Raw genomic sequence first — 57,671 nt, 5'->3', positions numbered from 1 at the left:
AACTAAAGATAAAACTAAAGACATTACCGATAAAACAATTGATAATGCTAAAGATTTTACAGATAAGGCTAGAAAAAGCATAAATAAAAAGAAGTAGCGATGCTACTTCTTTTTATTTTGAATTTGTTTTTTAACTTGCTCAAATCCCGTTCCACCATATGAATTACGTCTTGACACAGCTGCCTCAGATTTTAAAATATCATAAACATCTTCTGTAATTAAATCTGATTTATTTTTTAAATAATCAATTGGTAAATTTTGTAAAGATACATTTTTTTGAATACATTCATAAACTAAATTACCAACTAATTGATGTGCATCCCTAAATGGCATTCCTTTACCAGCAAGATAATCAGCCAATTCAGTAGCGTTTGAAAAATCTTTTAAAGTTGATTGATACATTCTAGTTTTATTAACCTTCATTGTACTTATCATTTCAGTAAATAATTTTAAAGATGATTCAACTGTCTTAACTGTATCAAAGACTCCTTCTTTATCTTCTTGCAAATCTTTGTTATAAGCTAGTGGAAGTCCTTTCATCACAACCAATAACATATTTAAATCACCATAAGTACGACCTGTTTTTCCTCTAATCAATTCAACTAAATCTGGATTTTTTTTCTGAGGCATAATTGAACTTCCCGTTGTATAAGTATCACTCAATTCAATAAATTGAAATTCATAACTCATCCAAAGACTAAGTTCTTCACAGAATCTCGATAAATGCATCATCAAGATTGAAGCATTACTCAAAAATTCTAAGGCAAAATCACGATCAGAAACGGCATCAATTGAATTATTATACACTTTAGAAAAACCTAATTCTTTAGCCGTCAAAAAAAGATCAATTGGAAAAGTTGTCCCTGCCATTGCCCCAGCTCCTAAAGGAGAAATATCAGTATGCTTTAAATTAAATGTAAATCTCTCTTGATCTCGATTAAACATTTCATAATAAGCTAATAAATGATGACCAAATGAAATTGGTTGTGCATGTTGTAAATGTGTATATCCTGGCATAATTGTTTCAATATTATCGTTAGCTAATTTTAATAAGACATCTTTTAAGTTATCTAATAATTTATCCACATTCAATAATTTGCTTTTTAAATATAAATGAAAATTGGTTGCTACTTGATCATTTCTAGAACGAGCAGTATGTAATTTACCTGCTACTTTACCGATTTTATCAGTTAAAATCTTTTCAATATTCATATGAATATCTTCATTGGCTAAATCAAATTGTAATGATCCATTTTGATAATCCGCTTGAATAGATAATAATCCATCTCTAATCAATTCATAATCTTTTGGACTAACTATCTTTTTTTCTCCTAACATTTTGGCGTGAGCTAATGAACCTTGAATATCTTCATTGAACATTAAATAATCAAATTGAATTGAAGAAGCAAATTCATCCATTTCATGACTACTTTGTCCTTTAAAACGTCCACCCCATAATTTATTGTTTGCCATAAAATTCACCCTTTTCACTTTCTACTTTAACCTTAGATGGTTGTTGATTTAATGATTTTAAAAAGTTCTTTTCTTTTATTTTTTGTTCAACTTGTTTTGATACTTGAGATGGTAATCCCCAAATTTTAATGAATCCTTTGGATGCTTCTTGATCAAATGAATCAGAACTGGTATAAGTAGCTAAGTTTTCATCATAAAGAGAATTATCTGATTTACGACCTAGTACCCAAATATTACCCTTATATAATTTTAATTTGATAACTCCATTTACATATTGTTGGCTATCATCAATAAATGACTTCAATGATTTCATTAATGGTGAAAACCATAACCCGTTATAAATTAATTCACTAAATTTATTTTCAATTGATGTTTTAAAGTGACCTAGATCTTTTTCTAAAGTTAAATTTTCTAATTCTTCATGAGCTTTTAATAAAATCATTGCACCTGGTGCTTCATATACTTCTCTTGATTTTATTCCAACTAAACGATTTTCAATATGATCAATTCTGCCAATTCCATGTTGTCCTCCAAGTATATTTAATTGTTCAATAATATTTTTAAAAGAATCACTATTATCATTTAATTTAATTGGAATTCCATTTTTAAATTCAATTTCAACAATATCTGCATTATATTTTGCATCTTCAATTGATTTAGTGTTAGCAAATGCATCTTCTGGGGCTTCATTCCAAGGATCCTCTAATACCCCACACTCATTTGCACGACCCCAGATATTTTCATCAATTGAATATGGGGAATCTAAATTAATTGGAATTTCAATTTGATGATCTTTAGCAAATTTAATTTCTTCCTCTCTAGACCAATGCCAATCTCTAACAGGACTTAATACATTAATCATTGGGTCAAGGGAGTTAATTGCTACTTCAAAACGAACTTGATCATTTCCTTTCCCAGTACAACCATGAGCTATGTATTGAGCATTATTTTGATGTGCGATTTCAACTAATTTTTTACTAATTAATGGACGTGATAATGCTGAAATTAATGGATATGAATTTTCATATGTTGCATTTGCTTTTAATGTATATGATAAGAAATCATTTGCAAATTCATCTAAAGTATCTAATGAATATGCTTTGATTGCACCTGTTTTAATCGCTTTATCTTTAATTTCAGTTAAATTTTTACCTTCACCAACATTAATACAACAAGCAATCACGTCATAACCTTTATCTTTTAACCAAGCAATTGCAACTGATGTATCTAATCCTCCAGAATATGCTAAAACAACTTTATTTTCATTCATAATTTTTCCTCCAAATAATTTAAATAAAAAAGCCTAAGTTAATCCTGTCTTCATAAAGAACAGTATCAACTTAGACTTTTAGTAATAAAAATTCACCTTGAGTGTAAACAAAATTATTAATTACTTATTTATATTCATAACTAATAATTAAAGTTTACCAAGGTAAATCTGTCTAATTAATAGCTATGAATAATCAATTTTTCGTGATCATTCAATCGATATTATTGAATACAGTTAATGAACACAGCCCTGGTAGTTAATGTAAATCCACGTCGGCTTTGTCGTAATAACTCATTATTAATAAAATAATTAATATTCAATAACATTTTAAATGACCTCCTTTTTTATATTATCTAAAACAATACATTTTTAATTAAAATTAGTCAATCTTTTTTTAATTAATTTTTGCATTCAAAGTAGTTTTAAAATGATTTTTAGCAAAAATTTCATTTTCTTTACTAAACCCTGACATAGCATCTTCATAAAACTCTAATTGATAATTTAAATTATATGCATCAATTGCAGTATGTAATAAACAAATATCAGTTGCTACTCCAGTTAAACATAATTCTTTAATATTTCTTTCTCGCAATAAAATATCTAAATTAGTACCTGCAAATGAACTATATCTAGTTTTATCAATCATAATAACTAATTTATTATCTTTATTTTCTTGATACCAATTTTTTAATTCACCAAAAAAATCTCTTCCCCATGTTTTTTTTTGATTATGAATCGGAAATAAACCATGTTCTGGATGTAAATTATCTTCTTGATTATGAATATCTGTTGGTAAAAATACATAATCTCCATTTTTTAAATATTGATTTGCTAAAGATAAAATTTTATCTTCACATTGTTGAGCTGGCTTACCTAATGTTAATGAGCCATTTTCATCGACAAAATCATTTGTATAATCAATAATTAATAATCCTTTTTTATCTATGCTCATATTACCTCACCTTTTATCTAATTTTAGTAGTATTATATACAACAAGAAATAAAATAACTAGTCATAAGGAGTAAATAAATTGAATAAACCTAAAGTAGGAATCATAATCGGAAGTGTTAGAAAAAATAGAATCGGATTCGATATTGCAGATTGGATTAAAAGTAATTTAGATTCTTCTTTATTTGAAACAGAATTAATTGATTTAAGATATATTAATTTACCAAATTTAGATGAACCTGAAATACCTGCTAAAGGCAATTATCAAAATAAATCAACGATCAAATGGTCAAATAAAATCAACGATTATAAAGCCATTATAGTTTTAACTCCTCAATATAATTGGGGAATTCCTGCCTCTCTAAAAAATGCAATAGATTTTGTATATTCCGAATGGAAAAATAAACCACTTTCAGTTATCAGCTATGGATATCATGGTGGTACACAAGCAAGAATAAGCTTAGACTTATCTTTAATTGCACTAAAAGTAAATAAATTAGCTGTTAATTTTGGCATGGATATTTCTGATGATATGTTTGAAAACTATAAATTCATTAATATAGACAAAAGCTTGGATAAATACAAATTTTCTATACATTTATTAAAAGAAGAGCTTGAAAATTTAATCTAAAATAATTAAAAATTGAGATTGGAGAAATCGACAATATGAAAATAAATCAATTCGCTCAAGTCCCAACCAATATTTCTAATATAAAAGAAGAATTAAAAAGTATAAATTTTTACTCTGATGAAACTGAAATAAATCAATTATTTATTGATTTAATGAGAAAAGAAAAATTCTCATTCTCCGACACTAATGTTTTTTGGTATGAAATGGATAAAATAATTGCAGATGAAAAAAATACATTAAAGTCTTTTTTAATTAATAACCACAAATTAAATCTTAATGTTTTTTATGTAATTGCCCTTCAACTTTTAGATTTCCAAATAGATGTTGATTTTGAAATTGACAAACCAATTGAAAGTATGCATAAATTAGGTCTAAAAACGATTAATCAATTAAATAATTCACAAGATTTATTAAAAGCTTGGTACCTATTATTAAACACACATAATAAATATGGTCTTAACTTAATTGATGAATTAGCTTCTAACGGATATTACGAAAAACAAGAATTAACTAATCAATTAATCTTTTTCAATGGGAAAGCACAAGCAACTTTTACTACTAAAGATTTTTATTATGAAACTGTTTTCGTTGAAACTGATTTAGATTCTGATATGGATGGAAAAAATGATCTAATTAAGGTTGAAATAACTCGTCCTAAATCTAATCTTAAGATTCCTGCTATTTATACTGCAAGTCCCTATGATCAAGGAGTTAATGAAAAATTAGGTGAAAATTTAACTCATGATGTTAAAAAATCATTAATTGAAAAACCAATTGGAAAAGAAATCATTAATGAACAAGAAAATATTATTAATAATACTAAAAATAAAATTCCTTCATCAATTAGTGAAAATGCAACTTTAACTCATAGTATTAAGCCTAAATATTCATTAAATGATTATTTATTAGTTAGAGGATATGCTAGTGTGTATGCAGCAGGAATTGGAACTATTGATTCAGATGGATTTCAAACATGTGGAGATGAACAACAAACTGCAAGTACAATCGCTGTAATTGAATGGCTTCATGGTGATCGAATTGCTTTCACTGATCGAATCAATCATATTCAAACTAAAGCCAACTGGTGTAACGGAAATGTCGCAATGACTGGTAGATCTTACTTAGGTACTTTAGCAATCGCAGCAGCAACAACTGGAGTTGACGGATTAAAAACTATTGTACCTGAAGCCGCTATTTCATCTTGGTATGATTATTATCGAGAAAATGGATTAGTTATTGCACCTGAAACCTTTCCAGGAGAAGACGCAGATGTATTAGCCGGTGAAACATTTAGTAGAAGTTTAGTCCCTGGTGACAATTTAAAAATAAGATCGAAATTTGATAAATATTTAAATCAAATGAAAAAACAACAAGATCGTGAAACAGGTAACTACAATCAATTTTGGGATAAAAGGAATTACCTAAACAATGTTAATAAAATAAAAGCTGATTTATTGATTGTTCATGGACTCAATGATTGGAATGTTAAGCCTAAAAATCCAGGTAATCTTTGGCAGATGATTAAAAATATGAATATTAATAAAAAAATTATTCTACATCAAGGAAAGCATATAAATATTAATACATTTCCTTCTTTTGACTATTCAGATATTATTAATCTTTGGTTTTCAAACAAACTATATGACAAAGAAAACAATGTTGATAATATTTTACCAACTGTAATTTGGCAAGATAATACTTTATCAAATACATGGCATAAATTAAACGATTGGAATAAAAATAACTATGAAACATACTCATTAAATACAACGTATGATTCATTTAAAAATAAAATTAGCAATGAATTATTTGATAAATATTCAGTAAATTATAAAAATTGGCAACATGATTTTTATGATTTAAATAATCAAAATTTAACTCACAATCGTATTATTTCAACAATTGAATTAAAAGAAGATAAAATTATTAATGGTGATATAAAAGTTAATTTAAGAATAAAAAGTTCAAAAAATATTGGAATGCTAAGTATCGCACTTTTGGATAATGGAGATGCTAATCGATTAAAAGAATTCCCTACTCCTATTGCACCAAATGGATATAAATTAGGCTACAAATGGTATAACGATACATTAAGAGAATTTGAAATTAATTCTAAAATAACTAGCAACAAACTAATTACAAAAGCACACATTAACTTACAAAATCGAACTGCTCCTAATATTTCAGAAGAAATTATCCCTAACGAATACTATGATGTTAAAGTTAAATTAAATCCAACTATTTATAAGATACCAGCTAACCGTAGTTTATCTTTAATCATCTATTCTGTTGACTATGAAATGACGATAAACAACAATGACGATATCAAATATACAATTGATTTAAATAATTCTACTATTAAAATTCCATTTGAATAAAAAGAACCGAAATATAATTTCGGTTCTTTTTATAGCAAATTAACGATTCCAGATTTAATGTAAGCTTTAACGCTATATTCAGGATTGCTCCCAATTGTACCTTGTGTAATTCGATCATCTTTTCTTTTATATTCAGCAATTTCAGGAGTTGAAATACTCCCATTTTGACAAGAGATATCAAAATTAAAATCATAATTTGGATCAAAATCAAAATGAATACTTCCAGTTTCCACATTTCCAATTATATTTCCATTCACTTCATTGAAGCTAACTTTCATAGAACTATTTTGTCCATTAAAGTATCCATGTCCGGAAATTCCATTTGCTCTAATTCTTCCAGACTTTTGCTCAATTTGATATAAATCACTAAAAATTCTATTTAATTTAATGCTTCCTTTTTTTGTTTTAATTCGTAAAGCCCGATTTGTAATACTATTTTGAACATTAACAGCACCATTTTTAGAAATTACTGACATTGCATTAATATTACAACTATCAACTCTAACTGTTGCATTTTTAGTCTCAAGCATAACGATTCCTACATTTTTAATCGAATCAAAATAAACCTGTCCTTCATTTAAACGTACTCTAAAATCTCCATAATATTTAATTGGAACAAATATATCAACATTCAGTTTACTACTAAACCATAACTTTTTAGGTATCAAGCCTTGTTTTAATTTTAAAGTACCACCTGAAAGATTAGATTTTGAAATATATTCAACATTATTTTTAATATAATACTCTTTAATAGCAACTTTATCTTGATCATTCATATTTAAGTGAAAAGAAATATTAGCATTATCATAATCAATATCAATTCTTTCCAAATCTTCAACACTATAATTAATTTCATTAATTAAATTTTTTTCAGTTCTATAATTACCATTATCTGATTTATCATCATGAAATTCAGAAGATGCTTCTTCAAAAATTTTATATATTTTTTGATTTTCTTGATCTATTTCCATTAAATCATCACCTACTATTATCCCAAAATATCTTCAATTGTTTCTAAAACTCCAGATTCATTATTATCATATTTAGTAACATAATTAGAAACCTTTTTAACTTCATCAATTCCATTTTTCATAGCATAGCTATTCTTAGTCATTTCTAACATACCTAAATCATTTTCATTATCACCAAAGACAACCAATTCATCACTATTAATATTATAAAAATCTAATAAGCATTCAATTCCGTATTTTTTATCATTTTTTTCATTACCAATCAATTCAGTATTAAATCCAGAGTTTAGACTACTTAATTTTTCTGGTAACATTTCCCGCATTGCTTGAATTTTTACATTATTATTAATACTTTGATTAAAAGTTACTCCAATTTTAATAATTTTATCATCAATTTTTACTTGATTAATATCATAAATATTATTAACTTTTACAATATTATTATAATAACTTGTTAATAAATTAAAAGATTTGTCATCAATTGATTGATCAACATAATTATTTTTAATTCCAGATATGATAATTCCTCTAATATCATTAGAAAAATTATTTTTAATTAATTGAAGTGTTTTTTCTAAATCACTTTGTTTAATATCATCAACATTTAAAATTTGATTATTTTGATAAATTACTGCTCCATTTTGAGTAACAAAATCTAAATATTTTGAATTTTCACCAAATAGTTCAGATAACTTACTAAAACCACCACCTGAAGCAACAACAAATTTTATATTTTGTTGCTTAATTTTTTCCATTAATGAATTGAATCTTGATTTATCAAAAGAATTATTAGAATCTAAAAAGGTTTTATTCATATCAGTAGCAATCATCTTTATCATTATCTAACTCCCCTAATAAAAAATTGATATCAACTGATATCAATTTACATTAATTTACTTTCTAATTTCTACACATGTTCCTTCAGGAACTTTAAAATCTTTTTGTAATAATGATAATTTACCGCTTGTTTCATTTCTAGAAAATAAACTTACATTATCAGTATTTTGATTTGCAACAATTAAATATTTTTCATTTGAATTAAAATGAAAATCTCTTGGAAATTCTCCTTCAGTACTAATTCTTTGAATTAAAGTAAGTTTTCCATCTTTATCAGCTTTAAAAACTGCAATTGAATTATTTCCACGATTTGAAACATAAATATAATTTTCATCATTAGAAATTCTGATAGCTGCGCTTCCATTATGTTCATTCCAATCTTCTGGAATAGTTGAAATGATTTGTTTAGTGGTTAATTCACCGGATTCTTCGTTATAATCTAGCACTTCAACCTCAGAACTTAATTCTCCAACTAAATATGCAATTCCTTTTGATGGAACAAAATTAATATGTCTTGGACCAAATCCTGGGTGAGTTGTATATTCACTAACCAAAGTTAATTTACCAGATTCATCTAAATCATATAAGTATAATTTATCCAATCCCAAATCCGCAACAGCTAAACGACCATCATATGTTATATCAGCATAATGTGGATGAGCACCATTTTGTTGTTCTTCTTTTGGTCCGACTTTTCCATCATCATGAACACGATCAACTTCAGTTAATTTTCCATCAGATTCAATCTTATAAACGATTACATCAGCTGTATGATAATTAGCTGTGTATAATAGATTTCTTTTTTCATCAACTGAGACATATGCAGCTGCGCTACCTTCTTCAAGATCTAATTGAATTTTATTAAATGGTTCTTTTTTACCATCAGCGACGAGTATTCCACCCATTGTTTTTTCACTGCTTGTATCTTTATCTACAGCATAAACAATTTTATTTTTTGATTCAGCAACATACGTTGGACTACCAGCTTCTAATACTAATTCACTATTTTGCAATTTTTCAGTCGTTGTATCTAATTCAATTTGATATACACCTTGAGATGTTTTTTTTGTATATGTCCCAATTAAGAATTTTTCAATCATTATAAGCTCCTCCAATGTTTTGATACTTTAATTATAACAAATTAAAATAAAACCTGTTACAACGATTACTAATTTATAAAAAAAGCTTTTAATTTTTTAATTAAAAGCTTTTTATAAATAATCATTAACATTAATTTCATCAATATCTAACGCTTTAGAATAGACCCAATATTTTTTACTATCATTTGGAAATGTTACACGATACCAAACTGACTTAGTTGATTTTTTTACTCCAATTTTATCAATCTTAACTTCGGTTCCTTCATTTACATTAACTGAATTCCAATTAAATTTTTTTGTATTATAACCAGAATTTGGAACATGATTATATAAACCATATTTATTATAAATTGATGATAATTTTGAGGTATTATTTTCTGGATCACTATAAACTACCGAACTCTTAGCTTTATTTTTTTGACTTTGAGAACTTACATTACTTTGATTAGTTTGAAGTCCATCACCATTTTGGTTGTAATAATATTTAACTAATTCAAAGAAATTATTCATATTATATGATTGACCAAAAAATTTTCTTCCATAACTTGAATAATAACCTACAGGATCAGTATGATTTGTACCACCTAGATATTTCGATACTGCAGCATGAGACATAACAGTCCCATGTCCTTTACTTCCATTTGTACAAGGTAAATTATACTGTCTTAGAATACTTGCAGTATAACTAGCAGCATTATTTACTTCTTTAGCAAATGCCTTTTTACTATGAACTCTTACTTGTTCAAATTGAACATATTTTTGGTTAGCAAAATAACCAGCTCCCCATGCTAAATAATTTGTATCAGCAATATTAATCACATTATTTGCATCAACAAATGAATGAACGAAAGCTAAATTATAATTACGTTTCATAAATGCAATTTCATTGTAAATTGTAGAATTATTATTAGCGGTTTCGTGAATCACAACTCCTTTAGGTTTTCCACCAGCATAATTAGCTTTAGGGAAACCTTTCCAAATTGCTTTAGTCACACTTGCTGCTTTTAATTCATTTTTTAAAATATAGTTATTAACTGCAGATTTGGAATAATTATTAGACATTTGATTTTCTTTTTGGTTAACGTTCTCAGAATCAAAACTCTCAGAAGATGATTCACTAGAAGATTTTTCTTGATTACCTTCTTGATCAGATCGAACATTTGATTCACTAGTAGTATAATCTTCTGCTTGTACAAAATTATTTACTGATAACAAACCAAAAGTAATCACTGTATATTTTAATAACCTTTTTACAATATTCATAAACTTAAATAAATACCTCCATAATTAACTAATTTTATTTTCTTTTAAAATTAACTGAACTTCTTTTTCCATGTCTGAATTTTTAGTCCATTCTTCAAATTCAGTTAAATCTTCACTAGGCATTTCAAAATTTTCATTAATATAATTTTCATAGTTAATAACATGAGTCGAACGTGGAATATTTAATTGTAATATTCTAACCTTTTTAATTAATCCCTTTTCAACAGCTAATTCGGCACGACCATTTTGTTTAATATTACTAATTTCAATATACTTACTATCATCTAATCGAGTAATTTCTTCAATTAGAGTTAAAGTTTCATTACTTTTCAAAAATCAACATGCCTTTCTTTGCATTTACAAATTCTATCATTAAATTAGAAATTATGAATTTACAATTAGTTTACTTTTGTAATAATTATTTAATATTACTTTATTCTTCTGCTTTTTCTATTTTTTTAAATTCTTTCTGAGAAACCATTTTAATATTACCATCTTTATCTTGAACCTTCATTTTTTTACTTGGATGAACTAAATGAGAAGGATTATTAATTACTTCAGTTGTCGAATACCCTGAAATATTAACCCATGAAAACATAACAACTCCAACAAATACTAAAACAGTTAAAATTTTTGAAAATAGAGACATCTTTTCTGAAATAACATCTCCATAAAACAATTTATGAACTTTATCCTTAGATGATTTATCTTCTGGATGTTCAGATTCATAAGAATTTAAAACTTCTTTTTGATATTTATTTATATCAAAATTCTTTCTGATATTTTTTTGCTTATTTTCAAATTTTTTCTTTTCTTTTTTGGTTAATTCTTTAAACCACTTAATAAACTCTTGATAATTTTTAACTACTTCTTTAGTTGGACCAATTTCTCTTAATTTCCCATAATTAATCCAAGCTACACGATCACACATCAATTTAATTTGTTTTAGTGAATGTGAAACAAAAATTATTGTTTTACCTTGTTCTTTAAATTCAGAAATTTTATCTACGCATTTTTGATAGAAAGTATCATCACCAACTGATAGAGCTTCATCGATAATCAAAATATCAGGGTTAATATGAACTGCAATAGCAAATCCTAGTCTTGATTTCATACCAGAAGAATAATTTTTAACTGGTTGATCAACGAAATCACCAATATCAGCAAATGCAATAATATCATCCATCATATTATCAATTTGATCATTAGTTAAACCTTGCATTAAGGATTTCATTCTAATATTTTCACGGCCAGATAAATTTTTTCTTAACCCAGCATTAATCGCAACAATTGAAGTTTCACCTTTAACATCTATCTGTCCTGTTGTTTGTGGAATTATTCCTGATATTATATTTGAAATTGTTGATTTACCAGATCCATTAACTCCAATTAATCCCAGAGTTTCACCAGGTTTAACTGTGAATGAAACACCCATTAAAGACCAAAAATGAGGAACAGATTTTTTCTTACTCAAAGAAAAAAAGGACTTTAATTTTTCTGATTGTGACTTAAATAAATCATATTCTTTTGTTACATTTTGAACCTTAATTTTATAATCTTCAGTCATTTCTCAACTTCCTAATTTATATTTTTTGATTTTATATTAAAGGACTTTATATTAGTCCAGTAATAATTTTTATTATATTTAAAGTAATACATATAATAATTTGAATTTTGTTTTTTTGCAACTTTAATTATATCAAACTTTTTATTTTTGTCTTTACTACTAAATTTAATTTTTTGATTATTAAATGTTGTATTATATGGTTTTTTAAAAAGAGAATATTTTAAATAATTTTTTGATAATGAAAATCTTCGATTCATTTCATCAATTTGATATTTATCCCATTTTAAAACTTTTGAATTAATCCAATAATAGTTACCATTATTTTCTAATTGATAGTATCTATTTTTTTGATTATCTAAATTAAATGTTGCTCTATTAATTATTTTATATTTTTTACCATTAATTAAATCTTTAGTTGATCCAATTTTGCTAGCTAAAATATCAGAATTATAAACATTATCATATAATCCTATATTATGTTGATAGTTTAATGTAACTGTTGCATTACCAGATTCATACTTTATTTGAGGAAATTTTAATGCGTTTGAGTAAAGCCAATACTTCTTCGATTTTTTATTCTGATTAAATCTAACTCGATACCAAATAGTTTTTTCTTTTTTATTTTGTTTAACACCCTTTTTATCAATATAGATTGGTTCTTTATTATTTGCACCAATTAAATTATCAATTTTATAGGTTTTTATATTTTTTTTGGTTCCTTTTATAGAACTATAAAGCCGATATTTATTATAATTACTACTTAAATAGGCATGTTGATTACTATCTACTGATGTAAAATCTGCTTTAGAATATACTTTTTTTTTGAAGTTTTATTATCTAAAAGTTCATCTAACTTATAAGTATCAATTATCTTAATTAATTTATTTGCATAATTGGGATCTGTTGCATATTTTCCAACTAACCCCTGAGCCGCTTCCGTATAATCTTTAGCGTTTTCTTTCCAAGTAGCAGAATAAAAAGATGGATTCCAACTGGATCCATTTCTTAATAAATTACCATTATCATTTAAAGAACTATATACGTCAGGATATTTTTTAAAATTTGCTTTAGTTTTATATAATTGACCTTTTGCATTATATTCAGTAGTTGATACTGAAACAGACTGTCCTTTATAACTACCTTTAACACCAAAATAATTATTTCCTTTAATAGCTAGTTGAGATTGTCCCCAACTACTTTCCAAAGCAGCTTGAGACATCATAATTGATCCATACAATTTATATTTATTGGATACAGAAATAACATCATTTTTTAATTTATTAATAAAATTTTTTTGATAATTTTGATTATTACTAGCTGCATAAATTTTATTAACATTGATACTAAATAATAAAGAAAGAGATGTAACTAAAATAATTTTATATTTTGCTTTCATGATAACCTCGATATTAATATCATTTAAAATTTTTTTGTGTTTTTTATTCCTTTTTTATTTGCATTAAGCTTATTATGTTGATCCTTATATTTTTCAAAAGTAGCTTGTTTTTTCTGAGTATTATTTTTTTTATTATTTTGTTTAGTAAATTTCATTTTTATAACCTCGATATATATACTTTACCATATTTTTGACAATAAACTAAAAAGCAAATCTTCAATTTAATATTGAAGATTTGCTTTAGATAAAAATTAAACTATTTACTACATATTTCTATTGAACTGTAACACTTTTAGCTAGATTTCTAGGACGATCAACATTTAAGTTTTTATTTAAACTAGTATAATAAGCCAATAACTGAGCAGGAATAACTGTCACTAATGGTGTTAATAATTCATCAACATCAGGAATTATAAAAGTGTCACCATCTTTTGCAATGCTTTGTTTTGCAATTGTAATTATTTTAGCACCACGTGCTGCTGTTTCTTCTAAATTACTTCTTGTTAATCCAGCTGTTTTATCTTGACTAATTATACCAATAACTGGTGTACCTTCTTCAATCAATGCAATTGTTCCATGCTTTAATTCTCCTGAAGCAAATCCTTCAGCTTGTACATATGAAATCTCTTTTAATTTAAGTGAAGCTTCCATTGAAACATAATAATCAATACCTCTACCAATATAAAATGCTCGATTAGCCTTTACAAAGTATTCATTAGCAATTTCTTCAATTTGTTGTTTTTCTTCAATAACTGCTTGCATACCAGTAGCAACTAATCCTAATTGTTGTTTTATATCAAAATTATTTGCTTTTTCATTATTAATTGAGATTCCAACTGCTTTAGCAAGAATTGCTTCTAATGCTATTTGAGCAGTATAAGCTTTAGTAGAAGCAACTGAAATTTCTGGACCAGCTTCTAATAATAATGTATAAGTAGCTTCTCTAGATAATGTTGAATTAGCAACGTTTGTAATTGTTAAACTAGAATATCCCTTTTTATTAATATTTGATAAAACTTCTCTACTATCAGCGGTTTCACCACTTTGTGATAAAAAGATGAAGAAGGGTTTATTTGGTAACAATGGATCCGCGTATGCAAATTCAGAAGAAACAACTACTTCTGTTGGTATTTTAACCATTTTTTCAAATAACGCTTTACCAACTAATCCTGCATGATAACTAGTACCAGCACCAACAATATATAATCTATCTGATTTATTTATATCATCTAACAATTTTTTATCAATAACAGGCATTCCATCTTGATCAAGATATTTAGAAGCCAAATGTCTCATTACATTTGGTTGTTCATCAACTTCTTTTAACATGTAATTTGGATAAGTTCCTTTATCTGCTTCACTTGGATCAATATCAACTTCGAATGTATCTCGTGTAACCTCTTTTCCGTTTTTATCTTCAACAAAAACTGAATTAGGTTTAACAATTAGAAAATCTCCGTCCTCAATTTCCATAAAAGTCTTTGTTTCATTTAACATTGCTACTGAATCAGAACAAACAACATTGTATCCATCACATTTACCAATTAATAATGGACTTTTATTTTTAGCAACATATAAAGTTTCAGGATCTTCTGTATCAATTAATAAAAATCCATAAGAAGAATTACCTAGTAAACTAATAGCTTTCTTAAAGGCATCTTTTGTACTTAATCCATCTTTAACAACAAATTTATCGACTAGTTGAACAATTACTTCAGTATCCGTTTGACTCTTAAAGTTAACATCTGATAAATATTCTTGTTTCAATTCCTTATAATTTTCAATAACTCCATTATGAACTAAATAGAATCTCTCATCATTTGAAAATTGAGGATGGGAATTTTCAACTGTAACTCCTCCATGAGTTGCCCATCTAGTATGTCCAATTCCAGAGTGACCTTTAACTTTATTATCAACTAATTTTTTTAAATTAGAGATGTCACCTGTTTGCTTAACTAAATGATTATTACTTTCACTATCATTAACTAAAATTCCAGCTGAATCATATCCTCTGTATTCTAATTTTTCTAAACCATTAATTAAAATAGAAACTGAATTATCAGTTCCTGTAACTCCTACAATTCCACACATATTTTTCACCTTTATTAATTTTTATTTGATTTTATTTTAAGTTTTCATGAATTGGTATAGACAACCAAATTTATTTACATATCTTGTAAACACCTATTATATTAGACTTAATGGAAGTTTGTGTCAAGAAATATGTCGTAACTGGTATAGAAAAAAGGAAACCACTTTTAGTGGTTTCCTTTTTTTCTATATTCCAATTTCTTCTTTTACAATCTCAGCAATTTCATTTGCATAATTATCACTTTCTTCTTTAGTAGGTGCTTCAACCATCACTCTTAATAATGGCTCAGTCCCAGATTCTCTAACTAAAACTCGACCATTATCTTTCATTAACAATTCAGTTTCATTAATCTTATTTTTTATAGCATCATTTTCACTATAATCGCAATCATCTTGTATTTTAACATTTACTAAACTTTGTGGATATTTATCTACTTCATTAGCTAACTCCGACAATTTTTTTCCAGTTTGTTTCATAACATTCATTAATTGTAATGATGTTAACATTCCATCACCAGTAGTATTAAAATCTAAAAATACAATATGTCCTGACTGTTCTCCACCTAAGTTGAAACCATTTTTTCTCATCTCTTCGACAACGTAACGATCTCCAACTTTAGTTTTAACACTATTCATACCATTACTTTCAATTGCTTTATACATTCCTAAGTTACTCATTACAGTAGAAACAATTGTATCTTTCTTTAGTTTTCCATTCTCAAACATATATTTTCCACAAATATACATTATTTTATCACCATCAACAATGTTTCCTAACTCATCAACTGCAATACAACGATCTCCATCACCATCAAAAGCAATCCCTAAATCAGATTGATTTTCTTTAACAGTAGCCTGTAAAGCTTCAGGATGAGTTGATCCAACTTGATCATTGATATTAAGACCATCTGGCATTGTGGCAATAGTTTCAAAATCAGTATTTACATCCGCATAAAGTCTTGAAATTAAATTACTAGTTGCTCCATTAGCAGCATCTACAGTTACATTAATTCCAGATAAATCATCTGGAATTGTTTGACTAATAAAATGTAAATATTTTTGACTAGCTTCTGTATAATCATCAGCAGTTCCTAATCCTTTAGCTGAAGGTTTAGGTAAATCATCAACTGGATTTTCTAAAATTTCTTCAATATCTTCTTCAATATCATCAGATAATTTAAACCCATCACCACCAAAAAATTTAATCCCATTAAACTCAACTGGATTATGAGAAGCTGTAATCATTACTCCTGCATCAGCACCTTGATCTCTAACCAAATATGCAACACCTGGTGTTGTAACAACTCCTAATCTAACAACTTGAATTCCAATTGATAACAATCCTGCAACTAAAGCATTTTCTAACATTTCACCAGATATTCTAGTGTCTCTTGCTACAAGTACTTTAGGTTGATTTGCATCAACATGATTAGTAAGAGCATAACCACCAGCTCGTCCAGCTCGATAAGCTAAATCAACACTCAAATCTTGGTTTGCAATTCCTCTAATTCCATCTGTTCCAAAATATTTCATAATTAACCTCTTTACTTATTCTTATTAATATTTATATTAACTTTAATTGAATTTGGATTTACGATATCAACCTTATTTAATCCACTATCTAAATAAACATTTTTATTTCTAGATTTTTCAATGTCTTTTAGATCAACTTTAACTTTAAATTTATTTATTTTACTCAACTGATTATCATTACCAAAAACTCTAACATTTTTAGTGTTGGTTGATAATGAGTAATCTAGTTTATTATCATTGTTTTCACCAATCAATTCAAGTGGTACTTCTTTACTTTTACTTGCTGTTACAGGTAAATTAACGAAAGTAGTTGACGGTGTCACAACAACATTTACTGTTCTACCATCTTTATCTAAAGCTTCAATAACACTTTGCTTATTAACTGTTTTACTTGTATTAGAAGGAAGTTTTAAATCTGCAACTACAGATTGAACTCTATTTATTTGATCTTCTGCACCAGTTATTTTAACTTTATTAACATCAATTTTAGGTTCACCTAACTTATATCCATTAGAAATTGCATTTTTATCATACTTAGCATTTACTGGAAAATCAACAGTTCTACGTGGTTGTAAATTAACCTTAATTGTTTCAGGTTTAAATTTATACTTTATTTCATTATTCAAGCCTTCTTGTTGAATTTTAACAGTATGATTTCCAGGCTTCAAATCAGATAAATTTGCATAAGCTTTAAAATTTTGTGTATTAGAAATCGTTGTTACTAAAGCTGATGGTCCATTTAATTTGATTTTTACTTTTTCTGGATATCCACTTACAAAATACTTATTTGAATCAACATTTAGCTGTAAAGGAACTGTCAATTCAGTAGTTTTATTTGAAGATAATATTGACTGATTATCAGAATTACTATTACCAGATTGAATTAAAGATAATTTAGATCCATTTACATAAACAAATAAAGCTAGAGCAAAAATTAGAGAAAGAATTAGGTAAAACCATTTACCTTTAAAAAATTTATTCATAATTAATTTTTACCTCCAAATCTACGATCAATAAAATTCATAAATCTTGTAAAAATAGTTTTCTTTTCATTATTATCTTCAGAAATAAGATGGCTTCTAAAATATTTGAGATATTCATCTTGAGAAAGACCACGGATTAATTCATTATTTCTAGTAATTGAAACCTCTCCCGTTTCTTCAGAAATTACAATTGTCATTGCATCGGTAACCTCTGATATTCCAACAGCAGCACGATGCCTAGTTCCTAATTCTTTTGGAATTAAATTACTTTGTGATAATGGCAAATATGCAGCAGCAGCAGCAACTTTAAAGTCCTTAATAATCACTGCTCCATCATGAAGTGGTGTATTTGGAATAAAGGTATTAATTAATAATTGACTCGTTGTATCAGCATTTAATTGAATTCCAGTTTCTATATATTCTTCTAACCCTGTTTCCATTTGAATGCTAATCAATGCACCAATTCTTCGTTTTGACATGTACTGAATTGAACCATCAAGTGCTTTAATCAAATTTTCAGCTTGTGCATTTTCTTTTTGATTTTGTCTAAACAGTGATCCACTGCCTAATTTTTCTAATCCTCTTCTAATTTCAGGTTGAAAAACAATAATAGCTCCAATGACACTCCAATTTATTACTTGATCTATTAACCAAGAAAAAGTGGAAAGTCCCAAATACCAACTCAAAACTTTTGTAATAATAATTACAATAATACCTCTAAAAAGTTGTATTGCTCTGGTTCCCTTTAAAAGCATGATTAATTCATAAAATAAAAACCAAACAACTAAGATATCAATTAAGTTACTTATATTTTTAAGTGTGAATAAGTTAATTAAATCAAATCCCATTCTTTTTCTCCTAACTATAATTTTCTTAATTATATCACTCTAATAACATGTTAAGATAGCATTAACGTGTTATAAAAAAATTAAAAAAATCTAAAAATCAATGATAATTATAGTATTTTTTATAATTTAATTGTTTAATTATAAAAGTGGAGGGTGAATATTATGTTTAAGAATGCTAGATGGCAAATAAGAATTTTTTTCTTGATTTGGATGCTCTACGTTTGGATTTTTGTAAAAGATCCATTTAATTTTATATTACTAAATACTTTTTTAGGTTATATTCCAATTGAGATAGGTTTCCATATTAGTGACACCCGTCCAAAATCTGGTTTTATCTTTTGGCCATTAACACTAGTTTGGTTGTTATTTTATCCAAATGCTCCATACATGCTTACTGATTTATTTCATTTAGCAAAATTACAACCTTTTACAACTAATGTATTATTGAGATTAGATTCAAACATGTGGTTTTTATTCTCTTGTTTACTAATTAGTACTCTTTCTCTAATGATGCTTGGATTTTGGAGCTTAACTAATGTTTCAAGTGCAATAACTACAAGATTACACATTAATAATAAATTCAGTAATTTATTCGTTTCAATTATTATCATGACTTTATCATCAGTGGGAATATTTATTGGTCGTTTTTTGAGACTTCATACTATTATATTTATGAAAGCACCTCAAGAATATATTCAACCACTACTAAACATGTGGAATCGACCTATGATTGTTTTTGTAATTTTATTAACAATTGTTCAACTTGTTATATATTGGCTATTCATTTTAATAATTCAAAATTCTAAAGAATAAAAAACTGACCTAATTAAATTAGGTCAGTTTTTTATTCTTCACGATCATTTAATATTAACATCTCTTCATAATTAACTTCTTGTCTTAATCTTAATCCCATCTCTGATGAAATTTGATTTGAATCAAGTAAATTTTGAATAGATTCTCTTTGAATTTCTAACGTTTTAGTATTTAAGTTTAATACCATATTATTGTATTCATCATTTTGCTCAGAAGAAGTTCCATAAGCTTTAGCTCTTTCAATCAAGCTTTGATAATTGGTTAATAAGAAATGAATACTTTCTTCATTAAAATCATCTCGAGAAATATCATCTCGATTAATAAATTCTTTAATTGATTTTATTGCAGCTTCAGAACATTCAATTTGAATTAATCTAATATCTGCTTTGGTTCTTTCACTTTCAGAATCATTTCTAAACCAAACCTTTAAAATTTGATAACTTCTTCGAATAATAGCTCTAATTGGATGTTTTTGACGATCGCGCTTAACTTGTCGACCAGCAAAATACACAATTTGTGATTCTTCACGATTAATTTTTCGGTTAAAAATTAAATATGCTTCTTTATTGATTCTTTTCTCTTTAAATAATTTATTTAAAGCATCTCTTTGACCAGATAAAGCAATTCTTCTAATTGCAATATTTTCACTTATATCAGTCATAACCTGTTCCTTATCACGATGTTCTATTTTTAATTTTCCAATTGAAAACTCATAATTCATAATACTATCAAAAACTGCTCTTTGATTATTATCATTTTTATTATTTTCTAAGAAAGAAATAGAGTTTTTCATCATATATAATTTTGCTTCATTATAATTAATATAATTATGCTTATCAGTGTCAATATCTTGATTATCATCTAAATCATCATCAGAATCATCATTCAATTCCTCGTTATCAGAAATATTAGCACGTGTTGGTAATACTGAATTACCAGGAGAAATCAATGGTAATGCAACTGTTGCTACAATCAAAGTTATTACAATTATACTTGCAGCAATAAATAACATTAATGAACGATCTGGAAAAGCTGATCCATCATTAATTACATAGGGTACTGATAAAACACCAGCCATTGTAATTGCCCCACGAATCCCTGATATACCGGCAATTAAAGCCACTTTAAATGAAGGCTTTTGTTTTTCTTTCTTTGTTACATAATAAGAAAAGGCTTGATATCCAATAATCCAAAGAATTCTAATTGTAATTAACATAAACCAAATTGCTAACGCATAACCAATTGATTGAAATGTTCCATACTTATTACTATCTAAAACTTCTTTAGTTGCTACTGGCAATTCAATTCCTAAAATTAGAAAAACAATTCCATTTAAACAATAAGTAATTATTTCCCAAGTTCTATTTGTTAATAATTTAATTTCAGGCGTTTGTCCATATACAACCCGATCTTGTAAATGATCAAATATTCCAGCTGCTACAACTGCAATAACTCCGGAGGTATGAAAGAAATCTTCAGCAACAACATAAATTATAAAAGGAAGCATTAAATGTAATACAACACTAAAAATTACATCAGTATAATTAATTTTATATAAAAAGTTTTTTAATTTAATGAATGCAAACATCATTAAAATTCCAATTATAAATCCAAATCCTGCCATATAAACAAAATCAGTTGTTGCTTGAAAAATGGAAAAATAACCAGTAGTTACCGCTGCAATCGCATATTTAAAAGGAATTAATCCACTAGCATCATTGACTAAACTTTCTCCACTAACCAAATGTAAAATACTTTTCGGTAATTTCACACGTTTAGAAATTGATAATACAGCAATTGGATCAGTAGGAGATAAAATTGCTACTAACGCAAAACTAACTGCTAATGGCATTGAAGGAATTAACCAATTAACAAAATAACCACCTACAACGGTTGTTAACAATACCAACCAAATAGCATTAACAAAAATTGGCCCTCTTAATTTCCATAATTCCCGTTTAGGAAAATCTCTCCCATCATTAAATAGTAAAGGAGCAACAAATAACAGTAAAAACCAAGATGAATCAATATCAATTTTAAAATTTAAAACTAAGGCCATAAAAAGTCCAATTGCAACTTGAATTAAACTGATTGGAATCGATTTTACAAACTTACTAATTACATTTGAAAATAATAAAAATAGTAATAGTAAAATAAATGATTCGATTATGTGCATATATTATTTCCCTTCCGAATCACTTTTATTTCCAATGATTCTTACTTCCGTTTCTAAACTAACGCCAAATTTATTTTTAACTGTTTCTTGAACATGATTAATCACATTTAAATAATCACTTGCCGTTGCATTATCTACATTTACAATAAATCCTGCATGTTTTTTTGAGACTTCAGCTCCACCATTACGATATCCTTGAAGATTCGAATCATGAATTAACTTTCCAGCAAAATATCCTGTTGGTCGCTTAAATACACTCCCACAAGATGGATATTCTAATGGTTGTTTAGATTTTCTTAAATGATTTAAATGATCCATTTCTTGTTGAATTAAATTACCATCTTTTTTAATTAAAGAAAAAGTTGCTTCTAAAACAGTTAAATGATTATCTTGTAAACTTGAATAACGATATCCAAAGTTTAAATCTTCATGTTTCAAAACTTGAATTTCATTCTTTTCATTTAATACTTTTACACTTTTTAAAACTTGTTTTGTTTCACCACCATAAGCACCAGCATTCATATATACACCACCACCAACACTTCCGGGAATCCCTGCAGCAAATTCTAATCCTGATAAATTATTTTGTTGTGCTACTTTGGTTGCTTCAATATAAGCAACGCCTGCTTCAGCAGTCAAATCATTTCCAGATACAAAAACTTTGTCCATCTTATTTAAAATAATAACAATTCCAGAAATTCCACCATCACGAATAATTAAATTACTAGCATTCCCAATAATAGTTATTGAAATTGATTTATTTTTTGCATATTTGAGTAAACTTTCTGTTTCTTCAAAAGTTTTCGGAAAAGCTATCATATCAGCTATTCCACCAGTCTTAGTCCATGTATAATCAGAAAGCTTTTTGTTTTTTAATATTTCTATATTTGGAAAATGGTTAATCATTTCATCATACATATTCTCACCTCATCTTTTTAAAATAAATAAAATCAAAAATAATATCAAAACAGGAACAATTATTACAATATTACCAAATAAATTACCTAACAAAGTAACTAAAAAGGCTCCAATGATAAAACTAAAAAGTACAACTAATGTATCTAACAATGGAATTAATTTAGTTTTATTTTTGTGTACAAAAACATCATAAATTCCATTCGAAATTTTTTTAATATTTCCAGTCATCATAATTGGATTAAATGCTTTACCTCTTAACAAATCGAATTCTTGTAATTGTGCAGAAGCAGCAATAGAAAAGAAACCAACTATCAAAAGTTCTGGAACTTTATTTTTTAAAATAATTGCTAAAACAATAAATGTTATTTCAAATAAAATAACTATCTTTTTTCGATATAAATTATCAAGTGTAATTCCTTGCAAAAATTTAATAATCAATAAACCAATAATGAACATTGATATTGATATTAAATAATGCAGACAATTAATAAGATTAAATTGCGCTAAATTAATTCCTAATAAAATAATATTACCTGTTTGTAACCCAGCAAATACTTCACCATGAAACAAAAAAGTATACGCATCAATAAAACCTGCGTTAATTGCTAATAAAGATGCAATCAACGGAAAAGTGAATTTATTTTCATCCATAAAAAATCAACCTATTCTATTTTTATTAGTTTAATTTTAACACAGTTCTATTTAATCTTGACTATTATAAAGTATCTGCTAATCTAAATTAATATGATAAAAAAGAGGTAAATTATGAATTTTATTGCGATTGACTTTGAAACTGCCAACAGTAAAAGAGATAGTGCATGCTCTGTTGCTGTTGTAGTTGTTAGAAATAACCAAATTACAGATAAGTTTTATTCACTTATCAATCCTGAAACTGAATTTAATTTTAGAAATGTTCAAATTCATGGAATTAAAGAGCAAGATGTAATTAATGCACCAACTTTCCCACAGATATGGTCTCATATTGAAAATTTTTTTCGTAGAAATAAACTAGTAATTGCTCATAATGCAACTTTTGATAATAGTGTTATAAAAAAATCACTTGAAAGATATGGAATTTCAAAGCCAGATTATTTATCATTAGATACTTTAAAAACATCTAAATATTTTTATAAAGATTTAGATAATTACAAATTAAACACGATTAGTGATATACTAGATATTAACTTGAAAAATCATCATAATGCTTTGGCAGATAGTATTGCTTGTGCTGAAATTTTAATTAGTCAATCAAACCAATTTGATTTAGACACTATCAAAGAATTCGTTAAATTAAAATAATAATTAAATAAAAACACTTTCGTAAAACTTTTATCGAAAGTGTTTTTATTTTTTAATTAGAAAAAAGCATTTTGGCTTTAATAGAATTTTTAGAAACAATTTCAAACCCTAACTTTATATAAAGATTTATGGCTTTAGTATTTTCATTAAAAACTTCTAATGATAATTCTTCTAATAAACTATAATTTTGATACCAATCAATTGCAGCATCAATTAAAGCAGTTCCTAATCCCATATTTTGATATTTTTCTAAAACTGCAACTCCTAATTCGCCTTCATTTGGCGCATCATCTAACTCAGTAATTGATACAATTCCAATAATTTCATTATTTATTTTTGCAATTAAAACAATATTTTTTCCTGATGAATTTAATAAATCAATTTGGATTGCTTCTTGAGCATTAGTTAATTCATTTAAATTGTCATCAACTGCTAAGTATGATGATTCTTGATTTAATTGTTTTAATAAATCAAGTATTGAAGGTGCATCAGTCCCTTCAGCCATTTTTATTACAACATTATCTTCTTCTGCCATTTATAATTCTCCACTTTTTAGGATTTGATTGAAGTGACTTCCTTTTGCATCAAAAATAATTTCTCGAGAATCAAAATTATTATCATCATTTCGAATAAATTGAATTTTTAAATATTCAGTTGGTAAATTTGATTCAACAAATTTTGACCATTCAACTACTGTAATCCCATCACTATTAAAATATTCATCTAATCCTAATTCATCAGATCCACCATCTTCTAAACGATAAATATCCATATGGTAGAGAGGTATTTTCCCATCAGAGTATTCTTTGATAATTGTAAAAGTTGGACTTTTAATATTTCTTGTAATTCCTAATCCTTCAGCTAATCCTTTAGTAAAAGTAGTTTTACCTGCACCTAAATCACCATCTAATAATAAAACATCACCTGGCTGAAGTGATTTTGATAATTTAAATCCAATATTTTTTGTTTCATCGGCATTTTTTACATTAACTTTTAACATTATTATTTCCTTAATTCATTAAAGATTGTGCTGCGGTAATAATTGCAACTTTATAAACATCTTCTTCATTACATCCTCTGGATAAATCAGAAACTGGTTTAGCTAATCCTTGCAATAAGGGTCCAACTGCTTCATATCCACCCAATCTTTGAGCTACTTTATAAGCAATATTTCCTGATTGTAAATCAGGGAATATAAATACATTAGCTTTACCGGCAACCTTAGAATTTGGTTTCTTTTGTGCAGCAACTTCACTTGCAACTGCAGCATCAAATTGAAGTTCTCCATCATAATCTGTTTCTGGATCTAATTGTTGTGCAATTCTTGTAGCTTCACTTACTTTATCAACATGTTCACTTTTAGCAGAACCATCAGTTGAAAAACTTAACAATGCAACTTTAGGATCAATATTAAAAATTCTAGCTTGTTTTGCACTTTCAACCGCAATTTCAGCCATTTGTTGAGCAGTTAAATCAATATTAATTGCACAATCAGCAAATAAATATTTTTGACTCTCTTTTTGCATTAGGAATGATCCACTAATTAAGCTAACATCCTTTTTAGTTTTTATAATTTGTAACGCTGGTCTAACAGTATCTCCTGTTGAATGAATTGCACCAGATACTAATCCATCTGCTTTATTTAAATAAACTAGCATTGTGGCAAAATAATTTTCATTTAAAAGCCATTTATGTGCAGTCTCTAAATCAGTTTTTCCTTTTCTTCTTTCAACTAATGCATCAGCTAGTTCATTCATTTTAGCTTCTGGATATTCGTTAATATCGATTATTTCAAGATTTTCAGTTAATAATCCAGTATTTTTTATATTTTCAGCATTTCCAATTAAAACTGGTTCTAACAATTGATCAGTTTTTAATCTAACTGCCGCCTTAATAATTCTTTCATCTTCCCCTTCAGGAAAAATAATTCTTTTATTTTTATTTTTTACGTCTGCTTTTAAATCATCAAATATACTCATAATTAAAACTCCTAATTTATATTTTCCAATCAATCATTGATTTTCCTTCATTTTTTAATTCATCATTAATATTAGTAAATGGTTTTGATCCTAAAAATCCCCGGTATGCAGATAAAGGACTTGGGTGTGATGATTTAATAATCTTATTTTTGTTAGAATCAATTAATTTTATTTTATCTTGTGCATTCTTCCCCCATAAAACAAAAATAACTGTACCATCTTTATTAGAAAGTTGTCTGATTATTTCATCAGTAAAAATTTCCCAACCTTGATTTTTATGTGAATTCGCAAATCCATCTCGAACAGTTAAAACAGTATTTAATAATAAAACACCTTGATTTGCCCAACTTTTCAAATCTCCGTTGTCACTCATTTTAATATTTAAATCATTTTCTAATTCTTTAAAAATATTTTTTAAAGACGGTGGCAATTTTACGCCTTGATTAACAGAAAAACTAAGTCCATTTGCTTGATTCTTTTCATGATAAGGATCTTGACCTAAAATAACTACTTTAACATCTTCAAACGCAGTTAAATTAAGTGCTCGAAATATATCTTGCTTCTTTGGATAAACTACGTATTCTTTAGTTTCTTGATTCAAAAATTGTTTTAGTTTAATAAAGTAATCTTTTTCAAACTCATTTTTTAAGATTCTTTGCCAATCATTATTTATTAAACTTAAGATATTAAATCACCTCCTATACACAAATTTTAACACAAACAAAAAAAGCTAAGTAACTAACTTAGCTTTTTAATAATGTTTCATAACTCGATCAATTTGTCTTTGTTGATCTTTTCGCTTTAATGATTCTCTTTTATCATATTCACGTTTACCTTTTGCAATTCCAATTAAAACTTTAGCAAAACCATTTTTTAAATAGACTTTTAAAGGTACAATCGTAACACCTTTACCGTCAGTAGCTTGTCCAAGTTTTTGAATTTGCTTCTTATGCAATAATAATTTTCTAGTTCTTAGTGGATCATGATTAAATTGATTACCTTCATCATATTCACTAATATGAACATTCATTAAATTTGCTTGACCATTTCTAATCTGTACAAATCCATCTTTTAAATTAAGTCTTCTTGCTCGAACAGATTTTATTTCAGTTCCAGTTAGAGCTATTCCAGCCTCTAAAGTATCAGTTATTGAAAAATCATGACGAGCTTTACGGTTAGTAGCCATTAAATTTTCATCTTTTTCTTGATGCTTTTTCTTGGCCATATAACTCACCTCTTATTTATGATCAGATTTTTTTTTTGAATTTTGTTTTTTATTATCAAATTTATTATTTCGATTATCCTTATTCTTAGGATTATACTTACGCTTTGGCTTTCTCTTTGGAAGTAAATCAGATTTAGGTGTTTCTTCTGGATTAACAATTTCAAAATCAACTGCGCTTTGATCAACATCAACATTCACACATTTAACTCTAATTGCTTGACCAATTTTAAAGGTTCTTCTAGTTCCACGACCGACTAAAGCCATAAATTTTTCAACATATTGATAATAGTCATCTTTCATACGAGAAATATGAACTAATCCTTCAACAGTATTTGGTAATGAAATAAACATCCCAAATTTAAGTACTGAACCAACAACACCATCAAATTCTTCACCAATATGATTACTCATATATTTGGCTTTCATCATTGCATCTACATCACGTTCAGTATCAATTCCTCTTCTTTCAGCAGAAGAGTTGTTTGCAGTAATTTCATCTAATTTATCTTCATATAATGCTTTACTATCATCATTTATTCCTTCATCTTCATACAAATTAATTAAACGATGAACCATCGTATCTGGATATCTTCTAATTGGAGAAGTAAAATGAGTATAATAATCAGCACCTAATCCAAAATGTCCTACACATTTGTCACTATACTTAGCTTGTTTTAAACTACGTAACATCATTACTGAAACCATTTTTTCTTCAGGTTGATTTTTTACTTTTTTCAAAATACTTTGCATTGTTTTAGGTTGTAAATGTTCTGGATCAGATTTTACATTAATCCCAAATGCAGTTAAAGTTTCAAAAAATTCTTTTACTCTTGAAGCATCAGGAGTTTCATGAACACGATATACGAATGGTACCTTTAATTTATTATAGTGTTCTGCAACTGTTTCATTAGCTGCTAGCATAAATGATTCAATCATTCTTTCTGATAATCCTCGTTCTCTTACTTTAATATCAATTGGATTACCATTATCATCCATAATAATTTCTGCTTCGTTATCATCAAAATCAATAGCTCCACGCCTTCTTCTATTTTTATATAGAATACGATGTAATTCTGCCATTTCTTCAAACATTGGTACTAAATCTTGATATTTATTTCTTGTCTTTTCATCATGAGCTTCCAAGATTGCATTAACATCATTATATGACATTCTAGCAGTTGTCTTCATAAAACTTGGATGAATATCTTCTTTAATTACTTTTCCTTGAGGTGTGATTTCCATATCACAACTCATACACAATCTTAATTGACCTTCATTTAAAGAACAAATTCCATTTGAAAGTCTTCTTGGTAGCATTGGAATTACACGATCAGTTAAATATACTGAAGTTCCTCGATTGTAAGCTTCTCGATCTAATGGAGAACCAGGTTTTACATAATGAGAAACATCAGCAATATGAACTCCTAAATGATAATTTCCATTTTCCATTTTCCAAACTGTTACAGCATCATCAAGATCTTTAGAAGACTCACTATCAATAGTAACTAAAGTTTGATCAGTAATATCAACTCGACCTTTTTTCTCTGATTCTAAAACATGATCTGGAATTTCATTGGCTTGTTCTAAAGCGTCAGTTGGAAATTCAGTTGGAACATCATGGGCATAAACAACCTGTAAAATATCAATTCCAGGATCGTCAACACTTCCAATAACTTGCTTAGCAATTCCAATTAAAGCATCTGAATGTTGTTCATTAGGATATTCAGTAATATCCGCAATCACTACTTCACCAGGAGTTGGTTTAATTCCTGCATCTGTTACATAAAATTTATATCCTGTTAATTTTTTATCTTTTAATTTAATTTGACCATAATATCCATTATCTTCTTCAGTCTGTATAAATTCACCAACTACATAAGTATAGTGATGTTCAACCACTTCTAAAACTTGAGCTTGTGGTCCTTTACCTGATTTTAAATCAGCTGGTTTAGTTATTTTAATTTTAACTGTATCAGCATTCATTGCCCCATTTGTTTCAGTTGGAGCGATAAATGCATCGTCTTCCTCTTCAGAAAAATCAGCAAAACCAAAGCCTTTTGGATTAGAATGAAAAGTTCCTTCAAAAGTTAATTGATTTGGATGTAGTTTAAATTCTCCGTTTTCAGTTACCTTAATAACTTCATCTCTTTCAAGTGAAGCTAATTCTTGAACGATTAATTTAAATGCAGCTGATCCATGATATTTTAACTCATCAATTAATTTTTCTACTGAGTATGATTTATCAGGATCTTGTTTTAATTTTTGTTCAATTTCATTTTTTAATTCATTATCTTGCACTATTTAGTCCTCTACGATCTTTTTTAATAATTAGAGATTTACTTATAAAAATAAAAAACCTCCTGAAAAAGGAGGTTTTATTAATGAGCTGAAAGCCACATTAGAATTAAAGCTATTCCAAACAATACTATTCCTAATATTGCAGTAACTTTTTGCATAAAAGCTTCGAATCCACGTGGTTTAGAATCTGAAAATAAGTCATCAGCTCCACCAGATAAAGATGACATTGCATCATTGTTTTTAGATGGCTGTAATAGGACTGAACCAATAATTAGGATACTTACAATCCATAACAGCACCATTAATAAACTATTCAAAAAAACGCCCTCCTACCTATTCGTAAACAGGTCTTTAATTCTTTAACAAGTTTAGCATAAATAAATATAAATTTCTAGTCAACTAATAAGTTTCATATTAAATTAATCAAATAAAAAAGAACTACTACATTAGTAATAGTTCTTTAAAAATATTATTTATTAATAATATCATTTCTTGCTTCAGTTCTTAAGTTGTAGAAAGAATGAATCCCTTTGTAATTAGCAACACCATCTAATTGATCTTCAATTCTCATCAATTGATTGTATTTAGCAATTCTTTCACCACGACTCATTGATCCAGTCTTAATTTGACCAGCATTTAAACCAACAACTAAGTCAGAAATAGTTGTATCTTCTGTTTCACCAGAACGGTGAGAAATAACGGCAGTATAACCAGCTTCTTTAGCCATGTTTACAGCATTAACAGTTTCAGTTAATGAACCAATTTGGTTAAGTTTAATTAAGATTGAGTTAGCAACACCCATCTTAATACCCTTGTCTAAGTAATCAGTGTTAGTTACAAATAAATCATCACCAACGATTTGAACTTTCTTACCTAAACGAGCAGTAGCCATTTTCCAGTCTTCCCATTCGTTTTCATCCAAAGGATCTTCGATTGAAACGATTGGGTACTTGTCAACAAGTCCTTCAAGTAAAGTAACAAATTCTTCAGCAGTGTATGATTTACCATCACCAACTAATTCGTACTTCTTAGTTTCAGCATTGTAAAATTCTGATGAAGCACAATCAAATGCAATTGCTACATCTTTACCAGGCTTGTAACCGGCACGTTCAATAGCTTCAACAAGAATTTCAAATGGTTCTTCATTGTTTTTCAAGTCAGGAGCAAATCCACCTTCATCACCAACGGCAGTAGAGTATCCTCTTTCGTTTAAGATGTTTTTCAAGTTATGGAAAGTTTCTGATCCCATGCGAATAGCTTCTTTAACTGTTGGAGCACCAACAGGCATAATCATGAATTCTTGGAAATCAACTTTATTATTAGCATGTTCTCCACCATTGATAACGTTCATCATTGGAGTAGGTAATACGTGTGCATCAAATCCGCCTAAATAGTTGTATAAAGGAAGACCTAATTCATCAGCAGCAGCTCTTGCTACAGCAGTTGAAACGGCAAGAATAGCATTAGCACCTAATTTACCTTTGTTTTTAGTACCATCAAGATCGATCATAGCTTGATCAATACCAATTTGATCAGTTACATCGAAACCAATGATTTCTTTTGCGATGATTTCGTTAACATTATTAACAGCTTTAGTTACACCTTTACCTAAGTAACGTTTTTTGTCACCATCACGAAGTTCAACAGCTTCGTGTTCTCCAGTAGAAGCACCAGAAGGAACAATTCCTCTACCGAATGCACCATCTTCAGTGTATACTTCGGCTTCAACAGTTGGATTACCACGAGAATCTAAGACTTCGCGAGCGTAAATATCAGAAATTATTGACATGTTATCTCTCCTTATATGTGAGTGATTTTTTTACCCCTTAAATTAAAGGTCAGTTTTAATTCTATAAGTTTCAACAAAAACTTTCAACAAAATAATCATTTATTTTGGTTTTTTTTATAATTTACTAATTTAATAAAATCATTACTATCAATACTACTTTTACCAGCTAAAACTCCATCAATATCTCTTTGTTCCATTAAAGAAGTTACATTTTTATAATTAACACTTCCACCATATAAAATTCTTATTTCATCAGCAATTTCATCACTATAAATATCAGCTAGTGTTTGTCTAATTAAGTAACAACCTTCTTGAGCATCATCATTTGAAGCACTGGTACCAGTTCCAATAGCCCAACTAGGCTCATATGCAATAATGATATTTTTTGCATCTTCAGCAGAAACTCCTTTTAAAGATGCATTAACCTGATTAACAACCCAATGAATTTTATTTTCGGATTGTAATCTTCCCATCGTTTCATCACAACAAATAATAGGATTCATATTATTTCTTAAGACTGCATGAACTTTTTTATTAATAATATCATTAGTTTCATTAAAATATTTTCTTCGTTCAGAATGACCAATTATTACATAATCAGTTCCAATTTCAGAAAGAACTTTAGGACTAACTTCTCCGGTATATGCACCATCGTCTTTATAAAAACAATTTTCAGCAATAATTTTTAGTTGACTATCTTTTTTATGATCAATAATTGATTGTAAAAATAATGGAGAAGCAGCAATTGCTGTCTCAGTAACATTTGAATCTGGTAAATCTTTTTTTATACTATCGATAAAATCTAAAGCATCTTCTAAAGACAAATTCATTTTCCAATTTCCGGCAATAAAAGGAATTCTCATATTAAATTCTCCCTTCTTAACTATGGTTAACATTTTAAACGAGAAGTTAATATTTATCTAGCAAAGCGAAAAAAAAGAGCAATAAAATTGCTCTTTTTTAATCTAATTATTTATCTGATAATGAAGCAATTCCTGGAAGTTCTTTACCTTCAAGATATTCAAGTGAAGCTCCACCACCAGTTGAAATATGAGTTAATTTATCTGAAACTCCTAATTCCTTAACAGCAGCTGTAGAATCACCACCACCAACGATTGTGATAGCATCTAAATCACCTAAGAATTTTCCAATTGCTAAAGTACCTTTAGCAAATTTAGGCATTTCAAACACACCCATAGGTCCATTCCAAACAACAGTTTTAGCATCTTTTAAAACATCTTCAAATGTTTCAACAGATTTAGGTCCAATATCAAGTGCCATGTATCCATCTGGAATAGCACCTTCAACAGTTTTTTCTTCTACATCATTAGAGAATTTTTCAGCTACAACAGAATCTACTGGTAAAATGATTTGATCTTTACCTTTTTCTAAGATTTCTTTAGCAACATCAATTTTGTCTTCTTCAACTAATGAATTACCAATATTAATACCTTGGGCTGCATAGAAAGTATATGTCATTCCACCACCGATAATAATCTTATCAGCTTTGCCTAATAAATGATCAATTACACCGATTTTATCAGAAACTTTTGCACCACCTAAAATAGCAACAAATGGTTTTTCTGGATTATCCACTGCATTACCTAAAAATTCAATTTCTTTTTCCATTAAGTAACCAGCAGCAACAGGTTTATTATTAGCTTCCATTGCAGTAGCAATTCCAACGTTTGAAGCATGTGAACGGTGAGCTGTACCAAATGCATCATTTACAAAAGCATCACCTAAAGAAGCCCAGTATTCACCTAATGCTTTATCATTTTTAGATTCACGTTTTACTTCTTCACCATTAACAACATCTTCATATCTAGTGTTTTGAACAAGTAATACTTGTCCATCTTCCATGTCATTAATTGCTTTTTCTAATTGAGAACCTTCAGTTACTGGAACAAAAGTAACTGGTTTGCCTAACAAATCAGCTAATTTTTCAGCAACTGGACGTAATGATAAACCTTCTTTATCATCTTCACTCTTAATTCTACCAAGATGTGAAAATAATACTGCTTTTCCGCCGTTTTCAATTACATATTTAATTGAAGGTAAAGCTGCAACGATACGATTATCATCACCAACAACACCATCATTAATAGGAACATTGAAATCAACACGCATTAAGATTTTTTTACTTTTAACATCTAAATCATTAATAATTGTTTTGTTCATTATATTTTCCTCCAATTAATAATCTTTTTAAATAAAAAGCGGAAGGAGTTTCCTCCTCCCGCCTTTTGAATCAGGATTTTAACATTTCAAATACTGAATTAACTTAAGCTTATAGTGAAGCAAAGTGTAATAGAGTACGGATCATGTTACAAGTGAATCCCCATTCATTATCGTACCATGCAACAGTCTTAACTAATTGAGTATCACCATTTTCAGTGATTTCAGTTTGACTTGGGTCAAATAATGAACCGTGGCTATCACCAATGATATCACTTGAAACGATTTCATCTTCAGTGTAACCGAAGGCTTCGTTTTGGTGTTTTGCCATAGATTTGTTAATGTCATCAACAGTAACGTTTTTGTCAAGAACTGAAACTAATTCAGTTAATGAACCATCAATTGTTGATACACGTTGTGCATGTCCTTTTAATACACCATCAAGTTCAGGAATTACTAAACCAATAGCTTTAGCAGCACCTGATGAATGAGGAATAGTATTAACGGCAGCAGCACGGTTATTTCTAAATTTACTACTTCTTGGACCATCTTGGATAGCTTGAGTAGCAGTGTAAGCATGAATAGTTGTCATAGTACCTAATTTAACACCAAAGTCTTCGTTTAACCAGTAAGCCATAGGTGCTAAACAGTTAGTAGTACATGAACCTGCAGAAACGATTTTATCGTTTGAGTCTAATTCATCCATATTAACACCAGGAACAACAGTCTTAACAGCACCAGCAGGAGCTGAAATTAGAACACGTTTTGCACCAGCGTCAATATGAGCTTGTGATTTTTCTTCTGAAGTATAGAAACCAGTACATTCAAGTACGAAATCTACACCATCATTTTTAACCCATGGGATATTAGCGGCATCACGTTCTGCGTATACAGGAATACGTTTACCATCTACGATAATAGCATCTTCAGTAGCTGATACTTCACCATCGAATTTACCATGTGCTGAATCATATTTTAATAAGTAAGCTAACATTGAAGGTGTAGTTAAATCATTAATACCAACAACTTCAATATCACTTGATTTTAGTTCGTGAATACGTCTAAAAGCTAGACGACCAATTCTACCGAAACCATTTAGACCAATTTTTGCAGTCATATTTGTTTCCTCCTTTAGGATCAACAATTATATATTTGTTACCATTACATAGTACCACTTTGACACAGAATTGTCAGCGAAAAAATTATAATAAATAATTCCCAATTACTTACCGTATCAACATTTTCAGTATAGCAAACAAAATTTTTTTTGCAACCATTTGACCATCATATAATTGTCATTATTGTATATATAAACTATAATGAATTTCAGCTTGCATCTGTAGTGTAATGGATAACACATAAGATTCCGATTCTTAGGATAAGAGTTCGATTCTCTTCAGATGCATTAAAGCTCTATTTACAAAAATTCAACACAAAATCATTGACCTAAATTGACCATTAGTCTATTATTAACGCTATATTGATATGTTTAAGGAGGATTTCAAATGAATTTAGTCCCAACAGTTGTAGAAAGCTCTCCACAAGGCGAAAGAGCTTATGATATTTATTCCAGATTATTAAAAGATAGAATTATTATGCTTTCAGGTCCAATCGAAGATGATATGGCAAACGCAATTATTGCTCAATTATTATTTTTAGATGCACAAGATCCTGACAAAGATATATATTTATATATTAATTCACCGGGTGGTGTTATTACATCAGGAATGGCAATTTATGACACAATGAATTTCATTAAAGCTGATGTTCAAACTATCGTAATGGGAATGGCCGCATCAATGGCTTCAGTTTTAGCATCTTCTGGTGCTAAAGGTAAAAGATTTGCATTACCTCATTCTCAAGTAATGATTCACCAACCATCAGGTGGCGCACAAGGTCAACAAACTGAAATTGAAATTGCCGCTGTTGAAATTCTAAAAGCAAGAAAAATGATTAATGAATTACTTGCTGAAAATTCAAATCAACCTCTTGAAAAAATCAACAAAGATACTGAGAGAGATAATTATTTAACTGCTGATGATGCAGTTGAATATGGTTTGATTGATGGCGTTATGAAAAATAGTAGTGAGAAAAAATAAATAATAAAAAAAGAATTGCTGATATCAGCAATTCTTTTTTTATACACTATAATCAATATCTTCTTTTCTCAACTTATCGGCATATTCATTAATTTTTCTTAATCGATGATTAATTCCTGACTTAGAAATAGCCCCATTTGGTAAACATTCTCCAAGTTCTTTTAAACTAATTTCCTTATTTTTAATTCTAATTTCAGCTACTTCTTGTAATTTATCAGGTAATTGTTCTAATCCTACTTTTTCAGAAATATACTTAATATTTTCAATTTGTCGAGTAGCTGCATTAGCAACTTTGTTCATATTTGCGGTTTCACAATTAACTAATCGATTAACTGAATTACGCATATCTCTAACAATTCTTATATCTTCAAATTTCAACATAGCATTCGTAGCACCAATTAGTTTAAGAAAATCAGCAATTTTTTCTGCTTCTTTTAGATAAGTGATATATCCACTTCTTCTTTGAGTAGTTTTAGCATTTAATCCATATTCATTAATCATCTCATTAATCATTTCATTATGATCTTCATATAATGAATAAATTTCTAAATGATATCTAGATGTTTCTGGATTATTTACTGATCCCCCAGCTAAAAATGCTCCTCTAAGATAAGATCTAATTTGATAATCATCATTTAACAATTCAATTGGTACTCTTTCAACAATCTGTGTACCATCCAGAATATTTAAATCATCTAAAATTTCTTGAACATTTTCACTTAGTCTAACCACATATAAATTATTTTTCTTTAATTTCATTTTTTTTCTAACAATCAACTTACCTTCAACATGATAAAAATCTAATAATAATTGATATAGTCTTCTAGCAATTGCTGGATTTTCTGATTGAACATCTAAAACAAATTTATGATTAATAATTGCTAATGTTCCATTCATTCTAATTAAAGCCATTAATTCAGCTTTAGCATTTTTTCTATGAACTTCTAAATTAGTTAGTTCTTTTTTAACATCACTAGCATAAGAAATAAAAATCACCTTCTTTATTGTTATTTTAATAGTTTCATTAATTCTTTTGCGACAAGGTCCCCATCATGATAAATACCTTTATCAGTTAAATTTACGAAATTAGTTAAGACAAAATCACAATCTTGTTCTTTTAATTTTTCTTCATCATGAATAACTGGTTTTGAATAATGTTTCCAATTTTGATTATTAATATAATTTTTACTAATATTTTGATTATTAACTAACACAATATCTACAAAATTTTCTTTTAAATGTTGATTTAAAACTCTAACATGATCTGCATCAGTAAAATCATCAGTTTCTCCACTTTGAGTCATAATATTACAGATATAAATAATCTGAGCTTTAGTTTTTCTTAATGCATCTGCAATATTTTCAATCATTAGATTGGGTAAAATACTAGTAAACAAACTTCCGGGACCAAGAACAATTTGATCTGCCTCTAAAATAGACTTTATAACACTATCAACAGCTTTAGGTTTTTCATTACTATTCTTTGATTCAACCCATACTTTATTAATCTTTTTTGGTGTTGCTGTAACTGTTGTTTCACCAACCGCTTCCGTTTCATCTTCAAATTGTGCATGTAATTCAACCATTGAATCACTTGCTGGAAAAACATGCCCTTGAACTCTCATCAATTTTGTTAGTGTTTGTACACCATCAAAAAAACCTTGTTGCATTTCACTTAATGCCGCAATAATTAAATTACCAATTGCATGACCAGCAAAAAATTGATCTTCACTTTGAAAACGATACTGAAAAATATCTAACTCCAATTGAGAAAGATTAGAAAGTGAAACTAAAACATTTCTAATGTCTCCAGGTGGTAATACATTCATATAATTACGAATAATTCCTGAAGACCCTCCGTCATCAGCAACCGTAACAATTGCTGTTATATCAACATTATGTTTTTTTAAACTTTTTAAAACTACTGGAAGACCTGTTCCTCCTCCAATAACAACTATTTTAGGTTGTTTATTAATATTATTAGTCATCAATAAATATCTCCTATATAACGATTTATATCGCGATGACTAGTATTGATAATAAAATCAGATTTTAAATCTTTAACTAATCTCTCAGTAATTGAAACTGATCGATGCTGACCTCCAGTACAACCTATCGCAACTGTTACGTTTGTTTTTCCTTCTTTTTGATATTTTGGAATTGTTATTTTAAGTAATTTCAATAATTGATTATAAAATTCCTCCGTGTCAGCTTGATTCATAACATAATCATAAACTTCTTTATTTAACCCAGTTTTTTCACGTAATTCTTTTATATAGAACGGATTTTTTAAAAATCTAACATCCATCACAATATCAGCATCTATTGGTAATCCATATTTAAATCCAAATGACATTAAATCAACATAAAAAGGTTCAGAACTATCTGACTCAAATTGATGAAATATTTTACTTCTTAATTGCTTTGCTGTCATATCATTAGTATCGATTACGATATCAGCTGATTTTTTTACATCTTTTAATAGATTACGTTCTTTATTAATTCCGTCAATAATTCTTCCACCTCTTGATAGCGGATGAATTCTTTTACTTTCACTATATCTTTTTACTAATTGTTCATCAGAGGCATCTAAAAAAATAACATTTGAATTCAATACTTTTTGATTAGATAAATTAATTAAAGTTTCAATAATCTCATCATAAAATGCAGGCGCTCTAAAATCTAATACTAAAGCAATTTTGTTAATCTCTTTTGATGAATTAACCATTTCCTTAAATTTTGGTAATAAAGATGGAGGCATATTATCAACACAAAAGTAACCTAAATCTTCAAAATTTTGCATTGCAACTGTTTTACCAGCACCGCTCATCCCTGTAACAATTACAAATTTTTTTATTTCTGACATAGTGATTAACCCCTAACTTTTTGTTATAAATTAGTATAACATATCCGGGTGTTCCATAAAAAAAGAGATTAGATAAATTGCTAATCTCTTTCTAAGACTTTTCTTAAATAATAACCTGTATAACTTTTTTCTTCTTTAGCAATATCTTCAGGTGTTCCTGTTGCAATTATTTGACCACCAGCATCTCCACCTTCTGGACCTAAATCTGTAACATAATCAGCTTGTTTAATTACATCTAAATTATGTTCAATAATTAAAACAGTATTTCCATTATCAACTAACTCTTGTAAAACAAGCATTAATTTTTTGATATCTTCACTATGAAGTCCAGTAGTTGGTTCATCCAAAATATAAAGATTTTTACCAGCTGATCTTTTATGCAACTCAGAAGCCAATTTCATTCTTTGAGCTTCTCCACCGGATAAAGTATTAGCAGGCTGACCTAATTTTACATATCCTAATCCAACTTCAGAAATTGTTTTTAACTTACGATTTATTTTTGGAATTGGTTCAAAAAATTTAAGGGATTCATCAATCGTCATACTTAAAATATCATCAATGTTTTTATCTTTATATTGAATTTCCAAAGTCTCAGCATTATATCTTTTACCATGACAAACTTCACACGGAACATACACATCTGGTAAAAAATTCATTTCAATCTTTAAAATTCCATCTCCATGACAAGTTTCACAACGACCACCTTTTACATTAAAACTAAAGCGACCTTTTTTATAACCTCTTAACTTTGCTTCATTAGTCTGAGCAAATAAATCTCTTATATCATCAAAAACTCCAATATAAGTTGCTGGATTACTTCTCGGAGTTTTACCAATCGGATTTTGATCAATATTAATTAATTTCTCAATATTTTTATATCCTGTAATTGATTTAAACTTCCCCGGCTTTTGACTATTATGATTTAATTTTTGTGCTAAAGCTTTCTTTAAAATATCATTAATTAAAGTTGATTTTCCAGATCCAGAAACACCAGTTACTAAGTTTAGAGCTCCTAAAGGAAACTTAAAGTCAACATCTTTTAAATTATTCTCTGCTGCTCCTTTAACAGAAATAAATTTACCATTTCCTTTTCTTCTTTTCTCAGGAATCGATATTTTTTTATTTCCTGATAAGTACTGACCAGTAATAGAATTATTATTTTTCATAACTTCATTTGGTGTTCCTGAAGCAATTATTTTACCACCATCTAATCCTGCTCCTGGGCCAACGTCAATCAAGTAATCAGCAGCTAACATCGTATCGCTATCATGTTCAACAACTACAAGCGTGTTCCCTAAATCTCGCATTTGCTTTAAAGAACTTATTAAACGATCATTATCTCTTTGATGTAATCCAATTGATGGTTCATCTAATACATAAAGTACCCCGGATAAATTAGAACCAATTTGAGTGGCTAATCTTATTCTTTGTGCTTCTCCACCTGATAAAGTTCTCGCAGATCTTGATAAAGTTAAATAATCTAACCCAACATTTTTCAAAAAATTCAAACGATCATTTATTTCTTTAATAATTGGTTTTGCAATCATTGTATCTTGTTCACCAAATTTTAAATCTTCAAAAAAATTATTTTCTTGATCAATATTTAAGTCTGAAACTTCTCCAATGTGCATCCCATTAATTTTAACCGATAATGCTTCTCTACTTAATCGATATCCATGACAAGTTTGACAAGTTAATTCAGTCATATATTGACGCATTGTTTCACGAGTAAAATCACTATTAGTTTCATTAAATCTTCTTTTAATGTTATTAATAACTCCTTCAAAAGGAACATCAACATCTCTTACTCCACCAAAGTCATTTTCATAGTGAAAATGAAAAGTCTTATTCTTAGAACCATATAAAATAAGATTTCTTTGCCTTTTAGATAATTTATTAAAGGGAGTATTCTCATCAATTTCAAACTGTTTACAAAATTGCGATAACATCTCTGGATAATATTTAGAACTAATTGGATTCCAAGGCTCAATAACTCCTTCGGTAATAGTTTTAGTTCCATCTGGAATAACTAAATCATAATCAACTTCTAATTTAACACCTAATCCTCCACAATCAGGACATGCTCCATAAGGTGCATTAAATGAAAACAATCTTGGCTCTAACTTACCAACTGTAAATCCGCAATAAGGACATGAATAATGTTCAGAAAAAACAAATTGATCTCTTTCACCAAGAAAATCAATAACTGCGTAACCTTCACTAATTCTTAACGCAGTTTCTAGAGAATCAGATAATCTAGAATTAATGCCTTCTTTTAAAACAATTCGATCAATTACAACATTAATTGTATGTTTTTTTCTTTCATCAAGTTCAATATCATCGCTGATTTCTTTGATTTCTCCATCAACCTGAACTCTAACAAATCCTTCTTTTTTTATTTTTTCAAGAATTCTTTGATGGTTCCCTTTTTCATTTCTTACAACTGGTGAAAAAACTTGTAATTTTGTTCTTTCTGGTAAAGATAAAATCGAATCTAACATCTGATCGAGTGATTGACTTTCAATTACAGTACCATCATTTGGACATACTGGTGTACCGACCCTAGCCCATAAAAGTCGATAATAATCACTAATTTCGGTCACTGTTCCAACTGTTGATCTTGGATTCTTAGAGGTAGTCTTTTGATCAATTGAAATTGCTGGACTTAATCCATCAATTGAATCAACATCAGGCTTATCCATTTGACCTAAAAATTGTCTAGCGTAAGAGGATAGACTTTCAACATATCTTCGTTGTCCTTCAGCATAAAGTGTATCAAAAGCAAGTGAACTTTTACCAGATCCGGATAGTCCAGTAACTACAACTAAACTATCTTTAGGAATATCAACGTTAATATCTTTTAAATTATGCTCTCTTGCACCTCTAATTTTAATTTTATCACTTGGCATTTAATCACTCATTTCTTTTTATTAGTTTTCATTTCTGATTTCAATTGCATAATCGTATCTCTTAAATTAGCTGCCTGTTCAAAATCTAATTTTTTAGCGGCAGCTTTCATCTCTTCTTCTAAATTATTAATCATTTCATTTTGTTCATTCTTATCCATTTTTTCAAAAGTAGTTTCTGAAAAATCTTCATTTTTATCATTATCATTAGATGGCTTATAAGCAGAAATTTCCTCTGGAATATCTTTTTTAATAGTTGTTGGAGTTATATCATGTTCTTCGTTATACTTCATTTGAATAGATCTTCTTCTTGCTGTTTCATCTATTGCAGCCTGCATTGATGGAGTGGTTGAATCACCATATAAAATTACTTTTCCATTAGAATTTCTTGCAGCACGGCCAATTGTTTGAATTAATGATCTCTCATTTCTCAAGAATCCCTCTTTATCAGCATCTAAAATAGCAACAAGTGAAGTTTCTGGAACATCAATTCCTTCACGAAGTAGATTAATTCCAACTAAAACATCAAATTTACCTAATCTTAAATCTCGAATAATTTGTGATCTCTCTAAAGTTTTAATATCAGAATGTAAATATTTAACTTTAATTCCTAAATCTTTTAAATAATCAGTTAAATCTTCCGACATTTTTTTAGTCAAAGTTGTCACAAATACTCTTTCATCAACTTCAGTTCTTTTCTTAATCTCGGCAACTAAATCATCCATTTGACCTTCTGTAGGACGTACATCAATCACTGGATCAAGTAATCCTGTTGGTCGAATAATTTGTTGAACAATATTATTTGTTTGTTCTTCTTCATAAGGACCTGGTGTAGCTGACATATATACAATTTGATTAACTTTTTCTTCAAATTCAGGTAATTTTAGAGGTCGATTATCTAATGCGCTAGGTAATCTAAATCCATAGTCAATTAGTTGTTGTTTCCTAGCACGATCACCATTGTACATACCTCGAACTTGAGGCATGGTTTGATGAGATTCATCGACAATTGTTAAATAATCATCAGGAAAGAAATCCAACAATGTAAAAGGTGGTTCTCCAGGCTTTCTACGATCCATATATCTCGAATAATTTTCAATTCCTGTTGTATAGCCCATCTCACGCATCATTTCAATATCATAATCTGTTCGTTGCTTTAATCTTTGTGCTTCTAAAATTTTACCTTCTTTTTGAAATTTATCGACTTGTTTTTCTAAATCAGTTTCAATTTCAGGTAATGCGATTTTCATAATTTCATCATTAGTTAAAAAATGTGTTGCTGGAAAAATCGTAACTTGATTCAAATCACCAATAACTTCACCAGTTAATGTATCGATTTCTCTAATCCGATCAATCTCATCACCAAAAAATTCAACTCGATAAGCATGTTCATGTTGTGATGCCGGAAAAATTTCTACAATATCTCCTCTTACACGAAATCTTCCACGTTGAAAATCAATATCATTTCGATCAAATTGAATTCCCACTAAATCTTTCAATAAAGAATCTCGAGATAATTCACTTCCAACTCTTAAATGCACTGTATGATTTTGATATTCAGAAGGATCTCCTAATCCAAAAATTGATGATACAGATGCAACAACAATCACATCATTTCTTTCCAAAAGTGAACTAGTAGCACCGTGTCTTAATTCATCAATTTCATCATTAATTGACGAATCTTTTTCAATATAAGTGTCACTTGAGGGAACATAAGCTTCTGGTTGATAATAATCATAATAACTAACAAAATATTCAACCGCATTATTTGGAAAGAAAGACTTCAATTCACCATATAATTGACCAGCCAAAGTTTTGTTATGAGTTAATACTAATGTTGGTTTATTAACATTTTTAATCACATTAGCAATTGTAAAAGTTTTCCCAGTCCCTGTTGCACCTAATAAAATTTGAGACTTTTCTGAATTTTCAATTCCATTAGTTAATTCATTAATTGCATTTGGTTGATCTCCAGTTGGTTGATACTTAGATACCAAATCAAATGGCTTATTAATATCTCTAGCCAAAATAAATTTCCCCCTTTTATTTTTTGTTCACAAAAAAAGGAAAAGTAATTAACTTTTCCTAATAATTATTCTCATTTTATCACACGAACATACATTCTTAAAATTTAATGTCTAATTTTTATGTGCTTCAATATATTCAAAGGCTTTTTGACCAGCAATTCCACCATCACCAACTGCAGTGGTTACTTGTCTTAATTTCTTTTCTCTAACATCACCGACTGCAAAAATTCCAGGAACATCGGTTTCCATTTGATCATTAGTTTTAATCCAACCATTTTCATCAGTAATATTCAAAGACTTAAATGATTCTGTCATTGGTAAAATACCTACATAAATAAAAACTCCGGCAGCATCAATAAAACTTTCTTCATTAGTTTTATTATTAATTATTTTAACACCAGAAATTTTTTGATTGTCACCTTTTATTTCTTCAACATTACTATCCCAAACAAAACTGATTTTATCATTTTTTAAGGCACGTTCTTGAAGAATTTTTTGTGCTTTTAATTGGTCACGACGATGAATAACTGTAACATGGTTGACTAAGTTAGCTAAATAAGTTGATTCTTCGATTGCAGAATCACCACCACCAACAACTACTACATCTTGCCCTTTAAAGAAAGCACCATCACAAACAGCACAGTACGAAACACCTTTACCACTGTATTCTTCTTCACCAGTAACACCTAATTTACGATATTCAGAACCACTCGCAATTATAACAACTGGTGCTTTATAATCACCTGAATCAGTTTTAACGATTTTATAATCATCATTTACTTCGATGTCTTTAACTGTGCCAAATGCATATTGTGCACCAAATTGAGTGGAACTATCATACATTTTTTTAGATAAATCTGGTCCCAAAACACTTTCAAACCCCGGATAGTTTTCAATTTCAGCAGTATTATTCATTTGACCACCATAAATACCACGATCAAGCATAACTACACTTAGTCCAGATCTTGAAGCATACAAAGCAGAAGTCATACCAGCTGGACCAGAACCAATGACAATTACATCGTATTCTTTTAATTCTTCCATAATGATTCCCCTATCCTTACATAATATTATTTAAAGCTTGAGTTACAGAATCATAATCTGGTTCACTAGCAATTTCTTTAACTGGTTGACAATAAATAATTTTACCTTCTTCATCAGTAACATAAACAACTCTTGCAAGATGTTTAAAAAGTGGAATATATAAATTCATTGCCTTTCCAAAATCACCCATTACATCTGAAAAGATTTCCATATTATTTACGTTATTGGCTGCACACCAATTTTTTTGAAATTCAACCGGATTATTTGAAACTGTAATAAAATTAATATCTTTATATTTATCTGCTGTTTCATTAAATTTTTTAGTTTCCAAACTACATATATCAGTATCTAAATCAGGTACAACACTAATTAAAGTTTTTTTACCTTTTAAATCATTATTACTAATAATTGTATTTTCAAAGTTAGTCAATTTAAACTCAGGAAGATAATCACCCACATTTGGCTGTTTTTTCCCAGTTAACCATGATACTGGATTATTATTTAATTTAATTTTAATTGCCAACACCCTCTTCTTTATATTTATACATTATAATAACACATTCACTTACAAAAGTTTAGTGTTTTGATCAAATAAAAAAATTCTAGTTAATTACTAGAATTAATTATCAAAACTATTTGCTAAATCTTTAATATATTGCTTTAGTTCTTCTTTTATACTTGGACGATTTAATCCAAATTCAATATTTGTTTCTAACCAACTTAACTTATTACCTGTATCATATCGATTACCAGTAAATTCATATGCTGAAACCCTTTGCGTTTGATTTAAAGTATTAATCGCATCAGTTAATTGAATTTCGTTACCTTTGCCTGGTTTAGTTTTCTTTAAAATATCAAAAATTTCAGGAGTTAATAAATATCTACCAATAATTGCTAAATCGCTTGGAGCATCATCTGGATTAGGTTTTTCAACAAAACTATTAACATTATATAATCCCTCATCAATTTTACTTTCAGGATCAATCACACCATATTTAGATGTATCATCATGTGGTACTCGCATAACTGATAAAGTTGAATTTCCAGTTTTTTCATAGCTATCCATTAATTGTTTTGTCAATGGAACTTTACTTTTCATTAAATCATCACCTAGCATAACTACAAATGGTTCATCACCAATGAAACTACGTGCAGTTAAAACTGCATCTCCAAGACCTCTTGGATATGATTGTCTTATGAAATAAATATTCATATTATTTGTTTTTTTAATTGAATCTAATAATTCTAGTTTTCCTTTTTTTTCTAAATTATCTTCTAGCATAACATTAGAATCGAAATGATCTTCAATCGATCTTTTTCCTTTACCAATTACAATCACTATATCTTCAATACCAGATTTTTGTGCTTCATCAACAATATATTGGATTGTTGGAGTATCAACAACTGGTAACATTTCTTTAGGCAAAGCTTTTGTCGCTGGTAAAAAACGTGTACCTAAACCAGCAGCAGGTATAACTGCTTTTGTAACTTTTTTCATTTATGTATCTCCTAACGAAAAATATTTATCCGATTTCTGCACGACCTTCTCTGGCCATTAACTTCTCAATTGCTTCAGGAACTGTTGATTGATTATTTAAAACCATGTGAATAGCAGTAGTAATGGGCATATCAACGCCTCTTTTTTGTGATAATTCGTAAGCAGCTTCACTTGTTGCAATTCCTTCAATTACCATTCCCATATTTTCAACAACATCATCTAAAGTTTTACCTGATCCTAGTTGGTATCCTGCACGCCAATTTCTAGAATCCTGACTAGTTGCAGTAACAATTATATCACCAACACCAGATAACCCTGTAAATGTTAATGGATCCGCTCCAAATGATACTCCTAATCTAGAAATTTCAGCTAGACCACGAGTCATCAATGCAGCTTTAGCATTATCTCCATAACCTAATGCATATAATGCTCCGGCTCCTAAAGCAATTATATTTTTCAATGCTCCACCAATTTCCACACCAATAATGTCTGTATTAGTATAAACTCTAAAATAATCATTAAGAAAAAGTTCTTGGAAATGCTTAGATGAATCATGATCCTCGTTTGCAGCAGTAACAAGCGTAACATCGTGTTTAGCTACTCCTTCAGCTTGACTGGGACCAGAAATAACAGAAACTGTTTTACGATTATTTTCAGAGATTTCTTCTTGTAATACTTCAGAAATTCTTTTATAAGTATTCTTCTCAATTCCTTTACTACCATGAATAATATAAGGTTTCTTATCCATACTATTCAAAATTTCATTTACTTCTTTTGCTACTAATCTTGTTGCTTGAGAAGGAACAATAAACAAAATATCATCTGCATCTCGAATAGCTTCTTTTTTATCTAATGTTGCAACTAATTTATCAGAAAAAGTATAATCTTTTAAATATTTTAAATTAGTATGTTTTTGATTAATTTCATCTACTTGTTCTTTATTTCTAGACCAAATCATAACTTCATTCCCGTTTTCAACAAGAATTTCTGCTAACATGCTACCCCATGATCCAGCACCTAAAACTGCAATTTTATCTGACATTAATAATTCTCCTCATATAATACTATTACTATTTATCATAATACCAATCTAAAGCTTTATTTTTTCTACGGTAAAAAATACTTATTAAAGCACCAAAAAATAAAATAATTGATAAAAGTTGTGACACTCTGATTGTATCAAATAACATTAAACTATCAGTTCTCATTCCTTCAATAAAAAATCTACCAAATGAATACCACATTATATAACTGAAAAATACCTCACCTTTTTTAAATAAATGCTTTCTATGTCTTAAAGCAATTAAAATAATAAATCCTAAAATATCCCATAAAGATTCATATAAAAAAGTTGGTTGTCGATATGCTCCTGAAATAAACATTTGATTAATAATAAAATTAGGAAGATGTAAACTTTGTAAAAAATGAAGATTTGTAATTGCACCAAAAGCTTCTTGATTCATAAAGTTTCCCCATCGTCCAATTCCCTGAGCCAAAATAACTGTTGGAGCAGCTATATCGAAAATATCCCAAATAGAAATATTCTTTCTTTTACAATAATACCAAATTACAAAACCAGAACCAATTAATCCACCATAAATTGCAATTCCACCATCCCATACTTTAATAATCTCATTTAAATGATTTTTATAATAAGACCATTGAAATACAACATAATAAATTCTTGCAGAAATAATTGCAACTGGAATTGAATAAAGAATAATATCATAAATTGTATCTTCACTAATATTTTTTCTTTTTGCTTCTTTAATTGCTAAATAAGTTGCTAAAACAACCGCTAATGCTATAAATATACCATACCAATGAACACTTAAAGGTCCAAATTTTAACGCAATTGGATTTAAAACTAAAAAGTCAAACAATTGTAATCTCCCTAATTATTATTTTTATCATCTGGTTTTGATGAATGTTTCTTTATTAATTTATCTAAATTTTGATCAAACACTTTAGTAGCATCATAACCCATTGATTTAGATCTAGTATTCATTGCTGCAGCTTCAATAATAATTGCTAAATTACGCCCAGGTTTAACTGGAATATTCAATTTCTTAACTTCCACATCAAAGAATTTAACTGTTTCACTGTCACTACCTAAACGATCATATGGTGCATCAGGTTTCCAATCTTCTAGGTGAACAATAAGATCTACTTTACTGTGACTTCTAACTGATCCAGCACCAAATAAATTCATAACATCAATAATTCCAATACCTCTAATTTCAAGTAGATGTTTCAAAATTTCAGGAGCTTGTCCAATTAATCTTTGTTCATTTTGCTGGAATACTTCAACTCGATCATCAGCAATTAATCGATGTCCTCTTTTTACCAATTCAAGTGCTGTTTCACTTTTACCGATTCCAGAATCGCCAGTAATAATAACACCAATACCATATACATCTACTAAAACACCATGAATTGATAATCTTTCGGCAAGATTAGCTTCCAAATAATTTGTCATATTACTTAAAATTCTTGAAGTAGTTAATTTAGATCCCAGAATAGGAATTTGATTTTCTTTTGCTGCCTCTATTAACTCTTCTGGTGGTTCTAATTGAGTTGATATAACAAAAGCTGGCGTTTCTGGTTGACACATTTCATGCATCACTCTAGTCAATTCATCACTATCCATTCCTTTAGCAAATGAAGTTTCAGTAATTCCCAATAATTGAATTCTCTTAGCTGGATAATAATTAAAATATCCAGTCAACTCTAATCCTGGTCTTGAAATATCACTTGTAGTAATTTTTCGATCAAGATAATCTTCACCAAAAAAAACACTTAATTGTGTATTTTCAATTAAATCTTTCACATTAATATTTCTTGTCATAAGATTTCTCCTTTACCAGTAATAATATCATTATTTAAATTTTTAAGTAACTAATGATAACATAATTACAAAATGACATAATTAGTGAAACAAAAATGATAAATCCAAATGAACTAAATTGAAAAGAATCACCAATTAAATTAGCTGTTATATTAAGCATCATTGAATTAACTAGAATACCAACAATTCCAAAAGTTAAAATATTAAACGGTAATAAAAATAGTGAAATAATTGGCTTTATAAATAAAGTTAGAAAGGTTAGGATAAAAGCCCCTATTAAAGCAAACCATAAATTTTCAATATAAAAATTATTTGGAAAAAATCCAGCTAATGCAATAAATAGCAATGTATTAATAATAAGTCTAGATAAAAATTTCATTAAATCACCTTACTTTTTAGTATCATGTTCTTCTACATCATGTAAAATTTTACGTCCATCTTTTATATCTTCTTTTTTCTTTTCATTATTATTTGATCCATCATTTTTAAAATATTGATAAAAGCTTTCAGTTTCTTTTGTTGGTACAATAATTACCATTAAAATATAAAATAAGATTGCGATAGGCATTGTAAATATTGGTAAAACTATTAAAACTAGAAATATAATTCTTAACCAGAAGGCACTAAGATTAAAATATTCACCGAGTCCACCAAATACTCCTGCTATAATTCTATTTTGTGAAGATCTGTATAATTTCTTTTTCATTTTTAGCTCCTCTTAATCATTATTTGATATTACTTTATCCAAAAAAACAGTCTAAATCAATATTTAGGCTGTTTTTTATAAATTTTTTATTTATTATTAAACATTACAATTCCAATCTCATGAGGAGAGTCAGAAAAAATTGCTGTTTCTTTAATTTCAAGTCTTTCTTTTCTAGTTTGAATTTTCAAATGACAATAAGTTGGATTAAGCTGTAACGCTTTATACATATCATCATCATTTTTAACTATCATTCCATTAACTTCTCTAATCAAATCACCTGGTTTTAATTTCATTTTAGCAGCAGGTGTATTGGGTCTTATAGCAACGATTCTAACACCATCAATTGCTTCTTCAATATAAGCTGGATTTGCATAATTCTTACCCTTTAATTGATAGTAAGTAAAAATGTATAAACAAATCATAATTATAATAGCTGGTATCAAAATTGGACTATAAAATTTACCAACAATTAAAAATACAATTCCCAACCCTGCTAAAACAATTAATTGTTTAGCATATCGCTTTAAAATTTCATTAGTTAAAAATTTAAAAGAAATTAATTTAAATCCAATTAACACTGGAAATAAAATCATCGTAAATTTATGCCCACCAATATCAATCGAAGGAACAACTGAAATAAAATCACCTAAAACATTACTTGGAATAAATAATAATAATGGGAAAATTGTAAAATTATTAAACTCTAATCCACTAAATCGATTTCCACGTCGATTAATTTTTATTTTGGGAGTAATTGCATTTCGATTAAAATACAAAAATATTCCTGTAAACAAAATAAATAAAGTTATTAAAAGTAATAAACTATTACTATCAATCAAACTGAAACTATTTACAAAATTAAAATGATAAGATGTTTTAGTTACAAATAAATCAAAAATAAGAAAAAGCATAATTGGTATAAATATTGCAAAACTAGCAAATAAATTATAGGGAATTAATAAAACTACTATAGCAATAGCTTCACAAATTAAAATTATCGGAACCGATAATTTTAAAACTAAAAAATATGATATTAATGATCCAACTATTCCGAACATTAAAAAACTAAATATAAAAATTTTATTTTCTGAATAATTAGAATTAATTAAAGATCTAAAATGTACTCTTTCATATTTTAAACGTCTATTTTTTTTAACTAAATTTATAATTATTCCTAACCATATCAATGGCTGACACAAGAAAAAAATGATTCCAAAAATTATATTCATTACTTTACCTCACCGTTAAATTGGATTACTTTTACTTAAATTCCATTGTAAATATGAAAGAATAAAAGAATTAATATTACCATCCATCACACTTTGAATATTTCCAGTTTCAAAATTTGTGCGATGATCTTTAACCATTGAATATGGATGAAAAACATATGACCTAATTTGTGATCCCCACCCTATTTCTAATTGATCGCCTTCTAATTCAGCTTTTTCTTTCGCTTTCTTTTCTTCTTCTAATTCATACAACTTGGATTTTAACATATTCATTGCAGTTTCTCGATTTTGTAATTGTGAACGTTGTGCTTGAGAAGCAACTACAACTCCAGTTGGTATATGAGTTATTCTAACTGCTGATGAAGTTTTATTAACATGTTGACCTCCTGCTCCACTTGCACGATATACATCTACTTTTAAATCATCTGAGTTAATCTCTATGTCAACATTTTCATCTAATTCTGGCATTACATCAATTGAAGCAAAAGAAGTATGACGTCGACCGGCCGAATCAAATGGTGAAATCCTAACTAATCGATGAACCCCTTTTTCTGATTTTAAATATCCATATGCATTTTGTCCTTTAATCAACAAATAAACACTTGATAATCCAGCAACATCACCACTTTGATAATCCAAAACTTCTAATTCGAAATCATTTTGTTCACTCCAACGACTATACATACGATAAAGCATTGCTCCCCAATCCTGTGATTCGGTTCCACCTGCTCCAGGATGAATTTCTAAAATTGCATTATTACCATCATACTTACCATCTAATAATAATTTTAGACGATAATTATCTAATTGTTTTTTCACCAGTTGAATATTTTCAGTTAATTCATTAGCCAAACTTTCATCATTATCTTCTTTTAACAATTCTAAATTAACTTCTAAATCATCAATTGCATTAACTAACTGGTTAAAATTATCAAATTTATCTTTTAAAATATTATTTTGATCAATCACTGATTTAGCCGCTATATTATCATTCCAAAAGTCTGGTTCTGCCATTTTTGATTCATTTAGAGCTATTTCTTCAGATAAGGCATCTAAGTCAAAGAGACCCCCTAAACTTATTAATTTCATCTTTCATTTGATTAATATCATTTTGTACTTCATTCAATTCCATTATTATCACCTCATATAAATATAAAAAAAGAGTCCTTTTTTATAAGAACTCAAATTTTATTATCTTTGAATATTTTGTCTAATTTCAGCCTTCATAAACAATCTTGTCACATCGTAATCAATATCTGAAATCATTTCTTCAAACATTTTAAATCCTTCTTCAGTATACTCAACTAGTGGATTTAATTGTCCATAACCTCTTAAACCGATTGATTGACGTAATTGGTCCATTGCATCAATATGATCAGTCCAGTGTGCATCCACTGCTCTTAAAACAACAACTTTTTCAAATTCTAAAATTTGTTCTTTATCAGGAAGTTGAGAAGTCTTTTCTTCATATACTTTTTCAACAATATCCATTAAAGTTGATTTAATTTCATCAGCACTTTTATCTTTCAAATCATCAAGACCAATTTGATCTGGATTTGCAATTGATGTAATTGCAAAATCTAAAATTGTACTTAAATCCCAATCTTCTTTTGATCCTTGAGTATGAAGATCAACTATTTGATTAACTGTATTCTTAATCATTGGAATAATTACCCATTTCAATGAATCTTGTTCATCAATCACTTGTGATCTTTCACCATAAATAACATCTCTTTGTTGACGCATAACATCATCATATTTTAAAACATTTTTTCTTGAATCATAGTTATTACCTTCAACACGTTTTTGAGCTGATTCAACTTGTTTAGTAATCATCTTACTTCTAATTACAGCATCTTCACCTTCAACACGCATTGATTGTAAAATACCTTTAATTTTTTCAGATCCAAAACGCTTCATTAAATCATCTTCAAGAGAAAGATAAAATTGTGACCAACCTGGATCACCTTGTCTACCAGATCTTCCTCGAAGTTGATTATCAATACGTCTTGATTCATGACGTTCAGTACCAATAACTGCTAAACCACCAACTTTAACAACTCCAGCACCTAATTTAATATCAGTACCTCGACCTGCCATATTAGTAGCAATTGTAACAGCACCTAATTGTCCTGCATTAGCAACAATATCAGCTTCTCTAGCATGATTTTTAGCATTTAATACAACGTGAGTAATTTTTTCTTCATCCAAACGCTTAGATAAATATTCTGAAGTTTCAACAGCTACTGTACCAATTAAAATAGGTTGTCCACGTTTATTTAATTCTTTAATTTGTTTAATTACTGCTTCAAATTTTGAATCTAATGTGGGATATAAAACATCAGATTCATCGATTCTTGCAATTGGTTTATTAGTTGGCACTGAAATTACATCCATATTATAGATTTCTCTAAATTCTTCTTGTTCAGTTTTCGCAGTACCTGTCATTCCTGCTAGTTTTTTATAACGTCTAAATAAGTTTTGGTAAGTAATGTTAGCCATTGTCTTACTTTCTTCTTGTATTTGAACGCCTTCTTTTGCTTCAATTGCTTGATGAAGACCATCTGAGAAACGACGACCATCCATAATACGACCAGTAAATGAATCAACAATTTTAACTTCACCGTCAGCTACAACATAATCTTTATCTAAGAACATAATAAAATTAGCTCTTAATGCTTGATCTAAATGGTGAGTTAAAGCTGTATTATCAGTATCATATAAATTATCTAAATTAAAATATTTTTCTGCTTTTTCAATTCCTTGATTGTTTAATGAAACTGTTTTTGTTTCTAAATCAACTTTAAAATCATCAGTTTCTTTAAGTGTTTTAGCAAAACGATCTGCTTGTAAATATAATTGATTAGATCCTTGTGCTTGACCAGAAATGATTAAAGGAGTTCTTGCTTCATCAATTAAAATTGAATCTACTTCATCAATAATTGCAAAATTAAGTTTTCTTTGCACACGATCTTCTTTATAAACAACCATATTATCTCTTAAGTAATCAAATCCAATTTCACTATTAGTAGAATATGTGATATCAGCATTGTATGCTGCTCTTTTTTCTTCTGGACTTTTATCAGTCATATTTACTCCAACTGATAATCCAAGCCAATTATATAATTCTCCCATTTCAGTAGCATCACGTTCTGAAAGATATTCATTAACTGTAACTACGTGAACACCCTTACCTGCAATTGCATTTAAATATACTGGCATTGTAGCTGTTAAAGTCTTACCTTCACCTGTTTTCATTTCAGAAATATTTCCTTCATGTAAAACAATTCCACCCATAATTTGTACGTGGAATGGTGTTAATCCAAGAACACGAGTAGCTCCTTCTCTTGCAACCGCAAAAGCCTCAGGTAGTAAATCATTTAAAGTTTCACCGTCTTGATAGCGTTGCTTAAATTCATTTGTTTTATTTTGTAATTGTTCATCACTTAATTTGCTAAATTCTTCTGAATGGGAACCTACTTTATCAGCAAGTTTACTCAAACGTTTAAGGTCTTTTTTATCACTTTCAACCCAATTTCTTAAAACATTTGGCATTAGTTAATTTCCTCTCTTTACGTACTCTTTTTACACGAATAATATATCATATAATTATCTTTTAATCTTAACATTTTATCCCCTCAATGAAAACAAACACTAAAAAACTTTATCAAAAACATTATCTAGCTAGTGTTAAGCTCCTTACTTTTTTGACTCCATTATGCAACAACAAATTTGTTGCATGTCTTAATGTAACTCCTGTTGTATAAATATCATCAATTAAAATAACTTCTTTACCTTCAACCAATTTAATTTGATCACTTATTATTGAAAATGGTTGTTTTGTTTGTAATCGTTCTTTTCGATTCTTCTTGGATTGATTTTTTTTATTATTTAATGCTTTTAAGCATTCACAATACTCAATATTTTCTATTAAACCTATTACTTGATTAAATCCTCTACTTTCCATTGCCTTTTCACTAACCGGAATCGGAACTAATATTTCTGATTTATTATTTAAATAATTTACTAAATCATTTTGAAAAACTTTTCTCAATTTAAAATCTCCATTAAATTTATACTTTTGAAAAAAATCTTGCATTTTTTCGTTATACTCATAAATTGAATAATTCTCTAATTTGAAATTATATAAAGTACTCCATCTTTTGCATTCCAAACAAATCTTTGATTCAAAATCACCTTTTTTACAACAATTTTTACACTTATTTCCAGTAATTTTTATAAAGTCATTTCGACATAATTTACATATATAAATGTTTTGATAAGCTTTAAAACTAAAGATGAAATTAATATTTAAAATTTCATTTATTATACTATTACAAATTAAGCATTCATTTATCATCTAGCAATTGCTTACCTTTCTTATTCATTTCAATAATTTTTTTCTTTGCATCAATCATATTATAATTGTAAAAATTAGCAAAAAGATCAACATTTCCATATGGTCTAATTTCTTTTCTACCGACTCTTCCTGCAATTTGGATAATTGATGAACAATTAAAAACACGATTTTCAGCACCTAAAATTATTACATCTATTCCTGGGAAAGTTACTCCTCTTTCTAAAATTGTTGTTGTAATTAAAAATAAAATCTTCTTATTTCTCATTTTTTTTACTTTTTCAATTCGATTTGGATCTGCAGAAAAAACTGAATCAAAATTATCTTTAATTTCATTAAAAAATAAAGCTTTTTCAACCATTTTTATCATTTTTATTTCAGGTACAAATAATAAAAATGGAATTTTATTATCAATATTGTACTTGATTTTCTTTAATAGTAATTTAGGTAATTTATTTTTTAAAAGTTTTTGATACCAATTCATTGATATATGAATTTTTAATTCTGGTAGTAAATTTCGATGAAATCTTAATGGCAAGTAATCAATTTTCATATTTTTATTTTTTGATAGTAAATATTTATTTGGTGTAGCTGTTAAATAAACTAACCCACCAAAATATTTTTTAGCTTTGATAACTGCTTTTTCTAATAATAAATTTTTCATAAATGGAAAGGAATCAACTTCATCAATAATTAAAATATCAAAAGCATCTTTAAAACGGATTAACTGATGAGTTGTACAAATCACTATTTGAGTATAGTGATAATTTTCATCAATTTTTCCGTGTAATAATTGAATTGTAGTATGTAAAAATGCTTCACTAATTCGAGGAAATAATTCAATGCATACATCAACCCTAGGAGAACAAATACAAATTCTGAAACCTCTTTTAAGACCCCATTCAATTCCGGAAAATAGAATTTCAGTTTTACCTGCACCTGTTACTGCGCATAATAAATACGTTTTTTTCAACTCTAAACTTCTAACTAATTCTTTAGAACATTTTTCTTGTAGCTTAGTTAATTTACCTTCCCAAGTTAATGGATTATTTTGCTTTTTAAATGATATTGCTTTTTTACTAACTAATATATCATCTAATTTTATTGCTCCTAAATTAACGCAATAATAACAATAATAATTATTTTCACTTAATCGAGCGAGTTCTTTTTCACAATTCATATTGCATCGGTTACAATATACTGTGTCTTTGTTTAACATCATTCCAGGTATTCGAGTCAAATCATCTTTACTAAGTAATTTATTATTTAATTCAGACTGTTTTATAATTCTTCCATATAAATCAAATTCATTATCAATCATAGAATCACCACCTTATAAACATACGTAAATTGAAAGGAGCCATTAATTGATTAATGAAAATTTAACTATTAAATCAAACGGAACAAATAAAATCATCATAAAAAAATCAATTTTTATTGCCAGTTTAGCAAGAGTTCAAAATGAAAATGAAGCCAAAAATTTTATTAATGAAATTAACCGAGAACATAATAAAGCAACTCATAATTGCTATGCCTATATGATTGGTGATGATGATCATATTCAAAGAGCTAGTGATAACGGAGAACCATCTGGAACTGCTGGAGTACCTATTCTTGAAGCAATTAAAAAAAATAATCTTCATAATGTAGTAATTGTTGTAACCCGATACTTTGGCGGAATTAAATTGGGCGCTGGTGGATTGATTAGAGCTTATAGTAATTCTGCATCTGAAGGAATTAAAAAAATTGGTATCGTTAATAAAGTTTTACAAAAAAAACTAAAATTATCTGTTAGTTATCCCAATTACAATAAATTAGAATATTATTTATCCCAAAATAATATTTTGTTATTAGAAACTAATTATAGCAATCAAGTTGACATCATGGTTTCAATTGACAATGCAAAAGTTGAACATTTTAAACAATCAGTTATAGACCTTTTAAATAATCAAATTACAATTAATGAACAAGGAAATCAATTTATTGAAGTTGATTTTACAAAATAAAAAAGCTTACGCTATGTAAGCTTTTTTATTTATTTGAAGAACTAGTATTATTTTTAACAATTTTCTTAATCCAATTTAAAAGTGGTTGTCGATTACTACCGACTAACCCAATTGCTTCAA

The 57,671-nt window shown here is 28.2% G+C and carries 55 protein-coding genes and 1 tRNA gene (2 of these 56 cut by a window edge); 8 read left to right on the top strand and 48 right to left on the bottom strand.

Annotation, left to right across the window (positions count from 1 at the left end):
* Positions 1-97: the end of a hypothetical protein gene (locus GSH19_RS06210; protein WP_237027227.1), read on the top strand. It extends 206 nt beyond the left edge of the window; only the last 97 of its 303 coding nucleotides appear in the window; the start codon falls outside the window, past its left edge; its stop codon occupies positions 95-97.
* A gap of 5 nt (positions 98-102) precedes the next feature.
* On the opposite strand, the gene argH is transcribed toward GSH19_RS06210, so the two are convergent.
* The 3 genes from argH to GSH19_RS06195 all read right to left on the bottom strand — a co-directional run bounded on the left by argH (position 103) and on the right by GSH19_RS06195 (position 3,689).
* A complete protein-coding gene (gene argH / locus GSH19_RS06205) occupies positions 103-1,473 on the bottom strand; it encodes an argininosuccinate lyase (RefSeq protein ID WP_237027226.1) in 1,371 nt (456 codons plus the stop codon).
* Entirely contained in the window at positions 1,460-2,743 is a 1,284-nt protein-coding gene (locus GSH19_RS06200; protein WP_237027225.1) for an argininosuccinate synthase, read from the bottom strand. The genes argH and GSH19_RS06200 overlap by 14 nt, the downstream gene beginning before the upstream one ends.
* Positions 2,744-3,137: 394 nt before the next feature.
* Positions 3,138-3,689 carry an isochorismatase family cysteine hydrolase gene (locus GSH19_RS06195; RefSeq protein ID WP_237027344.1) on the bottom strand — a complete coding sequence of 184 codons (552 nt, stop codon included), beginning with the start codon at positions 3,687-3,689 and terminating at the stop codon, positions 3,138-3,140.
* Between the two features lie 85 nt (positions 3,690-3,774).
* Here GSH19_RS06195 and GSH19_RS06190 point away from each other — a divergent pair, with 85 nt between their 5' ends.
* On the top strand, positions 3,775-4,323 hold the full coding sequence (locus tag GSH19_RS06190; RefSeq protein WP_237027224.1) for an NADPH-dependent FMN reductase: 549 nt from the start codon (positions 3,775-3,777) through the stop codon (positions 4,321-4,323).
* Between the two features lie 35 nt (positions 4,324-4,358).
* Positions 4,359-6,701, top strand: coding sequence for a Xaa-Pro dipeptidyl-peptidase (locus tag GSH19_RS06185; protein WP_237027223.1), 2,343 nt, complete (start codon positions 4,359-4,361; stop codon positions 6,699-6,701).
* A gap of 29 nt (positions 6,702-6,730) precedes the next feature.
* Here the strand turns inward: GSH19_RS06185 and GSH19_RS06180 are convergent, their stop codons facing one another.
* The 12 genes from GSH19_RS06180 to cdaA all read right to left on the bottom strand — a co-directional run bounded on the left by GSH19_RS06180 (position 6,731) and on the right by cdaA (position 19,290).
* Entirely contained in the window at positions 6,731-7,672 is a 942-nt protein-coding gene (locus GSH19_RS06180) for a DUF4097 family beta strand repeat-containing protein (protein ID WP_237027222.1), read from the bottom strand.
* Between the two features lie 17 nt (positions 7,673-7,689).
* Positions 7,690-8,511, bottom strand: a complete 822-nt coding sequence (locus GSH19_RS06175; protein WP_237027221.1) for an HAD-IIB family hydrolase — start codon at positions 8,509-8,511, stop codon at positions 7,690-7,692.
* A 54-nt stretch (positions 8,512-8,565) separates the two neighbouring features.
* On the bottom strand, positions 8,566-9,609 hold the full coding sequence (locus tag GSH19_RS06170; protein WP_237027220.1) for a lactonase family protein: 1,044 nt from the start codon (positions 9,607-9,609) through the stop codon (positions 8,566-8,568).
* A 111-nt stretch (positions 9,610-9,720) separates the two neighbouring features.
* Positions 9,721-10,872: an N-acetylmuramoyl-L-alanine amidase family protein gene (locus tag GSH19_RS06165; protein ID WP_237027219.1), complete on the bottom strand. Its 1,152-nt coding sequence runs from the start codon at positions 10,870-10,872 to the stop codon at positions 9,721-9,723.
* Positions 10,873-10,896: 24 nt separating this feature from the next.
* A complete protein-coding gene (locus GSH19_RS06160) occupies positions 10,897-11,205 on the bottom strand; it encodes a hypothetical protein (protein ID WP_237027218.1) in 309 nt (102 codons plus the stop codon).
* Between the two features lie 100 nt (positions 11,206-11,305).
* Positions 11,306-12,439 (bottom strand): ABC transporter ATP-binding protein, encoded by a 1,134-nt coding sequence (locus tag GSH19_RS06155; protein ID WP_237027217.1) that lies wholly within the window; start codon positions 12,437-12,439, stop codon positions 11,306-11,308.
* A gap of 784 nt (positions 12,440-13,223) precedes the next feature.
* Complete coding sequence (locus tag GSH19_RS06150) at positions 13,224-13,835, bottom strand: glycoside hydrolase family 73 protein (protein WP_237027216.1); 612 nt, start codon at positions 13,833-13,835, stop codon at positions 13,224-13,226.
* 23 nt (positions 13,836-13,858) lie between these two features.
* Entirely contained in the window at positions 13,859-13,990 is a 132-nt protein-coding gene (locus GSH19_RS07220) for a hypothetical protein (protein ID WP_255700271.1), read from the bottom strand.
* 118 nt (positions 13,991-14,108) lie between these two features.
* On the bottom strand, positions 14,109-15,926 hold the full coding sequence (gene glmS, locus GSH19_RS06145; protein ID WP_237027215.1) for a glutamine--fructose-6-phosphate transaminase (isomerizing): 1,818 nt from the start codon (positions 15,924-15,926) through the stop codon (positions 14,109-14,111).
* Positions 15,927-16,112: 186 nt separating this feature from the next.
* Complete coding sequence (gene glmM / locus GSH19_RS06140) at positions 16,113-17,459, bottom strand: phosphoglucosamine mutase (protein ID WP_255700270.1); 1,347 nt, start codon at positions 17,457-17,459, stop codon at positions 16,113-16,115.
* 11 nt (positions 17,460-17,470) lie between these two features.
* Positions 17,471-18,442 carry a YbbR-like domain-containing protein gene (locus GSH19_RS06135; protein WP_237027214.1) on the bottom strand — a complete coding sequence of 324 codons (972 nt, stop codon included), beginning with the start codon at positions 18,440-18,442 and terminating at the stop codon, positions 17,471-17,473.
* A gap of 2 nt (positions 18,443-18,444) precedes the next feature.
* Positions 18,445-19,290 (bottom strand): diadenylate cyclase CdaA, encoded by an 846-nt coding sequence (gene cdaA, locus GSH19_RS06130; RefSeq protein WP_237027213.1) that lies wholly within the window; start codon positions 19,288-19,290, stop codon positions 18,445-18,447.
* 162 nt (positions 19,291-19,452) lie between these two features.
* On the opposite strand from cdaA, the gene GSH19_RS06125 reads away from it, so the two are divergent.
* Positions 19,453-20,103 (top strand): DUF1361 domain-containing protein, encoded by a 651-nt coding sequence (locus GSH19_RS06125; protein WP_237027212.1) that lies wholly within the window; start codon positions 19,453-19,455, stop codon positions 20,101-20,103.
* A gap of 31 nt (positions 20,104-20,134) precedes the next feature.
* On the opposite strand, the gene GSH19_RS06120 is transcribed toward GSH19_RS06125, so the two are convergent.
* Genes GSH19_RS06120 through GSH19_RS06110 form a run of 3 tightly spaced genes read right to left on the bottom strand, consistent with a single transcriptional unit; the run spans position 20,135 to position 23,848 of the window.
* The gene (locus tag GSH19_RS06120; protein ID WP_237027211.1) at positions 20,135-22,279 is read right to left on the bottom strand and encodes a sodium:proton antiporter; all 2,145 of its coding nucleotides are present in this window, start codon (positions 22,277-22,279) and stop codon (positions 20,135-20,137) included.
* A 3-nt stretch (positions 22,280-22,282) separates the two neighbouring features.
* Entirely contained in the window at positions 22,283-23,197 is a 915-nt protein-coding gene (murB, locus tag GSH19_RS06115; RefSeq protein WP_237027210.1) for a UDP-N-acetylmuramate dehydrogenase, read from the bottom strand.
* A gap of 9 nt (positions 23,198-23,206) precedes the next feature.
* On the bottom strand, positions 23,207-23,848 hold the full coding sequence (locus GSH19_RS06110) for a YoaK family protein (RefSeq protein ID WP_237027209.1): 642 nt from the start codon (positions 23,846-23,848) through the stop codon (positions 23,207-23,209).
* A gap of 114 nt (positions 23,849-23,962) precedes the next feature.
* Here GSH19_RS06110 and GSH19_RS06105 point away from each other — a divergent pair, with 114 nt between their 5' ends.
* On the top strand, positions 23,963-24,496 hold the full coding sequence (locus GSH19_RS06105; protein ID WP_237027208.1) for a 3'-5' exonuclease: 534 nt from the start codon (positions 23,963-23,965) through the stop codon (positions 24,494-24,496).
* A gap of 52 nt (positions 24,497-24,548) precedes the next feature.
* On the opposite strand, the gene GSH19_RS06100 is transcribed toward GSH19_RS06105, so the two are convergent.
* From GSH19_RS06100 to gap, 11 genes are all read right to left on the bottom strand, one after another.
* Positions 24,549-25,031: a GNAT family N-acetyltransferase gene (locus GSH19_RS06100; RefSeq protein ID WP_237027207.1), complete on the bottom strand. Its 483-nt coding sequence runs from the start codon at positions 25,029-25,031 to the stop codon at positions 24,549-24,551.
* The gene (gene tsaE / locus GSH19_RS06095; RefSeq protein ID WP_237027206.1) at positions 25,032-25,496 is read right to left on the bottom strand and encodes a tRNA (adenosine(37)-N6)-threonylcarbamoyltransferase complex ATPase subunit type 1 TsaE; all 465 of its coding nucleotides are present in this window, start codon (positions 25,494-25,496) and stop codon (positions 25,032-25,034) included.
* Between the two features lie 10 nt (positions 25,497-25,506).
* A complete protein-coding gene (gene pta, locus GSH19_RS06090) occupies positions 25,507-26,475 on the bottom strand; it encodes a phosphate acetyltransferase (protein WP_237027205.1) in 969 nt (322 codons plus the stop codon).
* Between the two features lie 16 nt (positions 26,476-26,491).
* Positions 26,492-27,160, bottom strand: a complete 669-nt coding sequence (locus GSH19_RS06085; RefSeq protein ID WP_237027342.1) for a uracil-DNA glycosylase — start codon at positions 27,158-27,160, stop codon at positions 26,492-26,494.
* A gap of 66 nt (positions 27,161-27,226) precedes the next feature.
* Entirely contained in the window at positions 27,227-27,700 is a 474-nt protein-coding gene (smpB, locus tag GSH19_RS06080; RefSeq protein ID WP_237027204.1) for an SsrA-binding protein SmpB, read from the bottom strand.
* A gap of 12 nt (positions 27,701-27,712) precedes the next feature.
* Positions 27,713-29,998, bottom strand: coding sequence for a ribonuclease R (gene rnr, locus GSH19_RS06075; RefSeq protein ID WP_237027203.1), 2,286 nt, complete (start codon positions 29,996-29,998; stop codon positions 27,713-27,715).
* Positions 29,999-30,078: 80 nt separating this feature from the next.
* Positions 30,079-30,315, bottom strand: a complete 237-nt coding sequence (gene secG, locus GSH19_RS06070; protein ID WP_237027202.1) for a preprotein translocase subunit SecG — start codon at positions 30,313-30,315, stop codon at positions 30,079-30,081.
* Positions 30,316-30,467: 152 nt separating this feature from the next.
* The gene (eno, locus tag GSH19_RS06065; protein ID WP_237027201.1) at positions 30,468-31,787 is read right to left on the bottom strand and encodes a phosphopyruvate hydratase; all 1,320 of its coding nucleotides are present in this window, start codon (positions 31,785-31,787) and stop codon (positions 30,468-30,470) included.
* Between the two features lie 95 nt (positions 31,788-31,882).
* Positions 31,883-32,650 (bottom strand): triose-phosphate isomerase, encoded by a 768-nt coding sequence (gene tpiA / locus GSH19_RS06060; RefSeq protein WP_237027200.1) that lies wholly within the window; start codon positions 32,648-32,650, stop codon positions 31,883-31,885.
* 106 nt (positions 32,651-32,756) lie between these two features.
* Entirely contained in the window at positions 32,757-33,968 is a 1,212-nt protein-coding gene (gene pgk, locus GSH19_RS06055; protein WP_237027199.1) for a phosphoglycerate kinase, read from the bottom strand.
* A 109-nt stretch (positions 33,969-34,077) separates the two neighbouring features.
* Complete coding sequence (gene gap / locus GSH19_RS06050; RefSeq protein ID WP_237027198.1) at positions 34,078-35,082, bottom strand: type I glyceraldehyde-3-phosphate dehydrogenase; 1,005 nt, start codon at positions 35,080-35,082, stop codon at positions 34,078-34,080.
* A gap of 216 nt (positions 35,083-35,298) precedes the next feature.
* On the opposite strand from gap, the gene GSH19_RS06045 reads away from it, so the two are divergent.
* Positions 35,299-35,370 (top strand) — tRNA-Arg (locus GSH19_RS06045).
* A gap of 100 nt (positions 35,371-35,470) precedes the next feature.
* Positions 35,471-36,064: an ATP-dependent Clp endopeptidase proteolytic subunit ClpP gene (clpP, locus tag GSH19_RS06040; RefSeq protein WP_237027197.1), complete on the top strand. Its 594-nt coding sequence runs from the start codon at positions 35,471-35,473 to the stop codon at positions 36,062-36,064.
* Positions 36,065-36,103: 39 nt separating this feature from the next.
* Here clpP and whiA read toward each other — a convergent pair whose 3' ends face one another.
* From whiA to GSH19_RS05950, 18 genes are all read right to left on the bottom strand, one after another.
* On the bottom strand, positions 36,104-37,051 hold the full coding sequence (gene whiA, locus GSH19_RS06035) for a DNA-binding protein WhiA (RefSeq protein WP_237027341.1): 948 nt from the start codon (positions 37,049-37,051) through the stop codon (positions 36,104-36,106).
* Positions 37,052-37,071: 20 nt separating this feature from the next.
* Positions 37,072-38,052, bottom strand: coding sequence for a gluconeogenesis factor YvcK family protein (yvcK, locus tag GSH19_RS06030; protein ID WP_237027196.1), 981 nt, complete (start codon positions 38,050-38,052; stop codon positions 37,072-37,074).
* The gene (gene rapZ, locus GSH19_RS06025; protein ID WP_237027195.1) at positions 38,052-38,930 is read right to left on the bottom strand and encodes an RNase adapter RapZ; all 879 of its coding nucleotides are present in this window, start codon (positions 38,928-38,930) and stop codon (positions 38,052-38,054) included. The genes yvcK and rapZ overlap by 1 nt, the downstream gene beginning before the upstream one ends.
* Positions 38,931-39,010: 80 nt before the next feature.
* Positions 39,011-41,839: an excinuclease ABC subunit UvrA gene (gene uvrA / locus GSH19_RS06020; protein ID WP_237027194.1), complete on the bottom strand. Its 2,829-nt coding sequence runs from the start codon at positions 41,837-41,839 to the stop codon at positions 39,011-39,013.
* An 8-nt stretch (positions 41,840-41,847) separates the two neighbouring features.
* Positions 41,848-43,866: an excinuclease ABC subunit UvrB gene (uvrB, locus tag GSH19_RS06015; protein ID WP_370636173.1), complete on the bottom strand. Its 2,019-nt coding sequence runs from the start codon at positions 43,864-43,866 to the stop codon at positions 41,848-41,850.
* Positions 43,867-43,974: 108 nt separating this feature from the next.
* Positions 43,975-44,907 (bottom strand): thioredoxin-disulfide reductase, encoded by a 933-nt coding sequence (trxB, locus tag GSH19_RS06010; protein ID WP_237027193.1) that lies wholly within the window; start codon positions 44,905-44,907, stop codon positions 43,975-43,977.
* A 16-nt stretch (positions 44,908-44,923) separates the two neighbouring features.
* Positions 44,924-45,430: a peroxiredoxin gene (locus tag GSH19_RS06005; RefSeq protein ID WP_255700268.1), complete on the bottom strand. Its 507-nt coding sequence runs from the start codon at positions 45,428-45,430 to the stop codon at positions 44,924-44,926.
* A gap of 96 nt (positions 45,431-45,526) precedes the next feature.
* On the bottom strand, positions 45,527-46,405 hold the full coding sequence (gene galU, locus GSH19_RS06000; protein ID WP_237027192.1) for a UTP--glucose-1-phosphate uridylyltransferase GalU: 879 nt from the start codon (positions 46,403-46,405) through the stop codon (positions 45,527-45,529).
* A gap of 25 nt (positions 46,406-46,430) precedes the next feature.
* Positions 46,431-47,447 carry an NAD(P)H-dependent glycerol-3-phosphate dehydrogenase gene (locus GSH19_RS05995; RefSeq protein ID WP_237027191.1) on the bottom strand — a complete coding sequence of 339 codons (1,017 nt, stop codon included), beginning with the start codon at positions 47,445-47,447 and terminating at the stop codon, positions 46,431-46,433.
* Between the two features lie 28 nt (positions 47,448-47,475).
* Entirely contained in the window at positions 47,476-48,288 is an 813-nt protein-coding gene (gene lgt / locus GSH19_RS05990) for a prolipoprotein diacylglyceryl transferase (RefSeq protein WP_237027190.1), read from the bottom strand.
* Positions 48,289-48,299: 11 nt separating this feature from the next.
* Positions 48,300-49,253, bottom strand: a complete 954-nt coding sequence (gene hprK, locus GSH19_RS05985; RefSeq protein ID WP_237027189.1) for an HPr(Ser) kinase/phosphatase — start codon at positions 49,251-49,253, stop codon at positions 48,300-48,302.
* Between the two features lie 34 nt (positions 49,254-49,287).
* Positions 49,288-49,632, bottom strand: coding sequence for a phage holin family protein (locus tag GSH19_RS05980; protein WP_237027188.1), 345 nt, complete (start codon positions 49,630-49,632; stop codon positions 49,288-49,290).
* A 9-nt stretch (positions 49,633-49,641) separates the two neighbouring features.
* On the bottom strand, positions 49,642-49,959 hold the full coding sequence (locus GSH19_RS05975; protein ID WP_237027187.1) for a PspC domain-containing protein: 318 nt from the start codon (positions 49,957-49,959) through the stop codon (positions 49,642-49,644).
* Positions 49,960-50,045: 86 nt separating this feature from the next.
* Positions 50,046-51,188 carry a PDZ domain-containing protein gene (locus GSH19_RS05970; protein ID WP_237027186.1) on the bottom strand — a complete coding sequence of 381 codons (1,143 nt, stop codon included), beginning with the start codon at positions 51,186-51,188 and terminating at the stop codon, positions 50,046-50,048.
* Positions 51,189-51,203: 15 nt separating this feature from the next.
* A protein-coding gene (gene prfB / locus GSH19_RS05965) for a peptide chain release factor 2 (RefSeq protein WP_237027185.1) occupies positions 51,204-52,320 on the bottom strand; the annotation gives its coding sequence in 2 pieces (ribosomal slippage) (positions 51,204-52,247 and positions 52,249-52,320; 1,116 coding nt in all).
* 59 nt (positions 52,321-52,379) lie between these two features.
* Positions 52,380-54,743 carry a preprotein translocase subunit SecA gene (gene secA / locus GSH19_RS05960; protein WP_237027184.1) on the bottom strand — a complete coding sequence of 788 codons (2,364 nt, stop codon included), beginning with the start codon at positions 54,741-54,743 and terminating at the stop codon, positions 52,380-52,382.
* A gap of 121 nt (positions 54,744-54,864) precedes the next feature.
* Complete coding sequence (locus GSH19_RS05955; protein WP_237027183.1) at positions 54,865-55,242, bottom strand: ComF family protein; 378 nt, start codon at positions 55,240-55,242, stop codon at positions 54,865-54,867.
* A gap of 295 nt (positions 55,243-55,537) precedes the next feature.
* Complete coding sequence (locus tag GSH19_RS05950; RefSeq protein WP_237027182.1) at positions 55,538-56,866, bottom strand: helicase-related protein; 1,329 nt, start codon at positions 56,864-56,866, stop codon at positions 55,538-55,540.
* A gap of 46 nt (positions 56,867-56,912) precedes the next feature.
* Here GSH19_RS05950 and GSH19_RS05945 point away from each other — a divergent pair, with 46 nt between their 5' ends.
* Positions 56,913-57,551, top strand: a complete 639-nt coding sequence (locus GSH19_RS05945; protein ID WP_237027181.1) for a YigZ family protein — start codon at positions 56,913-56,915, stop codon at positions 57,549-57,551.
* A 25-nt stretch (positions 57,552-57,576) separates the two neighbouring features.
* Here the strand turns inward: GSH19_RS05945 and GSH19_RS05940 are convergent, their stop codons facing one another.
* Positions 57,577-57,671 carry the end of an MraY family glycosyltransferase gene (locus tag GSH19_RS05940; protein ID WP_237027338.1) on the bottom strand. The gene runs 1,000 nt beyond the window's last position, so only the last 95 of its 1,095 coding nucleotides appear in the window; the start codon falls outside the window, past its right edge — the gene reads right to left on this strand; the stop codon is at positions 57,577-57,579.

Origin of the sequence: Lactobacillus sp. S2-2 (genome assembly GCF_021698855.1) — a bacterium.
In the GTDB taxonomy this organism is placed as follows: Bacteria; Bacillota; Bacilli; order Lactobacillales; family Lactobacillaceae; genus Fructilactobacillus.
This window is presented reverse-complemented; position numbering and strand designations above follow the sequence as displayed.

Bases quoted from the DNA above. Each gene is read 5' to 3' on its own strand.
- GSH19_RS05995 (WP_237027191.1), bottom strand. From the start codon at position 47,447: ATGTCAGATAAAATTGCAGTTTTAGGTGCTGGATCATGGGGTAGCATG.
- gap (WP_237027198.1), bottom strand. From the start codon at position 35,082: ATGACTGCAAAAATTGGTCTAAATGGTTTCGGTAGAATTGGTCGTCTA.
- secA (WP_237027184.1), bottom strand. From the start codon at position 54,743: ATGCCAAATGTTTTAAGAAATTGGGTTGAAAGTGATAAAAAAGACCTT.
- GSH19_RS05950 (WP_237027182.1), bottom strand. From the start codon at position 56,866: ATGATTGATAATGAATTTGATTTATATGGAAGAATTATAAAACAGTCT.
- GSH19_RS07220 (WP_255700271.1), bottom strand. From the start codon at position 13,990: ATGAAATTTACTAAACAAAATAATAAAAAAAATAATACTCAGAAAAAA.
- clpP (WP_237027197.1), top strand. From the start codon at position 35,471: ATGAATTTAGTCCCAACAGTTGTAGAAAGCTCTCCACAAGGCGAAAGA.
- GSH19_RS05970 (WP_237027186.1), bottom strand. From the start codon at position 51,188: ATGAATATAATTTTTGGAATCATTTTTTTCTTGTGTCAGCCATTGATA.
- GSH19_RS06100 (WP_237027207.1), bottom strand. From the start codon at position 25,031: ATGGCAGAAGAAGATAATGTTGTAATAAAAATGGCTGAAGGGACTGAT.
- cdaA (WP_237027213.1), bottom strand. From the start codon at position 19,290: ATGGGATTTGATTTAATTAACTTATTCACACTTAAAAATATAAGTAAC.
- GSH19_RS06120 (WP_237027211.1), bottom strand. From the start codon at position 22,279: ATGCACATAATCGAATCATTTATTTTACTATTACTATTTTTATTATTT.
- GSH19_RS06175 (WP_237027221.1), bottom strand. From the start codon at position 8,511: ATGATAAAGATGATTGCTACTGATATGAATAAAACCTTTTTAGATTCT.
- GSH19_RS06135 (WP_237027214.1), bottom strand. From the start codon at position 18,442: ATGAATAAATTTTTTAAAGGTAAATGGTTTTACCTAATTCTTTCTCTA.
- GSH19_RS06170 (WP_237027220.1), bottom strand. From the start codon at position 9,609: ATGATTGAAAAATTCTTAATTGGGACATATACAAAAAAAACATCTCAA.
- GSH19_RS06185 (WP_237027223.1), top strand. From the start codon at position 4,359: ATGAAAATAAATCAATTCGCTCAAGTCCCAACCAATATTTCTAATATA.
- eno (WP_237027201.1), bottom strand. From the start codon at position 31,787: ATGTCAATAATTTCTGATATTTACGCTCGCGAAGTCTTAGATTCTCGT.
- hprK (WP_237027189.1), bottom strand. From the start codon at position 49,253: ATGACAAGAAATATTAATGTGAAAGATTTAATTGAAAATACACAATTA.
- trxB (WP_237027193.1), bottom strand. From the start codon at position 44,907: ATGGAAGAATTAAAAGAATACGATGTAATTGTCATTGGTTCTGGTCCA.
- glmM (WP_255700270.1), bottom strand. From the start codon at position 17,459: ATGAAATATTTTGGAACAGATGGAATTAGAGGAATTGCAAACCAAGAT.
- GSH19_RS05975 (WP_237027187.1), bottom strand. From the start codon at position 49,959: ATGAAAAAGAAATTATACAGATCTTCACAAAATAGAATTATAGCAGGA.
- GSH19_RS06180 (WP_237027222.1), bottom strand. From the start codon at position 7,672: ATGGAAATAGATCAAGAAAATCAAAAAATATATAAAATTTTTGAAGAA.
- uvrA (WP_237027194.1), bottom strand. From the start codon at position 41,839: ATGCCAAGTGATAAAATTAAAATTAGAGGTGCAAGAGAGCATAATTTA.
- GSH19_RS05980 (WP_237027188.1), bottom strand. From the start codon at position 49,632: ATGAAATTTTTATCTAGACTTATTATTAATACATTGCTATTTATTGCA.
- GSH19_RS06200 (WP_237027225.1), bottom strand. From the start codon at position 2,743: ATGAATGAAAATAAAGTTGTTTTAGCATATTCTGGAGGATTAGATACA.
- GSH19_RS06110 (WP_237027209.1), bottom strand. From the start codon at position 23,848: ATGGATGAAAATAAATTCACTTTTCCGTTGATTGCATCTTTATTAGCA.
- pgk (WP_237027199.1), bottom strand. From the start codon at position 33,968: ATGAACAAAACAATTATTAATGATTTAGATGTTAAAAGTAAAAAAATC.
- pta (WP_237027205.1), bottom strand. From the start codon at position 26,475: ATGAGTATATTTGATGATTTAAAAGCAGACGTAAAAAATAAAAATAAA.
- GSH19_RS06150 (WP_237027216.1), bottom strand. From the start codon at position 13,835: ATGAAAGCAAAATATAAAATTATTTTAGTTACATCTCTTTCTTTATTA.
- galU (WP_237027192.1), bottom strand. From the start codon at position 46,405: ATGAAAAAAGTTACAAAAGCAGTTATACCTGCTGCTGGTTTAGGTACA.
- tsaE (WP_237027206.1), bottom strand. From the start codon at position 25,496: ATGTTAAAAGTTAATGTAAAAAATGCCGATGAAACAAAAAATATTGGA.
- murB (WP_237027210.1), bottom strand. From the start codon at position 23,197: ATGTATGATGAAATGATTAACCATTTTCCAAATATAGAAATATTAAAA.
- smpB (WP_237027204.1), bottom strand. From the start codon at position 27,700: ATGGCCAAGAAAAAGCATCAAGAAAAAGATGAAAATTTAATGGCTACT.
- GSH19_RS06165 (WP_237027219.1), bottom strand. From the start codon at position 10,872: ATGAATATTGTAAAAAGGTTATTAAAATATACAGTGATTACTTTTGGT.
- GSH19_RS06105 (WP_237027208.1), top strand. From the start codon at position 23,963: ATGAATTTTATTGCGATTGACTTTGAAACTGCCAACAGTAAAAGAGAT.
- tpiA (WP_237027200.1), bottom strand. From the start codon at position 32,650: ATGAGAATTCCTTTTATTGCCGGAAATTGGAAAATGAATTTGTCTTTA.
- argH (WP_237027226.1), bottom strand. From the start codon at position 1,473: ATGGCAAACAATAAATTATGGGGTGGACGTTTTAAAGGACAAAGTAGT.
- rapZ (WP_237027195.1), bottom strand. From the start codon at position 38,930: ATGTCAGAAATAAAAAAATTTGTAATTGTTACAGGGATGAGCGGTGCT.
- glmS (WP_237027215.1), bottom strand. From the start codon at position 15,926: ATGTGTGGAATTGTAGGAGTTACAGGAACTGATAATTCAGTTTCTATT.
- yvcK (WP_237027196.1), bottom strand. From the start codon at position 38,052: ATGACTAATAATATTAATAAACAACCTAAAATAGTTGTTATTGGAGGA.
- GSH19_RS06125 (WP_237027212.1), top strand. From the start codon at position 19,453: ATGTTTAAGAATGCTAGATGGCAAATAAGAATTTTTTTCTTGATTTGG.
- GSH19_RS06155 (WP_237027217.1), bottom strand. From the start codon at position 12,439: ATGACTGAAGATTATAAAATTAAGGTTCAAAATGTAACAAAAGAATAT.